This window comes from Nocardiopsis listeri NBRC 13360, from assembly GCF_001570765.1.
GTDB lineage: Bacteria > Actinomycetota > Actinomycetes > Streptosporangiales > Streptosporangiaceae > Nocardiopsis > Nocardiopsis listeri.
The window spans coordinates 1-49,207 of the sequence record NZ_BCSH01000062.1 but is presented as its reverse complement, the minus strand read 5'-3'; the positions used below and the strand labels follow the sequence as shown (position 1 = coordinate 49,207).

Below are 49,207 nucleotides of genomic sequence, written 5' to 3'. Positions count from 1 at the left end.
GCCAAGCGACGCCCGACAACCCCAAGGCTCCCGACCCCAGACGCCCCACCGGCCACACCCACACCCCACACCCACCCCCTGGAATCACCCATCCAGGCAAAGTCGGGTTGGCTCGAAGCGGATACGCGGTTTACCGTGCCCGGATGGCGATGATCGGTACGAACGGCACCCACCTGTCCTACGAGGAGGCCGGGGAGGGGCCCGCGGTCGTGCTCGTGCACGCCGGGGTGGCCGACCGGCGGATGTGGGACCACCAGTTCGCGGAGCTGTCCCGAACGCACCGGGTGGTGCGTTACGACTGGCGTGGTCATGGGGGGTCGGCCGACCACGAGGGCCCGATCCCGCACCACGAGGACCTGCTGGGGCTGATGGACGCGTTGGGCATCGGAGAGGCCACCCTGGTGGGGGCCTCGTTCGGCGGTGCCTACGCGGTGGACGCGGCGTTGGCCGCGCCCGAGCGGGTGAACGCGCTGGCACTGGTCTGCCCTGGTATGTCCGGACACGAATGGCCCGAGGCCTTCGTCCGGGAGTCGCGGAAGATGTCCCTGGCCGCGGTGCCGCACGAGCGGCTGACGGTGTACCAGGCCGGCAACGCCTCCCCCGACCCGTCGGACGTGGCGGCGATGGCCGAGGCGCAGGGCCGGTTCATGGTGCTCGGAACAGGCCGATCACCCGAGGAAATGCCCTTGGAGGCCTGGGACCTGTCCCTGCTGATGCTGCGGGAGCTGTTCGCCCGCAGCTGGTCGAGCCCGCCCAACGAGAACCTGTGGCCCGATCCCCCGGCCAAGGGTCGACTGCACGAGATCACGGTGCCGACGTTGGTGGTCAAGGGCTTGTCCGAGATCCCTCAGATCCAGGAGGTCGCGGACCTGTACGCGGCGGGCATCGGTGACGCCGCCCTCCTGGAACTCCCGGAGACCGGACACCTGCCCTCCATCGAACGTCCCGGCGAACTGACCGCCGCCCTCGCCGGATTCCTCAAGGAACTCCCCCACCGTCCCTGAACGGCACGACCGGAAACGGAGGTCTCCGGATCGTCTCAGGCCGGGGTGAAGACGACGATCGGCTTCATGTGGCCGGGGCGGTTCTCGCCCAGCGCCACCACGCTGCCGTCCGGGGCGAACAGGCCCACCGGGCCCTCTCCCAGAGTGCTCTCGCCGATGCGGTTGCCGTGCCGGATCGCGCGGGTCTCGGTCTCGTCCAGGGTACGCACCGGGAACGCCGCCGCCACCGCTCGGGCCAGCGGAACCTGGGTGAACTCCCTGGCGAGTTCGTCCAGGGTACGGGCCTGGGACAGGTCGTAGGGTCCCACGCGAGTGCGGCGCAGGGCGGAGAGGTGGCCGCCCACTCCCAGGTCTACGCCCATGTCGCGCGCCAACGAGCGGATGTAGGTGCCGCTGGAGCAGGTGACGACCGCGTCCACGTCGACGAATCCGCCATCGGGGTCCGCCACGTGACGGATGTCGGTCACCTCGAACTCGGAAACGGTGACCTCACGGGCCTTGAGGGCCACTTCCTTGCCCTCGCGAGCCGACTTGTAGGCGCGCTTGCCGTCCACCTTGATCGCGCTGACCTGAGGTGGGACCTGTGAGATCACGCCGGTCAGCTTCGCGACGGCCTCCCGGACCTCCTCGTCGGTGACGGCGGAGGCGTCGGTACGCGCACCGGGTTCCCCCTCGGCGTCGTCGGTGTTGGTGAGCAGGCCCAGTCGGATGGTCGCCTCGTAGGTCTTCTCGGTCAGGGTCAGGTGACCGAGAAGCTTCGTGCCCTTCTCGATCCCCAGCACCAGCACCCCGGTGGCCATCGGGTCCAGGGTGCCCGCGTGCCCCACGCGTCGGGTGCGCGCCAGACCACGAGTCTTGGCGACCACGTCGTGCGAGGTCCAGTCGGCGGGCTTGTCAACGACCACGACGCCGCTCTCGGCCATGGTGCTCCTTCAAGGGAAAGGGGGCGGGACGGCGACCGACGCCGCCGTCCCGGGTGGTCACTCGTCCTCGTGGTCCTCGTCGTCCTCACGAGGGACCTTGTACGGGTCGGCCTCGCCCGCGGGCTTGGCTCCGGTGGCCCGCTGGGCCACCTCCTCGTCGGACTGACGCGCCTTGACCAGCAGTTCCTCGATGTGCTGGGCGTTCTCCTGCACGTCGTCGAGGACGAAGGCCAGGCTCGGCGTGTGCCGGATACCGGTCTGTTTGCCGACCTCGCTGCGGATCACGCCCTTGGCGCTCTCCAGTGCGGCCGCGCTGGCCGCCTTTTCGTCGGGGGAACCGAACACCGTGTAGTACACCGTGGCGTCCCGCAGGTCAGCGGTGATACGGGCGTCGGTCACGGTCACGAATCCCAGGCGCGGGTCCTTGATCCGCCGGTCCAGCATCTCGGCGACGATGCGCTGGATCCGGTCGGCGATCTTGCGCGCGCGTGCTGCGTCGACCATCGTCAGTCTTCCTCTTCGTTGAAGAGCCGCTGCCTGGCGGACAGCAACTCCAGTTCGGGACGGCCCGCGACGAAACGCTCGCAGGTGTCCATCTGGTCCCTGGCATGGGCGGCCGTGGGAGCGACCACCGCGACACCGATCTTCGCCCGACGGTAGAGGTCTTGGTCGCCCACCTCCGACACCGACACCGAGAACTTTCGGCGTAGCTCGGAGATGACCGGCCGGACCATCGAACGCTTCTGTTTGAGCGAGTGGACGTCTCCAAGGAGCACGTCCAGCGTCAACGCCCCAACGTACAAGTGATCACCTGTGGTGTTGTGCGAGCCGGCAAAGGTGGGGCCCCGGACACGATGGTCCGGGGCCCCAGGTGGATCAGTCCACACGACTAGTCGCGGGGCTTCTCCTTCATCTCGTAGGTCTCGATGACGTCCTCGACCCGGATGTCGCTGTAACCGACACCGATACCGCACTCGAAGCCCTCACGGACCTCGGTCGCGTCGTCCTTGAAGCGTCGGAGCGAATCGACGTTGAGGTTGTCGGAGATGACGACCCCATCGCGGATGAGACGCGCCTTGCTGTTGCGGCGGATGAGACCGCTGCGGACGATCGAACCGGCGACGTTGCCGATCTTGGGCACCTTGAAGACCTCGCGGATCTCGGCGCTGCCGAGCTGGACCTCCTCGTAGATGGGCTTGAGGAGACCCTTGACCGCGGCTTCGACCTCGTCGATGGCCTGGTAGATGACCGAGTAGTACCGGATGTCGACACCCATGCGGTCCGCCAGCTCGCTGTTCTTGCCCTCGGGCCGAACGTTGAAGCCGACGATGATCGCGTCCGCGGACGACGCCAGGTTGATGTCGTTCTGGGTGATCGCACCGACACCGCGACCGATGATCCGGATGCCGACCTCGTCGCCACCGGCGTCGATCTTGAGCAGCGACTCCTCGAGCGCCTCGACGGAACCGGACATGTCGCCCTTGATGAGGAGGAGCAGCTCGGAGCGCTCGCCCTCCTTGATGGCGGACTGCCAGTTGTCGAGGGTGACCCGACGGGCCGACTTCGCCTGCTGGGCGAAGCGCTCGCGCGCCTCCCGCTGCTGGGCGATCTGCCGCGCCACCCGGTCGTCCTTGACGACCAGGAAGTTGTCACCGGCGCTGGGCACGTTGGTCAGACCCAGGACCTGGACCGGACGCGAGGGTTCGGCCGTCTCCACGCTCCGGCCGTGCTCGTCGAGCATGGCGCGAACGCGGCCGTAGGCGTCACCACAGACGATGGAGTCACCGACGTTGAGCGTGCCTCGCTGGACCAGCACCGTGGCCATGGAACCGCGACCGCGGTCCAGGTAGGCCTCGATGGCCAGACCCTGAGCGTCCATGTCCGGGTTCGCCTGCAGGTCGAGCGCGGCGTCGGAGGTCAGGACGATCGACTCGAGCAGCGTGTCGATGTTCTCGCCCTTGAGCGCGGAGATGTCCACGAACTGGACGTCGCCGCCGTACTCCTCGGCCACCAGGCCGTACTCGGTCATCTGGGCACGCACCCGCTGCGGGTCTGCGCCCTCGACGTCGATCTTGTTGACCGCGACGACGATCGGCACCTCGGCCGCCTTGGCGTGGTCGATGGCCTCGGCCGTCTGCGGCTTGACGCCGTCGTCGGCCGCCACGACCAGCACCGCGATGTCGGTGACCTTCGCACCACGGGCACGCATGGCGGTGAACGCCTCGTGACCGGGGGTGTCGATGAAGGTGAGCTTGCGCTCCTCACCGTCCACGTGGGTGGAGACCTGGTAGGCACCGATGTGCTGGGTGATTCCGCCGGCCTCGCCACTGGAGACGTTGGTCTTGCGGATGGTGTCCAGCAGTCGGGTCTTACCGTGGTCGACGTGACCCATGACGGTGACCACCGGCGGGCGCGGACGAAGTTCGGCGGTGCCGCCCTCGTTCTCACCGAACTCGATGGAGAAGGACTCCAGGAGTTCGCGGTCCTCGTCCTCGGGGCTGACGACCTCGACCTTGTAGCTGAGCTCTTCACCGAGCAACTGCAGGGTCTCGTCGGGCAGCGACTGGGTCGCGGTGACCATCTCACCCAGGTGCATCATGACCTGGACGAGCGACGCCGGGTTGACGTCGATCTTGTCGCCGAAGTCCGAGAGCGAGGCGCCACGGGACAGTCGGATCGACTGACCGTTGCCGCTCGGGATCTTGACGCCACCGAAGGACGGTGCCGCAAGGTCGTGGAACTCCTGACGCCGCTGCTTCTTGGACTTGCGCGCACGTCCGGGACGACCGCCCGGACGACCGAACGCACCGGCCGTTCCGCCACCGCGGCCACGGCCGCCGCCACCGGGACGACCACCGAAACCACCCGGACGCGGACCGCCGCCGCCACCGGGACGCGCGCCGGTCGGGGCGCCGCCCCGACCGCGACCGCCGCCACCGGGACGACCACCACCGCCACCACGACCGCCACCCGCGGGCGCGGCCGGACGGGACGAGGGCATGTTCATCGGGCTGGGACGCGGGCCTCCGGGACGCGGAGCGCCACCGCCACCGCCGGGACGCGGAGCACCGGCGGCACCACCCGGACGCGGGGCGCCGGGAGCGCCACCGGGACGCGGAGCACCGGCGCCGCCACCGGGACGCGGGGCGCGGTCGCCCTGCGGGCCGGGACGCGGGCCCGGACGGGGACCGCCCGGACGCGGAGCGCCGCCGGTACCACCCTGGGGACCGGGACGCGGGCCCGGACGCGGAGCACCGCCGCCACCGGGACGCGGGGCCGGCTTGGACCCCATTCCGGAGGCGTTGGACGCGAACGGGTTGTTGCCCGGACGCGGGCCGGGACGGGGACCGCCCGGACGCGGGGCGCGGCCGCCGTCACGGCCACCACGCTCACCGCCACGCTCGCCGCCGCGCTGCGGCCGGTCGCCGCCACGCTGCTGGGAGCCCGCGGCCGGCTTCGGGCCCGGCTTCGGCGCGTCACCGCGCGGGGCCTTGGGCGCCGGCTTGGGGCCGGGCTTGGGCGCGGCCTCGAAAGTCGGCACCGCGGGCTTGTCGACCGGGGTGGACGGCTTCTCGGCGGCCGGCTCGGCCTTGGCCACCGGAGCCGCGGGCTTGGCGGCCGGAGCCGGCTTCGGACCCGGCTTGGGTGCGGGCCCCGGCTTGGGCGCGGGTCCCGGCTTGGGAGCCGCGGGACGCGCGGGGGCACCGGCGGAGGGCTTGGGGCCCGGCTTGGGAGCCGATCCACCCTTCTTGCCACCGTCGGAGCCATCGTTGAAAGCTTCTTGAAGGCGTCGAACGACGGGGGCCTCTATCGTGGAGGACGCCGAACGAACGAATTCGCCCATCTCGTTGAGCTTGGCCAGGACGGCCTTGCTCTCTACACCGAACTCCTTAGCGAGTTCGTATACCCGGACCTTCGCCACTACTCTCCTTCAGCTTCGGTCCGGGACAGGGGCTTGTGCCGGACCGTCGTTAGCTCGAGTTACTCATCGCTGCGTACTCATCAGGCGCTCATCGCAATCTCGACCTGCTTCCTCATCGCTACACAACAATGGGCCGGCTCATGCGTGCCGACACGGCACAGCACGCCGACCTCGGTCTCTACAACCTCGAGGTCGGCCCAGACATTCCAACCCTATCCGGATAGCGGCGCGCTCAGCCACCTGGGGCGTCGTCGAACAACGACGCCACACGTGAGACGTCCCACCGAGTGGGACCTCCTCCGCTCCGGCTCCGGAAGGCGCGTGACCACGCCCTTCGGCGCTCCGCTAGTTCGAAGCACCTGCGGTCGTGGTGCAGATAGGCTCCGCGCCCCGGATGTCGACCTCGGGTGTCGGGCTTGATGGCCGTGCCCTCGGCCACCAGCCGCACGAGGTCGGACTGGACTGTCCGCGACCGACAACCCACGCACGTTCGCACGGGACGGTCAGGACCGTCTTCGGCCACCATATCGTGTCGGGGCATGGTCGTGACCCGTTCAGCCGGCCGAAGCGGTGTCGTCGGTGTCCTCGGCGGGGCCGTCGACCTCTTCTTCAAGGGGGCGGGCGGGCTCCGCGTCGGAGCGGATGTCGATGCGCCATCCGGTCAAACGCGCGGCCAGTCGGGCGTTCTGGCCCTCCTTGCCGATGGCGAGCGACTGCTGGTAGTCGGGAACGACGACGCGTGCCACACGCGCGGCCATGTCGAGGATCTCCACCGAGTTGACCCGTGCCGGGGACAGCGCGTTGGCGACGAACACGGCGGGGTCCTCGGAGTGGTCGACGATGTCGATCTTCTCCCCGTGGAGCTCGGCCATGACGTTGCGGACACGGCTGCCCAGCGGACCGATGCAGGCGCCCTTGGCGTTGACGCCGCCCCGGTTGGAGCTGACCGCCATCTTGGTGCGGTGACCGGCCTCACGGGCGATGGCCGCGATCTCGACGGTGCCGTCGGCGATCTCGGGCACCTCCAGCTCGAAGAGCTTGCGCACCAGGTTGGGGTGGGTACGCGACAGGGTCACCGAGGGACCGCGCAGTCCCTTGCGCACCTGGACCACGTAGGCGCGCAGGCGCTCGCCGTGGGTGTAGTTCTCGGTGGGAACCTGCTCCTGCGGGGGCAGGATCGCCTCGATCTTGCCGAGGTCGACCAGGACGTTGCGCGGGTCCTTGCCCTGCTGGATGATGCCCGACACGATGTCGTGCTCGCGGCCGGCGAATTCGCCCAGGGTCAGTTCGTCCTCGGCGTCGCGCAGCCGCTGCAGGATCACCTGCTTGGCGGTGGAGGTGGCGATGCGACCGAACCCGGTGGGGGTCCCGTCGAACTCGCCGACGGCCACACCCTCCTCGTCGGTATCGGTCACCCAAACGACGACGTGGCCGGTGGAACGGTTCAGTTCCACTCGTGCCTTCTTCTCAGGGCCCTCCTCGCGGTGGTACGCGATCAGGAGTGCGTCTTCGATCGCCTTGGCGACCAGTTCGACGGCGATGTCCTTCTCGCGCTCCAGGCTGCGAAGGACGCTCATGTCAATGTCCACGGGGCTCCCTCTCTAGTCCGCCGCGTCGGTGTCGGCTTCGCGACGGAATTCCACCTGGACCTTGGCCTTGGCGATCTTGTCGTAGGCCAGGGTTCGGGACCGACCCTTGACGTCCAGGGTCACGCCCTGGTCGTCGGACTCGGTCACGCGTCCGGTGAGGTCTCCGCCCTCGACGAGGTTCACCTTCACCAGGCGACCGCGGGAGCGGCGCCAGTGGCGGGGCGTCGTCAGCGGACGGTCGACCCCTGGCGAGGTGACCTCCAGGACATAGGGCGTCTCACCCATGACGTCGGAGGCGTCCAGCGCCTCGTTGACGTCCTGGCTGATCTCGCCGACCAGGTCCAGGTCGACCCCGTTGTCGGAGTCCACGACCACGCGCAGCACTCGACGTTTGCCCGCCGGTGTCAGCTCGACGGCCTCCAGGTCCAGCCCGGCCTTGGCCAGGACCGGCTCCAGCAGCTCGGCGATGCGCTCTTCCCGCGCCTGCGCTCCCATGCGTGTCAGCCCCTCAAAACGGCGAAATCCCGCCCGCTCGGCCGTGAGCCGTTGAACGGGGCGGTCCAGCTCTGTACGTAGTCCTCTTCCGCTTTCGCGTCGGACGCGAAAGCGCCGCACGTCGCGCACGACGGCGGTTGTCGTGCAAGGGTATCCACTCCCGGGCCTCCTCCAGGTCGCCCCGCTCCTCGGGGCGTGCCCTCGGGTGTGCACGCAGGCCGATCTCCCCTTTCCCGCGGGGAGGAAGCGGACCGGCCTCGACGCCTCGACCGGCGTGGAAAGATGGGTCCCGACCGCCGCTCGACGGCGGGGCCGTCGACACCGCCCCGGGCGCGGGGCAGGGGAAGGAGACCGCGTGCAGGGGAACGTCAGCCGCCGCACTGTGCTGGGCGTCACGGTGACAGGTGTCGTGGCGGCGGGCGCCGTGGCCGGTCTGAGCGGGTGCGGCACGGCCGACTGGTATCCCTACGACGTGACCCCGGACGTGTCCGTCCTGCGCTCCCTGATCCGGGAGAAGGAGCGGACGGTGGTCCGGTACGAACAGGCGTTGGCCGACGGGGTGGGCCCCGGTGACCTGTTGGAGGGGTTCCGAGAACACCACCTGGCCCACCTGGACGCGTTGTTGGAGGCCCTGCCCGAGGGAGTGGGCCCCTCAGCGGAACCGGAGGAGGCCGAGGGATCGGGTGGGACGGAGACCGATCCCGGTCCGCCCTTGGACACCTCGGGGCTACGGCTGGTCGAGGTCGCGGCCTCGTCGTCGCGCCTGGACCAGGCGGCGGCCGTGACCGACCCGGGACTGGCCCAGCTGGTGAGCGCGATCGGTGCCTGTGAGGCCGTACACGCCCATCTGCTGGACGAGGCCTGAGGGCCCATCGACATAGGCGAGGTAGTCAGGTGAGCGAGACCCCCACCCCAAGCGAGGACACCGACCCCACGGCCGAAGCCCTGGCGGAGGCGCTGCGCGCCGAGCACGCGGCGGTGTACGGGTTCGAGTTCGTCGGCGGCGCCGCCGGTGACCAGGGGCGGCGCGAGCGCGCGTCCACCGCCGCACTGGAGCACAAGGCGCTGCGGGACGCGCTGCGCGACGCCGCCGCCGAACGCGACCTGGAGGCACCGCCCGCCTTGCCTTCGTACCCGATCCCGGAAGGTCGCGACGGGGACGGCATGGACACGTTCGCGGCCGAACTGGAGGGCGCCACGATGGAGGCGTACCTGTGGCTGACCTCCTCCGGTGACACCGACCTGCGCGTCACCGCCGCGCGGGCCTTGCAGGAGTCGACGCTGCGCTCGCTGAAATGGGGCGCCGAACCCGACGCCTTCCCCGGCTTCGAGAGACCTTAGTGACGGGTGGACCCACGCGGGAGGGGCTCCCGTGTGCAAGCCGGGAGCCCCTCTCCGTGCTCGATCCTTCGTATCGATGTCCTACTCGGCGCAGGCGGCGAGGGCTCGGTCGACGATCTCCTCGATCGGGACGTCGGAACGCTCACCGCTCTTGCGGTCGCGCAACTCGACCACGCCGTCCTTGAGGCCACGGCCCACGATGATCGTGGTGGGGATGCCCACCAGCTCGGCGTCGGTGAACTTCACACCCGGGGCGGCCTTGCGGTCGTCCACGAGCACGCGCAGACCCTTGGCCTCGAGCTCCCGGCCGATGCGCAACGCCTCGGGGACCTCATCGCCCTTGCCGGTACCGACGACGTGCACGTCGGCGGGGGCGATCTCACGCGGCCACACGATGCCCTTGTCGTCATGGGACTGCTCGACGATGGAGGCCACCGCGCGGGAGACGCCGATGCCGTAGGAACCCATCGTGACGCGCTTGGGTTTGCCGTCCGGGCCCAGGGCGTCCACCTGGAAGGCGTCCGCGTACTTGCGACCCAGCTGGAAGATGTGGCCGATCTCGATGCCGCGCGCGGTGTACAGGGTGCCCTTCCCGTCCGGGGAGGGGTCGCCGTCGCGCACCTCGGCGACGTCGATGGTGCCGTCCGGGGTGAAGTCGCGCCCTGCCACCAGGTCGACGACGTGATGGTCGGCCTCGTCGGCACCGGTCACCCAGGCGGTACCGGTGACCACTCGCGGGTCGACCAGGTAACGGACCTTGTTGTCGATCAGGGCCTTGGGGCCGATGTAGCCCTTGACCAGGAACGGGTTGGCGGCGAAGTCGGCCTCGTCGAGGATCTCCACCTCGGCGGGTTCCAGCGCCGCTTCCAGCCGTTTGAAGTCGACCTCACGATCACCGGGAACGCCGACGGCCAGCAGCTCCCACTCCTTGGCACCGGGGACGCGGGTCTTGACCAGGACGTTCTTGAGGGTGTCGGCCTCACTGAAGTCGCGGCCCAGGCCCGCCTCGTTCAGGAAGTCCACCAGGGTCTGGATGGTGGCGGTCGCCGGGGTGTGGTGGACCTTCGCCTCGGGCAGCCCGTCCAGGGGCAGCGCCTCGGGGGCGGGGACCCTCACGGCCTCGACGTTGGCGGCGTAGTCGGACCCGGTGCTGCGCACGAAGGTGTCCTCGCCGGTGGGTGCGACCGCCAGGAACTCCTCGGAGGCGGAGCCGCCCATGGCGCCGGAGGTCGCCGAGACGATGACGTACTCCAGACCGAGCCGGTCGAAGATCCGGATGTAGGCGGCGCGGTGCTTGTCGTAGGACTCCTGGAGGCCCTCGTCGTCGATGTCGAAGGAGTAGGAGTCCTTCATGTGGAACTCACGGCCGCGCAGGACGCCGGCGCGGGGACGCGCCTCGTCGCGGAACTTCTCCTGGATCTGGTACAGGACGACCGGGAAGTCCTTGTAGGAGGAGTACTCGCCCTTGACCAGGAGGGTGAAGAGCTCCTCGTGGGTGGGACCGAGCAGGTAGTCGGCGCCCTTGCGGTCCTTGAGCCGGAAGAGGGTGTCGCCGTACTCCTCCCAGCGGCCGGTGGCCTCGTAGTACTCCCTGGGCAGCAGGGCCGGGAGCAGGACCTCCTGGCCGCCCATGGCGTTCATCTCCTCGCGGACCACACGGGAGACGTTCTCCAGGACGAGCTTGCCCAGGGGCAGCCAGCTGTAGACGCCGGGGGCGGCCCGACGAACGTAGCCGGCGCGCACGAGCAGCTTGTGGCTCGGCACCTCGGCGTCCGCCGGGTCCTCACGCAGGGTGCGCAGGAACAGGTTCGACATCCGCAGTAGCACGGCCACTCCTCGGTGAACGCACCCGAAAAGGGTTCGGGCGCGATGATCGGAAAAACGTTGGGAGGACCCAGGCTAGCGCCCCGAAGAGGGGGTTCGCGCGTCGGTTCCGAAGGGGTCCGCGGTACGCCTACCTTGGAGTGATCTCCACGGCAGAACAGGACGAGGACATGGGCCGACGTGTGCGTGACAGGGTCGAGGCCGAAGAGGGGGTCTCCGTCGTTCCCGGGGTGGACCTGCTCGCCGACGCGGACCGACCGAACTCGTGGTTCCTTCTGGTGGAGGGCACCCCGCAGTCGCACGTGGACCTGTCCGACCCCACCTATCTGGACTTCTCCTACGTGCGACGGATCGCGCACGCGGTCGACCTGGTGGCGCCCCCGGGAGAGTCCGTCGACGTGCTGCACCTGGGCGCCGGCGCGCTCACCGTGGCCCGGTACGTGGCGCACACCCGCCAGGGTTCCCATCAGCGCGCGGTGGACGTGGACGCGGCCCTGGTGGAAATGGTGCGGCGCAGGCTGCCCTGGGACCGGCGCGCGCGACTACGGGTGGGCATCGGTGACGCGCGCGAGTGGATCGGCGCCCGGCACGACTCCAGCGCCGACCTGGTGGTGGCGGACGTGTTCGCGGGAGCGCGGACCCCGGCGCGGTTGACGTCCGCGCAGTTCTACGCCGAGGCGGCCCGTGTGCTGCGACCCGACGGATTCCTGGTGGTCAACGTCGGTGACGGTTACGCGTTGAAGCACACTCGGGCGCAGGTGGCGACGGTGCGTTCGGTGTTGCCGCACGTGGTGATGTCCGCGGAACCGGGGGTGTTGCGCGGCCGAAGGTTCGGCAACCTGGTGCTGGTGGCGGGCCATCGTCCCCTGCCCGAGGAGGAGCTGGGTCGCGCGGCGCATCGTGATCCCGAGATGGCGCGGCTGGTCGCCGGCGAGGACCTGGACCGGTTCACCTCCGGGTACGCCTCGGTCCACGACACCGACGCGGTGGACTCCCCCGCTCCGCCCGTGGACCTGTTCTGACCGCCCTGACCGAAGACGGACATAATCCCGCACACATACCGAGAATCTCCTAGTGTCATCGGCATGTCCATCCCCCGCCCCACCAAGGTCGACCTGGAGCGCGCACCGGACCGCGACCGGGAGGACCGGCCGCCTCCGCTGTGGCTGCACATCGCCGTGACCTGGACTGTCACCGGACTGTGCGTCGGAACGCTCGTCCTCGGTGCCCTGTGGTTCCTCGGCTTCCCCGAGATAGCCCGACCGGACACACTGTCGTTACGCGCCTTCGAGGGCGTGGTGGTCCGCGCGTTCGCCATCATGGCCGGGCTCACCGGCATCGCGCTGCCGGTGATCGCCTACCACCGGCAACGCAACAACAACCTGGAGAACCCGCGGGCGCTTCGAGCAGCGGAGCGCGACGGGGTCAAGCTGTTCAACGACCGGTTCACCACCGCCTACACCGAACTGGGCAACGAGCAGGCCGCGGCTCGGCGCGGTGCACGCGCGGGCGCACCTGGCCGACGACGCGCCCACCCCCGAACTGCGCCAGACGTGCATCAACGTGCTGTGTTCCTACATGCGCATGCCGCACTCCCCCGCACCCGAGGAGGACGAGGTCGGCACGGTCGCGCGTCAGGGACACGAGGCCTTCCGAGAGGTACGGTTCGCCGTCATCCGGGGCATCGGAGACCGGTCGCGCGATGAGCGCTCCTCCTGGCATGGGCACCGCTTCGACCTGTCCAACGTGGTCTTCGACGGTGGCGGTCTGCGCGGGGTGCACCTCATCGGCGGCAAGCTGTTCTTCGATCGTTCGGTGTTCGCCGCAGGGGAGATGGACTTCCGCTACTCACGGGTGTCCGGAGCCCGGATGACCTTCCGTGGCGCACGATCCACCGGAGGCACGGTCAACTTCCGGCATGTGCGCTTCGAGGGTCCCTTCACCGACTTCCACAAGGCCGAGTTCTCGGGCGCACGGGTCCTGCTGCACGACACGCGGATCGCCCCGGAGGCGATGGGCTTCACCAGGGCCGGCTTCACCGGTGGACGGGTGGAGTTCGAGTCCGATGGCGAGGGCGGGGAACCCGCGCTCGGGGATCCCCCGAACGGACTGGTCGAGGCCGTGGCTGCGGGCACCCCGGGGGTGGTGCGTCTGCCGGGGAACCGGGGCGAACCCACGGCGACGGTCCCGGGCGGCGAGGAGGACGCCCCCCTTAACGCCCGGTGAGGAATCTGTTCCAGAAAATGACCGGAAGCGGACATCCGGCCCCTTCCGGTCCGGCGAACCCCTAGCTTGGTGCGGAGCGCGCCTTTTCCCCAGCGCCCTCCGGACCGTGGACACTCCCCCTTGTCCCGCCCGGAGGACTTGCGGTCGCCCGCTCCCCGTTCACACCCGGGGACCGGGCGACCGTCTTGCGTTCCGGGCCGCTGATCCCCGGGCGCAGGTCCGTCTCCGAGGACCCTCCCCTGGATGACACGGTTCGCGCCACACGGGGCCGCGTTCGACTTCGAACGGTTGGTGGGCGCCGCCGTGGCGGTGGTTCCGAGCATGGTTCCCACGGTGCCTGTGGAGTCGGCACCGGTACTGACGATGGTGCTGCTGCCCACGATTCCGGTCATGCTCCCGGGACATGTCCGGCTGTACCGAATGACACGCCGACCGGCCGCCGGACCCACCTTCTTCACCTGACCTCCCACCTGCGATGACCCAGTTCAGCTGCGTGGGTCGGGCTCTCGACCCCACGCGGTCCCATGGTCGAGGCGGCGTCGAGGATCGGTCTCCGGTTGGGAAAGACCCGCGGTGGGAAGTTCAACCTTCGGGAAAGCTCCGAGCCCTTGAGGAGGGACCGTGACCCACTCCCTGATCACGACCCCGCACCAGGCCGGGTGTGGCTGTGGTTCCGGCTGCGGCTGCGGATGCCAAAGCGGTGGCTCCTGCAACTGCGGCGGAAACTGCGGTTGACCCCTGGGAGGCGTCCGGCGACCACCGGCCCTCCACCCCCTACCGGTGGGCTGCCCCTCCCCTTGGGGGCAGCCCCTCCCACCGACCGGGAACCGAATGTTTCCGGCGGTTTCGCACGCACCGACTCGCGACAACGGGCAATGATGCGTGTACTGTGAGTCACAGCGTTTTCCTGTAGGGAGAGACGCCGGGTACCCACCCGTTGGGGGAGATCAGCGATGCCGCCGTTCACCAGTCCAGCGAGCCGGAGGGGACGACCCTCCGAACACGCGCGCCTGCTCCGGTGCGTGCAGGAGATACTGGAACGCTCCGATCGGGCCGTGCCCTGGGACCCGGATACCGTCGGACTCCCCGACGCCCACTCCGACAGCGCCCTGGCCCGCATCAACGACGTCGCCTTCTACGCGAACGCGCGCGATGAGGTCACCAACCTGGCCGGGGTGTGCGTGCACCTGCTCCTCTTGCACAGCCCCGAGGGGGACGACGGGTCCCGATGCCAGGGCTGCCGCCTCCCCTGGCCCTGCCCGAGCTTCGGTGAGATCTCCCGCCTCCTGGGCTGAGCCTTCCACCCCGCACAACGGACGTCGCCCGCCGAAGTCGGGGCGCGATCCGACTTCGGCGGGCGACGGTCTTCTCTCTGTCCGCCGTCGACGACATCCCGCGACCGAACGGTCAGGGTGTCCCCAGCGGGCGGTACATACCCAGAGAATAAACTGGAACTTGTTCTACCGCAAGGCCCGCATCAGATCCAGAACAGGCCGAGAGCCCGGTGAAATACGGACGACCAGCTTTTCTGGAACAAGATCCATTCCGAGCTCATACCTGGTACTGGACGGCGGCTCGGTCAGCGAGCAGCGGGCGGATCACCGCGAGCGCGGCCTGGTGGTCGGGGTGGTCCCGGTAGGCGACGAATCCCGCCTCGTCGGCGACGTCGGCCACCACGGCGAAGTCGAAGGTGTCGGAACCGATGCCCAGGTCCGGGCCGAAGGCGTACGCGTCGAGCGCGGAGATCACGTCGGGCAGGATCCCCAGCGCCTCTTCCACCCGCGCGACCTGATCGGGGGTGGTGCCGTCCTGCCAACGGAACAGAGCGATGTGTCGAAGTGCCATGTCGCCGAACCTATCGGGAGTCGCGATCCGGCGCGGGGGTGGCCAGGCCCAGGGGCGGGGGACAGCCCCTGGGACCGACCTTGGTCGGCAGACGCGGTGACCGTTCCCCGTCGGAACGAGGGCTCTCCCACCGATCACCTGCGGGGCGTGCCGTGCAACTTCGACGTTAACGAAGCATCGGCGACACGAACACCCCTGTCGGATAACCGGAACGTCTCGATTGAGCGAAAAGCGGTGGCGGCGACGCCACGCCGACCTGCGACGACGGAACGTCACCGCGGCATGTCTTCATCCTGACGGGACGGGGAACCACACCACGCGTGCGCACGGAACATGGTCGGCGCACAAAACCCCCCGCCGGAAACCGCAATACAATACCCTCCGCAACGATCAGTGAAACGGTTGCAGAGGGTTGCAATTCCAGCGGGGGGCGAACAAAGAAGAGGGCGACGAGAAGTCGACCCGCGAGTCAGCTAATCCTGGTCGCCAGTAGATACGCGCTTGGAGAATCGGCGTCGACTATTTCGCCGACCCGCCAGACCTGACCCCCGACGCTGAACACGTCACCCACTCGGACATCGATCATGGGAGTGGGACGCCACTCCTTCGGCCCACCGATCTTGGCCACCGGGCGGCCCTCGTCGTCGATCCAGAAACTCCCGCCACCAACGGGACCCCCGGCGAAGCGGTCGTTTCGACCGTAACTGATCTTCTCTTGCGCACCGATCTCGTGAGCCACCGTGGATGCAATCCCAACCGTCTCGGGTTCCGTTGAAAACGCTTCTATATTAACCCGCCCCCTGTCATTACACAGAGGACAGAGGGAGCGTCCCAGCGTTTTGAGAAGAATAGCCGACAAAGGTAATGCGCGGGCCGGGACCTTGGTCCTGACCCGCGCATGAGATCTGCGGAGAGTGACGGCTAGTCGCCGGATCCCCGGTCACCCTTGAGGCGACCCACCAGGGTCTCCAGTGCGGAGCTGAACGGATGGTCGTGCACCATGTACGTCCACGTCATCGAGGGGCGCTTCACCCCGACCCCGCTCACGTCCAGCTCACCGTCGACGACCTCCAACTCGGCGAAGCTCTCGGCGGCGCGGGCGCGGGCCTCGTCCAGGAAACCCTTGAAGACCGGGACGGCCTCACGGTTGAACTCGTCCAGAGGGTCGCGACGACCCAGGTAGCGCAGGTGGATGCCCTCCCGCAGCTCGGACAGGAACGCGTTGTGGTCGGTCCAACCACGGTCCAGGTGGTAGAGGGTGATCATCCGCGAGGCGTCGCCGACGCGCTCGGCGTCCAACTCCGCCACGAGTTCCTCGTGACGTTCCTTCTGGTCCTTGGCGATGTGTCGGTCGCCCTGGTCCCCGGTCAGTACCAGTTCGCGGTGCTCCAGGACCACCTCGCGCTGCACGTCGATGAGCTTGTTGTAGCGCCAGGTGTTGCGGTGCACCTCCAACAACCGGCCCTCGGAGACCCGCTGGGCGTGGTCGACCATGTCCAACCACGCCTCGTCGGTGATCTCGCCCTCGGAGGTGGTCTTGTAGCCGGTGCTCTCGGAGGCGTTGTTGACGATCAGGTCGTCGTCCATGCTCACGAAGAAGATGGAATCGCCCGGGTCGCCCTGTCGGCCGGCCCGGCCGCGAAGCTGGCCGTCCAGACGACTGCTGGGGTAGCGACCGAAGCCCATCACGAACAGGCCACCGGTCTCCACCACCCGTTCACGGTCGGACATGTCGCTGCCGCCGAGCCGGATGTCGGTACCGCGTCCGGCCATCTGGGTGGAGACGGTGATGGCCCCGTAGGTGCCGGCCTCGGCGATGACGGACGCCTCGTCCGCGTCGTTCTTGGCGTTGAGGACCACGCACTCCAGTCCGGCATCACGCAGCCGACCGGCGAGCAGTTCGGACTCGGCGACGTCCTGGGTGCCGATGAGGATGGGGCGGCCGCCCTTGTGGACCTTCTCCACTCTCTCGATGAGGGCGTCCTCCTTCTCCTCACGCGTGGCGTACAGGCGCGAGCCCTGGTCCTCACGGACGTTGGGCTTGTTGGAGGGGATGACCGCCACTTCGAGCTCGTAGAACTCGCGCAGCTGCTCGGCCACGGACATCGCCGTACCGGTCATGCCGGCGAGCGTGGGGTAACGCATGACCAGGGCCTGGACGGTGATGGAGTCCAGGACCTCTCCGGTCTCGCTGATCGCCACCTTCTCCTTGGCCTCGACCGCGGCCTGCAGGCCGTCCGGCCAGCGTTGGAGCAGCGCGATGCGACCACGGGACTCGTTGATGATGCGCACCTCGCCGTCGCGCACGACGTAGTGGACGTCGCGTTGCAACAGCACGTGCGCGTGCAGGGCCAGGTTGACCTGCGGCAGGAGTGAGGAGTCTTCCTCGGAGTAGAGGTCGACGCCGTCCAGGGCCTTCTCGACCGCGTCGATACCGGCGTCGGTGAGCTGGACGTTGCGTCCCTCGTCATCGATCTCATAATGCGTGCGCGGCTTGAGGTCGCGCACCACGTCGGCCATCTCGATGTCGGCGGGCACGGCCTCGGCGGCGCCGGCCAGGACCAGCGGCACGCGGGCCTCGTCGACGAGCACGGAGTCGGCCTCGTCGATGATGGCGACGTGGGGTTCGGGGACCACCCGGTCCGCGACGTCGGTGACCATGCGGTCGCGCAGGACGTCGAAACCGAGTTCGCTGACGGCCGCGTAGGTGACGTCACAGCCGTAGGCGGCCTTGCGCTCCTCGGTCTCGGAGTCCTCGTTGATCCAGCCGACGGTGACGCCGAGCATGCCGTAGAGGGGCTGCATCCACTCGGCGTCGCGTCGAGCGAGGTAGTCGTTCACGCTGAGCAGGTGGACACGCTTGCCGCGCAGGGCGAACCCGGCGGCGGCGAGGGCTCCGGCGAGGGTCTTGCCCTCACCGGTGGCCATCTCGACCACGTGACCGTCGAGCAGCGCCATGACGCCCAGGAGCTGGACGTCGAAGGGTCGTTCGTCGAGGGTGCGGCGTGCGGCCTCTCGGCCCACGGCGCACAGGTTGACCAGATCGGCCGTGGAGTAGGGCAGCTCGGCGTAACCGAGCTCGATAGCCTTCTCCTTCAGCTCGTCGTCACTGAGTTCACGCAGACCCTCCTCTTCGGCCTCGATCGCCGGCAGGAGCTTGGTATAGGGCCGCAGATCCACCGCACCGGGCTTGCCCAGTAGGCGGCGGACGCTTTCCGCCATTCGTCCGAACACCACGCCAGAGTAACGCCGGACACAACCCATTGGTTCCCCCCGGGTGATCGCATGTGCACAACGATGCCGCGAAACCACCCGAAGGGAACTCGTTCGGGCAACGAACGGGACCGCGTACCCGGTGGCGGCGTATCTAGTTGACCAGTTGGCTCTGGCCCTGACTCGATCGACCGCCCCGCGAGCGCTGTCGGGCCTCCAGGGCCATGGCGTGCTTGACGAGGGTGAGCAGGACCTTGACCACCGACCTGCGGTCGCGTGCGTCACAGCGGACGACGGGCACCTCGGGGGCCAGGTCCAGGGCGTCGCGCAGTTCGTCGGCGGTGTAGCCCGCCTCGGGGTCGAACTCGTTGACGGCCACGACGAACGGGAGTCGGTACTGACGTTCGAAGTAGTCCAGTGCCTGGAAGGTGTCCTCCAGGCGTCGGGTGTCGGCGAGGATGACCGAGCCGAGGGCACCGCGGACCAGGTCGTCCCACATGAACCAGAAGCGTTGCTGGCCGGGTGTGCCGAACAGGAACAGGGTGAGGTCGGTTTCGAGCGAGATGCGACCGAAGTCCATGGCGACCGTGGTGCTGGTCTTGTCCGGGGTGTGCGAGAGGTCGTCCACACCGACGCTCGCCGACGTGACGGCCGCCTCGGTGCGGACCGGGGGGATCTCAGAGACAGCCCCGACGAACGTGGTCTTACCGACCCCGAAGCCCCCGGCGATGATGATCTTGGTGGACAGTTCGGTGGGTGCGTGGACGTTGTTCGTGCTGTTAGCTGAGTGGATCACAGTTTGTCCTAGCGAGAGTGCCGGGTCTGGACGGACGGTTGGCTCACTCGACCCGGTCTGGAGGGGCGCGGATCCGCTCGGGTCCGAACCTCCACGGGAGGATCCGCACCTGGAACCTAACACCGGGAGGACACTGGATTCCGGGGTTTGGGCAGAGTGGTCGGGCCGGCCGGAACGACACCAAGGTGAGGGGGGTTCCGGTCGGAACGTGACCGTGGACACTCTGACGCCGGATGTCCGACTCCTAGCCCGGAGTCCGGATTCGGGCACGGACAGTAGCAAGGAAAGCACATTCCCGTACCCCCGTGGTGGCACTTTACGACATTGCGCGCGGCCATTTTCGGCCGCTTTCGGCCGCGTGGATCCCTGTCCGGCGCCGCTCCCTGCCTCTACGGTGGAACGCAGGGCACCCAGCCGAGTGAGGTCGCCGTCGACTCCTGGCACGAGCACGCGACCCACGGGGCCCCGGCGGCGCCTTGGGGCGCACGACCGCCACCGACGTCTCGCTCTTCGATGTCGAACCGGCCGTACCACCCCGTTCGGGCGTTCCCGAGCCCCACCGGCCCACAACCGTCCACGTGGGCCGGTGGTGGCCCACCTCCGCCCGCTGCCGCCGCCGCTCACGATGCCCGGTACTCGCCCGGTGCGTAGGATGGACCGCACGCCCCATCCCCGAACAGCGCGCACCCGTGTGCCCGCGTGTTTCCGGCGGGGACGGTGAATCCACAGGCAGAGAACACTCCCAAGGGAGCCGAGAACCCCACATGTCCGATCAGCGCGTCGTCCGACCCACTCCCATCAGCGGTTTCCCCGAGTGGACCCCTCAGGTCCGGGCCGTGGAGCAGCGTTGGCTGGACCATATCCGCGCCGGGTTCGAGTCCTTCGGCTTCGCGTCCGTGGAGACGCCCTCGGTGGAGAACCTGGACGTGTTGATGGCCAAGGGCGAGACCTCCCAGGAGGTCTACACCCTGCACCGTCTCCAGGCCGACGCCAAGGACGACTCCGACGCCAGGCTCGGGCTGCACTTCGACCTGACGGTGCCCTTCGCCCGTTACGTCGCCCAGCACTTCAACGAGCTGACCTTCCCGTTCAAGCGCTACCAGATGCAGCGCGTCTGGCGTGGTGAGCGCCCGCAGGAGGGCCGGTACCGCGAGTTCACCCAGTGCGACATCGACGTCATCAACGTGGACTCGGTACCGCTGCACTTCGACGCCGAGCTCCCCCGCATCGTGCACCGGGTGCTCAGCGGGCTGGACATCCCCGCCTGGACCTTGAACGTCAACAACCGCAAGGTGCTGCAAGGCTTCTACGAGGGCCTGGGCGTCAAGGACCCGATCTCGGTCATCCGCGCCGTGGACAAGCTCCACAAGATCGGGGACGAGGGCGTGCGGGAGATCCTGGTCTCCGAGGGCCTGACCACGGAGCAGATCGACCCCTGCCTGGCACTGGCCCGGATCAAGGGCGACGGCGCGACCGTCGTCACGGCCGTCCGCGAGCTGGGGGTCGTCTCCGAGCTGCTGGACGAGGGTCTGGAGGAGTTGGCGTTCGTCATGAACGACCTGGCCGACCTGCCCGAGGGCGACGTGGTGGCGGACCTGTCCATCGCCCGTGGCCTGGACTACTACACCGGCACCGTCTACGAGGCCTCCTTCGACGACGACCCGGAGTACGGCAGCATCTGCGCAGGTGGACGCTACGAGAACCTCGCCGGCCAGTTCATCCGGCGGAAGCTGCCCGGAGTGGGCCTCTCCATCGGCCTGACCCGCATCTTCGCCAAGCTCGTCGCGGAAGGACGCATCGAGGGCGGCCGGGTGTGCCCCACCGACGTGATGGTGGTCGTGCCCAACGCCGAGCGACGCACCGAGGCGCTGCGCACCGGCGAACTGCTGCGCGGACGCGGGTTCAACACCGAGGTGTTCCACTCCATCGCCAAGGTCGGCAAGCAGATCCAGTACGCGTCCAAGAAGGGCATCCCCTTCGTCTGGTTCCCGCCATTCGAGGAGGGCGGCGACCACGAGGTCAAGGACATGGAGCGTGGCGAGCAGGCCACCGCCGACCCCACGGACTGGGACCCGAAGGGTTGATCCTCGTTTTCGGGCCCGGGGGAACCTCTCTTCCCCCGGGCCGTCCCGGCCTCGATTCGCGAGGGTCACGGTGGGCCCTTAGCAAATTACGGCCCGGCATGGGCGGTTTCCGCCCCCTCGTGCCGGAACCGGCCATCCACGAGACAGCCGCGGACACCCGGTGCCAGACTGGGACCGGCCGCTTCGTGGGCGTCACGGACACGGGGCGGTCGACATCGGTGTCCTAGTAAACGAGGCCATGTCTCCTCCCCGCCACAACCTGCCCCTGTCCGCCGGCGAGTTCATCCGGTTCGTCGGACGTGAACGCGACATCGTCGACCTGGGTCGCCTGCTCGGGACCGCCAGGATGATCACGCTGACCGGCACCGGTGGAATCGGCAAGACCAGACTCGCCCTCCACCTGGCCGAACGCGTGCTGCGTCAGTTCCCCGACGGAGTGCGCTTCATCGACCTGAGCGAGGCCTCCACCCACGAGGAGGCGCTGCGCACCGTCGCCGCCGGGTTGCAGGCCGCCCAGGGCGACTCCACCGCCCTGATGGACGGCATCATCACGGCGCTGCGCACCCAGCACCTGCTGCTGCTCCTGGACACCTGTGAGCACGCGGTGGGGCCGATGGCCGAACTGTGCGAGGCCGTACTCCGCGACTGTCCGCGGGTGCGTATCCTGGCCACCAGCCGTCAGCCGCTCCACGTACCCGAGGAGAGCGTCTGGCGGGTGCCGCCGCTGTCCCTGCCCTCGCGGCCTACCCCCACCGACCCCTACGCCGCCGTCCCGGTGCCGATTCCGCGACGGGACGCCCAGCGCTACGAGTCGGTGCGGCTCTTCCTGACCCGCGCGCACGCCGCCCGCGCCGGCTTCGAGATGACGCGGGAGAACTCCGGCTACATCGCGGAGATCTGCCGCATGCTCGACGGCCTTCCGCTGGCCATCGAGTTGGCCGCCGCCCGGGTCCGGGTCCTGTCGGTCCAACAGATCCTGCGCAGGCTCGACGACCGTTTCCAGTTGCTGACCAGCGACGGCACGGAGAACCTGCCGGCCCGCCAACGCACCCTGCGGGCGGTGTTGGAGTGGAGCCACGGCATGCTCTCCGACGCCGAGCGCGCGCTCCTGCACCGACTGTCGGTGTTCTCCACCTGGTACCTGGAGATGGCCGAGGAGGTGTGCTCCGGCGAGGGGGTCGAGCCCACCGACATCCTGCCGTTGCACTTCTCCCTGCTGGACAAGTCGCTGATCGTGGTGGACGCCGAGATCAACGGCACCGCCCACTACCGGCTCACCGAGACCGTGCGCGCCTACGCCATCGAACGGCTGGAGGAGGAGGCGGACGTCGACGAACGCTGGTCACGTTTCCTCGCCTTCGCCGTCCAACGGTTGGAGGACGCGGCCGAACGCGGCTGCGCTCCCAACGACTGGTCCGAACGGTTGGGCCGGTTGCGCAAACACGACCACAACCGGGAGAACCACACCCGGGTGGTGGCCTGGGCGCTGTCCACGGGGCGGGTGGACGAGGCCCTGCGCGTGTGCGTGGCGCTGCGTTCGTACTGGCTGATGCGGGACCTGTCCGCCGAGGGAGGTCGTCTCCTGGAACTCGCCCTGGCCGTGTCCCCCGACGACCAGGCGCCCCCGCTCCGGGCCAGGGCCCTGGCCCTGCACGCCGAGCTGCGCCTGGAGGTCGACCCCGCCACACGGGTGTCCAACCTGGCCATGTGCGCCCTGGAGTCGGCACGGGCCTGCCGGGAACCCCGCGCCGCCGCCTCCGCCCTGACGACCCTGGCCACCCTCTCCTTGCGCACCGGTTCGGTGGATGAGGCCGAACGTCAGGCGGGCAAGGCCATGGGGTGGGCCATGGTGGCCGGGGACCCGATCACCGAGGCCGACGCGCGCGAGGTCCTGGCTCGCGCGGCCCGGCACCGCGGCGCTCCGAAGGAGGCGGTCGCCCACCTGGAGGTGAGCCTGTCCACGGCGCGCACCCTGGGCGACCGGTGGATCGAGGCCCGATCCCTGCATGGTCTGGGGTCGATCGCGGCCGAGGCCGGAGAACACGAGGCCGCGCGCGAAATGCTCTCGGAGGCACTGGACGTCTTCGGTGAACTGCCCTCCGATCCGGCGGTGGCGCGGTGCTCCGCCGACCTGGGCCGGTTGCACCTGGCCTGGCGCGACCCCCTGTCGGCACGCGCTCCCCTGGCCCGCTGCCTACAGGCGAGCTTCACCTCGGGTCGCAGGATCTCGGTGGCCCGGGCATTGGAGGCCCTGGCGGAGCTGGCGCTGGCCGAGGAGGAGGCCACCCGGGCCGCCGCGTTGGCCGGTGTGGCCACCGACCTGCGCAAGTCCCTGGAACAACCGTCGGCCGAGACCGTCCGGCTACGCTCGGCGGTGGAGCGTAGGGTGGGTGCGACCCAGGCCGCTCAGGCGTGGAACGCGTGGCGTTCACTGCCGTTGGAGCAGGTACGCGACCGCGCCCTGGCCTTTCCCAGGCCTCAGGGGGCCCGCGCCGGTGGCCCCGACTCGCTCACTCCTCGTGAGCGGGAGATCGCCACACTGGCCGAGAAGGGTTTGTCCAACCGTGAGATCGCCGAGGAGTTGATCATCAGTCAGGCCACAGCCGCGCGTCATATCGCGAACATCTTCAGAAAACTCTCGATTTCGTCCCGGACGCAGTTGACCGGCTGGACCTCTCCCCGAGAACCTGGCTGAGCACCCCTCGTACGCGCGACGACACTTGCACAGTGCGCGTGCAGCCGCTAAACCAGGAAGTCCGACCTCGACCACCCCGAACCCCTGTGACCCCTGCCTCGCGGCGGTGAACACACCCCCGACCAGCCCCTAATTGTGAAGGCCATGGCACCTTTGACCGCGCCCGCGCGGCACAACCTCCCCCGGCCGGGCACCAGCTTCGTGGGCCGGGAGCCGGATCTGAGCGATCTGCTCCGTCTACTCGGCTCCAGCCGGTCGGTGACCATTCGTGGCGCCGATGGGATCGGCAAGACGCGGCTGGCCCTCCACGTGGCCGAACAGTCCACCGTGTCCTTTCCGGACGGGGTGTGGTTCGCCGATCTCACCGATGTGTGCACCCGCCTCGAGGTGTACGCGCGAATCGCCGAGGCCGTCGGCATGGTCGAGGAGGCCGGGCAACCCCTGGCCACCACCGTGACCGAGGCGCTGCGCGGCCGTCGGCTGCTGCTGGTCCTGGACTCGTGCGAGCACGTTGCCGAGGAGGTCACCGAGATCGGCGACGCCCTGTTGGCGTCCTGCCCCTCGGTGTCGTTGATGCTCACCAGCGAGCAGGCGGTGCGGCTGTCCGGCGGCACGGTGTGGATGGTCCCGCCGATGTCCCAGCCGGTGGTGGCGCGCAACGCCCCGCCGCCCGACCCCGCAGGTACCGAACCGGTGCGGTTGTTCCTCGACCGCGCGCGTACTCGTGACCCCCGCTTCGAGGCCTCCCCCGAGGAGCTGGACGCGATCTCGGCCCTGTGCGACCTGGCCGGCGGCATGCCGCTCGGGATCGAACTGCTCGGCGCGGAGGCCCCGGAGTCCGGTGTGCGCCCCCTGCTCCAGGGGTTGCGCGCCCACCTGGCCTCCCCCGAACTGCGCCCCGGTCCGGGCCAGGCGGTCTCGCGCAGCCAGGTGCTGCCCGTGGTGCTGGACTACGTGTACCGGAACCTGCCCGAACCCGAGCGGGTGTTGTTGCGCCGGCTGTCGGTGTTCCGAGGGTGGGACCTGGAGCTGGCCGAACAGGTGTGCTCCGACGAGGGTCTGCCCGAGTCCGCCATCCTGGATCTGCTCACCTCCCTGCTGAACCGCTCACTGGCCACGGTGACCGGCGAGTTCGAGGGACGTGTGCGTTACCGGCTGCCCGAGGCCGTGCGCAGGTTCGCCGAGGATCGTCTGGTCGCCGAGGGCGAGGACGTCCTCTTCCAGGATCGTCTCCTGGACCGGATGCTCGTGTTGGTGGAGGACCTGAGCGGCAAGCTGGAGTCGTCCCGTTCGATGCCCTGGTCCGAACGCGACGCCGGACGGCGTCGCGTGCTCGCCGAGTACGACACGCTCCGATCGCTGCTGCGCAGGTCGCACCACAGGGCCGCGGCCGAACCGGGGCTGCGGCTGTGCGTGAGTCTCGCCGCCCACTGGGTGAGTCACCACAACTATTCCGAGGGCGCCCACTGGATGGACCGGCTGCTCGATCTGGAGGAGGCCGCCAAGGCTCCATCCAGGGCCCGGGCCCTGGTCGGTCGCGCCCAGTTGGCACGTGTCCGACGCGACCACGACCTGGCCCGCAGCGCGGGCGAAGAGGGGTTGCGGCTGTGCCGCGAGGCCGGGGACGACCTCTTCGTGCGCACCGCGTTCAACCTGTTGGCCCTGGTGGAGGTACGTGACCGTTGCGTCGAACGCGCCTCGATGCTGGTGGAGGAGGCGCTGCGGCTGTGCCGCGAGGCCGGGGACATGTGGGGCGAAGCGATCGCCCTGAGCACCCGAGCGGCCCTGGTGGCCCAGCAGGGGGATCATTCCACCGCCGACCACCACTACAACGCGGCGTTGACCCTGCTCCGCGGGATCGACCACCGATGGGGCGTGGGCGTGGTCCTCATCGGTCAGGCCCGCGCCGCGGAGATCGGCGGGGACCTGATGACCGCCGACCGTTGCTATCGGGAGGCCCTGGACACCCAGCGGATGATCGGGACGACGGCAGAGGAGGCCCGCTGCCTGGCCGGCATCGGTCGGGTGGCGCACGCCCAGGGCTCACCCGGGCAGGCCTACGACTACCTGAGCGAGGGGCTCCTGCTCAGTCACCAGAGCGGACAGCGCGCGGAGGCCGCCCGGATCCTGACGTCGATCGCCCGGGCCGCGTTCGAGGACGACCTGCGCGAACCCGCCTGTCGATTGGCCGGGGCGGCCGTCGCCCTGCGCGAGCGGGTCGGACTGCCCGCCCAAGGCGCCCCGTGGCCCTTCGTGGACGTGGAACCGGTCCGCCGGCGTCGCCGCCACCTGGTGGCCTGGTGGGAGCAGGGATACCGCATGGGGCAGGCCGAGGCGGTCCAGGAGGCCGAGTGGTTGGTGGCCGAGGCGCGCCGCCCTCCGGAGAAACGCTCCCAGGCCTCCTCCCCGGTCGGAGAGGGAGGGAAGGCTCCGGAGAAGAAGCGGAGCGGCTCGCCGGGACGTAACGGAACGGGACGTCGACGCGCCCCCGCCGCGACGTACTCCCCCGACGTCACCAGGCCGCAGGACGGCTTGACCAAGCGTGAGTTGGAGATAGCCCTCCTGGTCAGCACCGGGCTGAGCAACCCGGAGATCGCGCGGGACCTGTTCATCAGCCCGTCGACGGCCGCCCGTCACGTCGCCAACATCAACCGCAAGATGGGGTTCCACTCGCGCACGCAGATCACCGCGTGGGTGGAGCGCCACAGAGCCGGCTGAGGGCCCGGGAGGCACCTCCCGGCTCGTGTACGCCCTCGTCCGGGGGCTGTGTAGAAATACCACGTCCCGAATCTACATATGCATATGCATGGCAAGATGCATGTGCATATGACTGTGAACACGCTAGGCTTCAAGCCATGGGACGTCAGGCTCGCGACGCCATGGATCCGAGCTCGACAACGTCCCGGAAATGGCCGTCGGGGGCCTGGCCGAACACCGGTCGCCCGTCGCGCCTTCGGTCCCGAGGTGGCCCTCGGGACCGGTGGGCACCCGTGTCGGTGCGAGTGGGGAACCGGGGAGGGCTCCGCTCGCGACGAGTAGCCGACACGGCGCTTTTCGGTCTCGTCACGTGGAGGGGGCGTGACGAGACCGGAAGGCGAACCCATCACCGCTTCGGCCGACTGGGGGAACGTATGGGGGTAGGGCTGTCTTCTGGAACCGGACGATCGGGTAGGCATCTGCCACGTCGGGACGACCCGATCGGCTCGCTCACCGGCGGCCTGTGCGAACGGCTGCGGCTGCGTCCCGGGCTCGGCGGATCGATCAGGGGCAGATCCGGTCGCACCGACGGACTCACCTTCGCGGCCACGGTCGAACAGGCGGCGGCCGGACTGAGCCGGCGCGGTCTGTGTCTTGGTGACGTGGTGGGCGTTCTCGCACCCGTCTCACCCGACCGCTTCCTTGCCTCCTACACGGTGATGGCGGTCGGCGGCCGTGCCCTGACCGTCCTGCCCGAGTCCGACGCCGACACCCAGTGCGCGGCGCTCGCCGAGACCGACGCCCGACTGCTGTTGGTCAGCGAGGACCTCGCCGCGCGCGGGCTGGAACTGGCCGAACGATCGCGGGTCCGCCAGATCATCACCTTCGGTTCGGCTCCGGGCACCACGCCCTTCGACGAACTGCTCCTGCCCAGCCCCGACGGCAACGGTTACAGCCCCACTCGCGGGCTCTTCGACAACGGGCTACTGGGATACGAGAGCACCGGCGACGACATCCTGACCACCCTGTACACCCACCACGACCTGTTGGCGAGGTTCGCGGAGCTGCGTCAGACGCTGAACCTGACACCCGACGACGTCGTGGCGGTGGATCGACGAGGGGACGAGGCCACCAGGTCGGCGTTGGTCGCGCTCGCGCTGTGGACGGGGGCGTGCGTGGTCGCAGGAGAGGGGTGTCCGCCCCCGGAGGGGCGTGGGGTGACGGTGGAGTGCGCGCCCGATCCGGTCCGGGTCGGTACCCCGTACGGGGCCGGCTGAACCGCTCAGGACCCGCTGGAGGCCGCCTCGTCGTCGATCTCGAACCAGGCGACGTGGGTGGCCTCGCTCCAGTACTCACCACTGCGCGTCGCGCAGCTCTCCACGATGAACTTCCCACGGCCGAAGTCGCCGCCGTCCTCGCGGGTGTGCTCGTCCGCGGGACCATCGGGTTCTCGTTCTCCCTGATCGGCGACGGCCACCCGCAGTCGTCCCTCGTCCGAGCGGATGAACAGTGTCATGACCCCGCCGCTCTGACCGGAGCGGGAGTGCAACAGGGCGTTGGTGGCCAGTTCGCTGACGGAGAGCTCGGCGTCGTCCAAGGCCCCCTCGGAGTGGCCGGTCCGGGAAAGGAACTCGCGCACTCGGGCACGGATGGAACGCACCGCGGTCAGGTTCCCCGCGCAGCTCCACACGGTGTGGTCGGTGACCCCACCGGTCATGTCGGCCACGTCGATCGCCGGCGCGGCCGACGTCGCGGCGTCCGAGGTCCGCGGGGGCACGTAGTCCCGGAGTTGCCTCGCCTCAGCCATCCGGTCACTCCAATCACCCGCGTCGGGCGCGCGGGTCGCGCCGCCTGCATTCACCTTAGACAAGGGTGCACCGGGTACAGAACAGCACACCCACGTTCGTGGCGCCGGCGATTGGCCACAAAACCCCTTCCCGTGTCCTCCCCGATATGGACAAAGGAAACAGCTCGGGACCCCAGCGGCACCCATGTGAGGTGTAACACGTTGGCAATACCCTGCCGAAACCGGCCTCAGGGTCGGTCCGCGACCACCTGCCACAGACCCACCTCCACCAAGGTATCGGTCACCTTGCGTCACCGAGCATTCTGCAAAGCGAGAAAAGTCTCGCCTAAACACCACGGTTTCGCGTCCCGGTGACAACGATGGGGACACAACACCGAGCGTGGAAACGCCCCACCGGCACTCACGGGTCACACGAAAGCGCACATGTCACACCACCACGGTTTCGCGCGGAACGGCCCGCTCCACGTGGGGTTTCCGCCGACCCGGAGACCTCCCACTCCGTCACTCGCCGGAAACCCATGGTTCACATCCGCCCCGGTTTCGACCCCGCTTGACGCCCTATGCAGGGACAACAAGGATCTTTGGGACCGACTCTTCCATCTCACCCGGGGATGCGCCCCCACTCTCCGAGTGCCGGTGCCCTGTCGGTCGAACCCTGTCCGTATCCCCAACCGAGGTGTCACGTGCCGACCCTGTCCGAAGACTCCACCCCCGTTCAGCGCCTCACCAGTCGCCGCAGCCTCCTCAAGGTCTCCGCCGCCGGCGCCGCCGTCGCCCCGGTACTCGCCGCGTGCGGCGGTGGTGACTCCGATTCCGGCGGTGGCGCCGAAGGGGACCCCCAGCGGGGTGGCCGACTGCGGGTCGGGGTGGCCGGCGGTGGATCCGGTGACACCCTCGACGCGCACGACCCCACCGACAACGTCGACATCGCGCGCAACTACGCGCTCTACGCGGCGTTGATGCGCTTCGCCAACGACGGCACCATCGAGCCGTACCTGGCCGAGTCGCTGGAGGCCAACGAGGACGGGACCGAATGGACCCTGGTCCTCAAGGAGGGGCTGACCTTCCACGACGGCTCCCCCGTCGACGCCGAGGCGGTCGTCTATTCGCTGCGGCGCATCCTCGACCCCGAGAACCCCATGCGCGGCGCGGGCGACATGCCCGGAGTCGACCCCGAGAAGTTGGAGATCGTCGACGACCTGACCGTCCTCATCCCCGTCGACGAACCGCTGGTGACCCTGCCCGAGGCACTCGCCGAGTACTACAACTGCGTCGTCCCGGTCGACTACGACCCGGAGAACCCGATCGGCGCCGGACCGTTCAAGTACTCCGAGTTCGTCGTGGGCGAGTACAGCCTCTTCGAACGCCATGAGGGCTTCCACGTCGAGGGGCAGCCGTACGTGGACGAACTGGAGATCATCGACTTCCCCGACGACGACGCCCGCGTCAACGCGCTCAACAGTGGCAGCGTCGAGATCATCAGCCAGGTGCCGCACGCCCAGGTCACCATCATCGAGGCCGACCCGAACCTGGAACTCATGGAGTCCGAGACCGGCATGTGGCTGCCGTTCACGATGAACATCGAGGAGAAGCCGTTCGACGACGTACGCGTCCGTCAGGCCTTCCGGCTCATCGTGGACCGCCAGGAGATGATCGACCAGGCCCTCTCCGGCTACGGCCAGGTCGGCAACGACATGTACGCGCGGATGGACCCCTCCTACCCCGAGGACTTCCCACAGCGTGAGCAGGACATCGACGAGGCCAAGCGGCTGCTGGACGACGCCGGGTACGAGGACGGCCTGGACGTCGAGCTGGTCACCTCCGACATCAGCGCCGGTGTGGTCGCCGCCGCCGAGGTCTTCCAGGAACAGGCCCGTGAGGCCGGGGTGAACGTGAGCCTGCGCCGGGTCAACCCCAGCGACTACTGGAACCCCGAGGAGGGTTTCCCCTACCCCCTGGGCCAGGACTTCTGGAGCGCCCGCAACTACATCACCCAGACCGCGCAGGGCTCCGTCGTGGGCGCCCCCTACAACGAGACCATGTGGGGCGAGCACGAGGAGTGGCTCGACCACCTGACGCAGGCGCGCCAGACCGCCGACGACGACGAGCGCAACGAGCTCATCCGCAAGGCGCAGGAGATCGAGTACGAGGAGGGCGGCTACATCGTGTGGGGCTTCGTGAACCTGATCGACGCCCACTCCAACCGGGTGCACGGGCTGGAGCCCGCCGTCTCCGGCCACCCCTTGGGCTCGTACGCCTTCCACACCATGTGGATGGAGCAGGACTAGGCGGTGTTCGGGCGCCCCCGAACCTCCCCGGATTTCCGTAGTCCCGCTATCGAAAGCTCACCATGACTCGACTCATCGTCGTACGCCTCTTCTTCGGCGCACTGACGCTCTGGGCGGTGTCCCTCGTGGTCTTCGCGGCCACGCAGGCGCTACCGGGCGATGCGGCCCAACTCATCCTGGGCCGCGACGCCACCCCGGAGCGTTTGGAGGCACTGCGCGACCAGCTCGACCTGCACAAGCCGGTGGCCGTCCAGTACGCGCAATGGCTGCAGGGGATCGTCCAGGGCGACCTCGGCACCTCCTTCTCCAACCGGCAGCCCGTATCCGAGTACCTGGCCTCCCCCGTCCAGAACTCGATGACCCTCATGGGTCTGTCCGCTCTGGTCGCCACCCCCATCGCGCTGTTCGTCGGCGCGTTCAGCGCGCTGCGCCGGGACCGCGGCTTCGACCACTCCGCCTCCATGGGCACCCTGGTCCTGGCCTCCGTCCCGGAGTTCGTGGTCGGCATCCTGTTGATCCTGCTCCTTGGCCCGGGCGGTCTCGATCTGTTCCCGTCGGTCTACGCCCGTGAGGGTGGACCGGAACAGTGGGTGCTGCCGGTCCTCACGCTCTCCCTGGCCGTCGCCCCACCGATCGTCCGCATGATGCGGGCGACGATGATCGAGGTCCTGGAGAGCGAGTACGTGCAACAGGCACGCCTCAAGGGCGTCTCCGAACGCGTTGTGTTGTGGCGGCACGCCGCGCCCAACGCGATCGGCCCCGTGGCCCAGGTGGTCGCCCTGCAGTTGGCCTGGTTGGCCGGCGGAGTGGTGGCCATCGAGTTCCTGTTCAACTTCCCCGGCGTCGGCAAGGTGCTCATGGACGCCATCGAAGACCGTGACGTGCCACTGATCCAGGCCGTGGTCCTGCTCATCGCGGGGATCTACATCCTGGTCAACCTGATCGCCGACGTGGTCGGGCTGGCGGCCAACCCGAAGGTGAGGGTCGCGAACCGATGAGTGGACCTTCGATGAGCACCACCCCCAAGACGCCGGTCCGGCGTCCGGGGCTGTTCCGGACCGCGTGGCGGTTCGGGCGTACCAGGATCGGGGTGGCCCTGACCGGCCTCGTCGTACTGGTCGCCGTGGTGGGCCCCTTCGTGGCCCCCTACACACCCACCGAGTTCGTGGCCAAGCCGTTCGAATCGGGTGTGGACGATGTGCTGTTCGGCGGTGACAACCGAGGCCGCGACGTGCTCACCCGGTTCCTGTGGGGTGGATGGACGCTGTTGCTGTTGGCCGGCTCCGCCGCCGGTATCGGCGTGGCCGCGGGCACCGTGATCGGCATCATCGCCGGTTACCGCCGAGGCTGGGTGGACGACGTCCTCATGCGGGTCAGCGAAGTACTACTGGCGTTCCCGCAGCTCATCGCGGCGCTGCTGGTGATGTCGATCATCGGCCCGAAGGTGTGGCTGATCGTCACCGTGATCGCGGTGTCGCACATGCCACGTGTAGCCCGGGTGATCCGTGAGGCCACCCGCAAGGTGATCGAACAGGACTACGTGAAGGCCGCCGAGGCGATCGGGCTGCCTCGTTGGCGGATCATGGCGGTGGAGATCCTGCCGAACGTGACCAGCCCGCTGTTGGTCGAACTGGGCCTGCGCCTGACCTACTCGATCGGGGTGGTGGCCGTGCTGGGCTTCCTCGGCATGGGTATGCAGCCGCCCACCGCCGATTGGGGCCTGATGATCAACGAGAACCGACAGGGGATGGCCGTGCAACCGTGGGCGGTGGCCCTCCCCGTGACGGCGATCGCGATCCTGACGGTGGGCGCCAACCTCATCACCGACGGGCTGTCCCGCGCGGCGATCGGTATCGACCGGGGGGTCGAGAAGTGACTGAGCGTCCGGAACCGACGGGGGCCGATGAGCCCACCGGCGAAGAGACCGTGTTGAGGGTCGACGGCCTGACGGTGATCGGTCGTCCCTCGGACGTCGAGATCATCAGCGGCGTGTCCGTGACCGTGAACCGAGGAGAGATCCTCGGCCTGGTCGGCGAGTCCGGCTCCGGCAAGACCACACTGGGGCTCTCGCTGCTGCGCCACCTCAAGCGGGCCACGGAGATCACCGACGGCCGGGTGTGGGTCGGCGAACGCGAGCTCGCGTCGCTGAACGAGCGGCAGGTGCGGGAGCTGCGCGGCCGCGCGGTGGCCTACATCCCGCAGTCGCCCGCGTCTGCGCTCAACCCGGCGTTGCGTCTGGGCACCCAGCTGACCGAGGCCGTGCACGACACGGACGCGACGCCGGGACAGGTCACGGAGCGGGTGAGCGAGGTCCTACGCGAGGTGGCGCTGCCCGACGATCCCGCGTTCCTACGCCGATACCCGCACCAGTTGTCCGGTGGCCAGCAGCAGCGGGTCGCGATCGCGATGGCGTTCGTGGGACGCCCCGACCTGATCGTGCTGGACGAGCCGACCACCGGTCTGGACGTGACCACCCAGGCGCACGTGTTGGGGACCATCCGGTCGATGACCCGCGAGTACGGGACCGCGGGTGTGTACATCAGCCACGACATGGCGGTCGTCGCGGACCTGGCCGACGACATCGCGGTCATGTACCGCGGTGAGCTGGTCGAGCACGGGCGCGCCGACGAGGTGCTGTCGAACCCCCGGCACGAGTACACACGGCGGCTGCTGATGGCGGTGCCGCTGCTGCGCACCTCCGGGCACGAGGACCCTCCGGAGCGGGACGAGGAGCCGCTGCTGCGGATCTCCGGGCTGTCCGCCGGTTACGGGCGCACGCGGGTGTTGGAGGGGATCGACCTGTCGGTCTCCCCCGGCGAGTGCGTGGCCCTGCTGGGCGAGTCGGGGTCGGGCAAGACGACCCTGTCGCGTTCGGTGGTGGGGTTGCACCACCAGTTCTCCGGCGAGATGTCCTTCGACGGGCAGGCCCTGGCCACGAACAGCTATCGGCGCACCGCCGAGCAGCGTCGCCGGATCCAGTACGTGTTCCAGAACCCCTACGAGGCGCTGAACCCGCGCAAGCGGGTGCGCGACCAGATCCTGGGCCCCTACCGGCACCTGGCGGGTCGCCCCGCCAACGCGGATTCGGTGGTGGCCCAGGCCTTGGAACGGGCGGCACTGCCCGCCTCCTACGGGGAGCGGTTCCCCGAGCAGCTCAGTGGTGGTGAGCGTCAACGGGTGTGCATCGCCCGCGCGGTGGCGACCCGGCCGGACCTGCTGGTGTGCGACGAGATCACGTCGGCCCTGGACGTGTCGGTGCAGGCGGAGATCGTCAAGCTCCTGCGGTCGTTGCAGGACGACGGGATGGCGCTGCTGTTCGTCACGCACAACATCGCGTTGGTGTCCAATATCGCCGACCGGGTCGCGATCCTCAACGGAGGGGAGATCGTGGAGTACGGGCCGGTGGGACAGGTGATGTCGACCCCCGAACACGAGTACACGCGGGCGTTGATCGCCGACACCCCCGACTTCGAACTGTCGTTCCCGGGCGCTCCGGAGCGCCCGGGAATGGAATCCGAGGACCGGGTCACCGACGGCTGAACGCGGCGGTGAGGGGCCGGGGACGCGTGACGCGTCCTCGGCCCCCCGACGTTCATTCGCCGCCGTCGGCGCGCGCGGCGGCCACGAACCAGCTCGTCAGCGTGGCCGGGTGGGTGATGGCCGTGCCCACGACCACGGCGAAGGCGCCGCGGCGCAAGGCCTCGGTGACCTGTTCGGGCCGGTGGACACGCCCCTCGGCCAGCACCGGGACGTCCAGGGCTCCCGCGAGGCTCTCCACCAGGTCCAGGTCGGGCCCCTCCCCACCGGTCGTGGTGGGGGTGTAGCCGGACAGGGTGGTGCCCACCAGGTCCGCGCCCGCCGCCACCGCGGCGAGTCCCTCCTCGTGGGTCGCGACGTCGGCCATGACCAGCCGGCCCGTCTCCTCGTGGACCGCGCGGACGATGTCGGCGGTGGCGCTCCCGTCCGGCCGCCTGCGGCCGGTCGCGTCGATCGCCACGATGTCGGAGCCGGCGCGCGCCACCTCCAGCGCCAGGCCCAGGGTCGGAGTGATCACGACCCCGCTGTTCCCCTCCTTGACCAGACCGATCAGCGGCAGGTCGGTGGCCTCGCGGATCCGGACCAGGTCGGTGAGTCCCTGGGCCCGGATCCCCACCGCGCCGCCGTCCTGCGCGGCCCGCGCGACCCGGGCCATCGTGTCCGGGTCGCGCATCGGCTCCCCCGGGTAGGCCTGGCAGGAGACCACGACCCCCGACCGGAGCCGCTCCGCCACGTTCGTCATCGGTGTTCCTCCCACATCGTCTCTTCGACTTCCCGCCACACCAGGTGGGCGGCGCCCAGCAGGGCCGCGTCCGCCCCCAGCGCGGCGGGGACCACCGACAGTCCGCGCAGAGCCGGGACCAGGCCCCGTTCGATCTCCTCGGTCAGCGCCGACCACCAGTGGGCCCCCGCCCCGGCGACTCCGCCCCCGACCACGATGACGTCGGGGTCGACCACGTTGGCCAGGCCGGCCAGCGCCGATCCCAGGGCCGTGGCCCCCTCGACCAACACGGAGCGGGCCACCGGGTCACGGTCCGCCAGTGCCACGACCTCCTCCAGCCGTGTCACTGCGGCATCCCCGCGTTCGGTGTACTCGGCCACCAACGCGGGGCCGGAGGCGACCGACTCGACGTGGCCCTCGGCCCCGCAGGGACAGCGGCGGCCGGCCGCGGCGGCCACGGGCACGTGTCCGACGTGGCCCGCGGCCGCCCGTGCCCCGCCGTGGATCCGTCCTTCGCACAGCAGGGCACCGCCCACCCCGGTGCCGACGGCCACCAGCACGACCGTCGAGCCTCCCCGGGCCGCGCCCCGGCGGTACTCCCCCAGGGCGTGGGCGTGGACGTCGTTGACCACGGTCACCGGCACCCCGAGTTCCGCGGTCAGGTGCCCGCGAAGGTCGGTACCGGCCCAGCCGGGCAGGGAGTCCGTGGCCGAGAGCACCAGCCCGGTGTCGGGGTCGACGACCCCGGCGCTGCCGACGCCGACCCCGACGACCTCGTGGTCGGCACCCACCTCACGGGCCAGTTCGACCGCTGTGTCGAGTACCGCACGGGCTCCCCCGGCGGCCGGGGTGGGGCGCTTGGCGCGGGTGAGAACGGCCCCGTCGGCGGTGACCGTGGCCGCCCCGGTCTTGGTGCCGCCGATGTCCAGGGCCACCGCGACCCTGCTCACAGCAGCCCGACCTCCTCCAGGATCGCGCGGACGCGCCAGGTCTCCTCATCGGTGAAGGGCCGCATCGGAGGCGCCGGTACGGGGTCGTCGATGACGCCGAGGAGGGCGAGCGCGCACTTGAACGCGCCGAGCCCGGCGGTGGATCCGCCGGCGGTGGCGGGGTCGGCCGCGCGGACTATGCGGAACAGTCGGATCAGGCGCTCCTGCTCACGCCGGGCGGTCTCCCAGTCACCGGCCAGACAGGCCGCCATCAGACGCACGTAGCCGGCGGGGTCGACGTTGCCCAGTCCGGGGACCACGCCGTCGGCGCCCATCAGCATCATGGCGTCGACCACGGCCTCGTGTCCGGTGAGCACGGAGAACCCCGGGATCTCCCGGCCACCGATCACCAGGTCGCGAAGGCCCGGGTCGTCTCCGCTGGAGTCCTTGATCCCGTCGATGATCCCGTCGGCGGCCAGCCGGAGGACCTCGTCCGCGGACAACTTGCTGTGCACCGACACCGGGACGTCGTAGGCCAGGATCGGCAGTTCGGTCCGGTGACGCACCACGCGGAAGTGGCGGTCGATCTCGGCGGGGTGTGTGCGCGTGTAGAAGGGCGCGGTCACCACCAGAGCGTCGGCCCCCTGCTCGGCGGCGGCCTCGGCCCGCTCCACGACCCTGTTGGTCGTGGTCTCGATGCAGCCGGCCATGACCGGGACCCGCCCGGACACCGCACCGACGACCGTGTCCAGGACCGTGTCGCGCTGGGCGTCGGTCAGGTAGGCGGACTCACCGGAGCTGCCCAGGGCGAAGATCCCGGAGACCCCCGCGTCGAGCAGGGAGCCGACCAGCCGCTCCAGTGACACGGTGTCGACCTCGCCGTTCGTGTCCAGGGGGGTCACGATCGGCGGAACCACACCCGTGTACTTCGGCGTGCGCTGACTCATGCGGTGCTCCTCGCGTTCGATTCGGGGTGGACGCAGTTCCATGTGTGCCCGTTGTCGGAGTCGCCGACCGGGAACTCCTCGGCGCAGGCGTCGGTCGCCTTCCAGCAGCGGGTGCGGAAGGGACAGCCCGTGGGCGGTGCGGTGGCGGACGGTACGGGTCCGCGCAGGATGATCCGCTCCGAGCGCTGCGTCAGACTCGGGGTGGCGGAGAACAGGGCCCGGGTGTAGGGGTGACGGGGGTCCGCGACGATCTGTTCGGCGGGTCCCTCCTCGACGATGCGCCCGAGGTACATCACGGCGATGCGGTCGGCGAGGTGGCGGACGGTCTGGATGTCGTGGGACACGAACACCATGCCCAGGCCCAGGCGGGACCTGAGGTCGACGAGCAGGTTGAGCACCTGCGCGCGGACGGACACGTCCAGGGCGCTGGTCGGTTCGTCGGCGACCACCACGTCCGGTTGCAGGGCCAGGGCTCGGGCCACGGCGACGCGCTGTCGTTGGCCGCCCGACAACTGGGCCGGGACGGCCTCGCCCACGTGTCCGGGCAGACCGACCAGGTCGATCAGCTCGTCGACGCGCGCCTCGCGTTCGCTCATGGTGCCCCGGCGGTGGACGTCGAGCGGGTCCCGCAGGATCCCGCGGACCGACATGCGCGGGTTGAGCGCGGTCGAGGGGTCCTGGAAGACCACGCCCATCGCCGAGCCGAACTCCCGCCGGCGTCGCGAGGTGGGCATCGCCCACAGGTCCTCGCCGCGGAAGCGGACGGTTCCCCGGGTGGGTCGTTGGAGTCCGGTCGCCACCTTGGCCAGGGTCGACTTCCCACAGCCGGACTCGCCGACGATGCCCAGGACCTCGCCGCGCGCGATGGTCGCGGTGGCGTCGGTCAGGGCGTGGACGCGGTCACGGCGCAACAGCCCCCCGGTGCGTGCGGTGTGGACGACGTGTGCCCCGTCGAGTTCCACGATCGGCTCGGTCACAGCAGGGCCCCCTTCGGCTCCGGGGCGGGATGCAGGCATGCGTAGTCGTGGCCGGGACCGTCGTTGGTCAGGGAGGGCGGTGCGGTCAGGCACTCGGGGGTGACGGCGGAGCAGCGGCCGGCGAAACGGCAGCCCGCACCGAAGTCCTGCGCGGCCGGTACGACCCCGGGGATCTGGTGGAGGCGTTCGGCCCCCGCCTCCAGGGACAGGACCGAACCGAGCATTCCCCGCGCGTAGTGGTGGCGCGGCCGGGTGAGCAGGTCGCGGACGGGCGCGACCTCGGCGAGCCGGCCCGCGTACATGACGGCCACGCGGTGGGACATCTCGGCGACCAGGGCGAGGTCGTGCGAGACCAGCACCATCGCGAAGCCGAGTTCGTCCCGAAGCCTGCCGAGCAGTTCCACCACCTGGGCCTGGACGGTGACGTCCAGCGCCGTGGTCGGTTCGTCGGCGATGAGCAGCCGCGGTTTGCGGGAGAGCGCCATGGCGATGAGCACGCGTTGGCGCTGACCCCCGGAGAGCTCGTGCGGGTAGCTGCGCATGGTGCGCTCGGGGGTGAGGCCGACCAGGTCCAGGAGTTCGGCCGGGCTCTGGTCACCGCCCCGGCTGGTGAGCTGGCGCAGCTGGGTGCCGACCAGGACCGAGGGGTTCAGGGACGACATGGCGTCCTGGTAGACCATCGCCAGCTCGGGTCCGGAGTAGGCGCGCCGCTCCTTCCGGGAGAGGGACAGCAGGTCCTTGCCGTCGTAGAGGATCTCGCCCGTCACCTCGGCCTGGCGGGGCGGCAGACCCATCAGGGCGAGGCTGGTGAGGCTCTTGCCGCAGCCGGACTCGCCGACCAGGCCGAGGGTCTCTCCGGCTCGGACGTCGAAGGAGAGCCCGTCGACCACGGACACGTCGCCGTGGCTGCCGGGGAACCCGATCCGCAGGTCGCGCACGGACAGCAGGGTGGGCGCGTCCTCGGCGACCGGCGGTACGGTCTCCTCGCGTTCACGGACGGCCGTGGCGAGACGGCCCAGGACCTCGGTGCGGTCGTCGTCCTCGGCCGGGAGGTCGGTGGTGGTCTCGGCGGAGTCGGTCGCGCCGCCCCCGCTGCGCACCGCGCTCTTGGGCGCGGCCCAGGCGTCGGTGAGTCCCTCGGAGAGGATGTTGAGGGCGAGCACCGTCAGCAGGATGGCCAGGCCGGGGAAGAAGGTGGCCCACCAGCCGCCGGACAGCAGGAGCTGACGTCCGTAGGAGATGACGTTGCCCCAGCTGGGCAGCGGGTCCTGGATACCGGCGCCGATGAAGGCCAGGCTGGCCTCGTAGACGATCGCGTCGGCCACCAGGATGGCCGCGAACACCATGACCGGCGCGGCGCAGTTGATCGCGACGTGCTTGATCAACACGTAGTGGCGGCGGGCACCGATCAGGCGTTCCGCCGATACGTAGTCCTCCCCGTACTGGGTCAGGACGTTGGCGCGCACGACCCTGGCCAGTGAGGGCACGTAGATCACCGCGATGGCGGCGATGAGAACGGGGATGCCACTGCCGAAGACCGCGACCAGCACGGCGGCCAGGGCGATCCCGGGGAACGCCATGAGCACGTCCAGCACCCGCATGATCGACTCGTCGATGACGCGGTGGGAGGTGGCGGCGACACCGCCGAGGATCCCGCCCACGAACAGGGCCAGCAGGGTGGCCCCGATGCCGATCAGCAGCGAGTAGCGCGCCCCGTGCACGACCCGGGAGAAGACGTCGCGTCCGGCCCGGTCGGTGCCGAACCAGTGTTCGGGTCCGGGCGGCTGGGCCGGGGCGCCCGTGGCCAGTGGGTTCTGGGCGAAGAAGGGTGCGGCGATCGCGATGACGCAGATCGCCAGCATGACCACGAGGGAGATCCTCGCGGCGAGGGACAGGCGGCTTTTCCCGGAGGGCTTGGAGAGCCCGGTCAGGCGGTCCGCGAGTCGAGGGCGCACGTGATCACACCTCTCGGATCCGTGGGTTGACGACGACGTAGAGCAGGTCGATCACGAGGTTGACGACCAAGAGGGAGATGGCGACCGTGAGCACGGCGCCCTGGACGAGGGCGACGTCGGCGTTGGTCACTCCGGTGAGCAGGAGTTGGCCCATGCCGGGCAGGTCGAAGATGGTCTCGATGACCACCGCGCCGCCGAGGGCGTAGCCGAACCGCCACCCCAGCACCGTCAACGGCGTGATCAGCGCGTTGCGCAGGGCGCCGCGCAGTACGAGCCACCGGGGCAGGCCGTTTCCCATGGCGGTGCGGACGTAGTCGCGGTCGAGTTCCTCCACCATCGAGGTGCGCACCAGGCGGGAGAGCTGTGCGCCGATGGGGATCGCCACCGCGATGGTCGGCAGGGTCATGGTCATGACCCAACCGGAGAGGGAGTCGGCCGGAGCGGTGTAGCCACCGGTGGGCAGGAGTCCGAGCCCGAGGGAGAACTGCTGGATGAGCAGGATCGCCAGCCAGAAAGGCGGGAGCGCCACACAGGCGATGGACACGATCCGGGTGACCTGGTCGGGCCAACGGTCCCGCCACAGGGCGCCGGTGAGTCCCATGAACAGGGCGAAGACGACGGCTCCGCCCATGCCCGTCATGGTCAGTTCCAGGGTGAGCGGGAAGGCCTCCGCGATCCGGTCGACCACGGGGGTGGCCGGCGGCGCGGTCATTCCCAGGTCACCCTGGAGCAGGCCCCCGAGGAAGTCGACGTAACGGACGGGCAGTGGTCGGTCGAGTCCGTGTTCCGCGGCGTAGGCGGCACGGGCCTCCTCGCTGGCGCCCACGCCCAGGGCGTTGTAGGCGGGGTCGTTCGGTGAGAACTGAAGGATCACGAAGACCAGCAGGGAGACGCCCAGGAGCATCACCGGTAGGACCAGTGTTCTGCGCAGGGCCAGGCGCATGAAGACGCGCATCGGGGTTTCTCTCCTCGTGGAGCGGGCGGGGGCCGGACCCGTTCGGGTGGGTCCGGCCCCGAGGTCGAGGTCAGACCGGGCCGACGTCCAGGAAGGACAAGCCGGTGGTGTTGATCGGCCGGAACCCTTCCAGCGCGTCGTCGTTCCAAGCCGTGATCAGCTTGCGGTGCAGGATCGGGTAGAGGGGGACCTCGTCGGCGATGAGGTCGATCGTCTCCGCCCAGAGTTCGGCGCGCTCCGCCTCGTCGTCGGTCCGGACGGCCTCGTCGAGGAGTTCGAGGACCTTGTCGGCCTCCTCGGTCTCGGACCAGTTGTAGTAGCTCGTGGGCCACTGACCGTCGAAGAACCAGCGCAGCAGAAGGTCGACGTCGTTACCGAAGACGGACGGGTCACCGGGGGCGACCATGGCGCGGAACTTGCCGCTCTCGACCTTGTTCGCGTACTGACCGCCCGACTCACCGATGTCCAGGGTGGTGGTGACGCCCACCGCGTCCCAGCTCTCCTTGATGAGCGGGACCACGTCCTTGACCCAGCCGGTGTTGGTGGCGACCAGGTCGATCTCCAGTCCGTCGACCCCGGCCTCCTCCAGCAGTTCCCGAGCCCGGTCGGGGTCGTGCCGGTAGACCGTGCCCGCTTCGCGGTGGTCGGGGTGCGACTCGGGCAGGAATCCGGTGGCGGCGGCGCCGCCGCCCAGCATCGCCGTCTCGACGATCTTCTCGTGGTCGATGGCGTAGTGCAGGGCCTGGCGGACCCGCTTGTCGTCGAAGGGCTTCTCGGCACAGTTGAACATGAGGAACAGCAGGCCGAACGACTGCTCCTGTTCGACGGTCGAGGCGGTCTCCAACGCTTCGGCGTCGAGGTAGGGCACGTCCTCGATCACGCTGACCCGTCCGGACTGGAGGGCGGTGACGCGGGCGCTGGGGTCGTCCAGCAGCATCCACACCATCTCGTCGGCGAGAGCCCCTCTCGGGCCGTTGTAGGCCTCCCACCGTTCGAAGGTGATGTTGTCCGCGGCGGTGGCCGACACCAGCTTGTAGGGGCCGGATCCGACGGGAGCCGAGTCGAACCCCCGCTGATCCTCTTCGACGAGGGCCTTGGGCACGATCTTGATGATGCCGAGTCGTTCGACCGCGAGCACGAAGGGGTGCTTGAGGACGATCTCCACCGTGTCCTCGTCCACCTCCGTCACCTCCTCGATGAAGGAGACGAACTGCGCCATCAGCGAGTTGTTCTCGGGGTCGAGGACCCGCTCGAAGCTGTAGACCACGTCCTCGGCCGTGACGGGGTCTCCGTTGTGGAACACCGCCTCCTCACGGAGGGTGACGCGCAGGGTCGTGTCGTCGACCTGTTCGGGCATGTCGGCGGCGAGCGCGTTGTAGGGCTCCCGGGTCACCGGGTCCAGGTCGACCAGGGCCTCGAAGATGTGCAGGTTGGCCGCCTGCGGCAGGGCCCCGGTCGCGGTCATGGGATCGAAACCGGTGGAAAGCGTGTAGGACAGACCTGCCTCGATGCGGTTCGAGGAGCCCCCTCCTCCCCCCGACGAAGCCCCGCAGGCGCTGAGCGATCCGGCCAGGGCCGCGGCGGTGCCCGTGGCACCGACGAACTGGAGGAAACGCCGACGCTCCATGGCGCCGGGGTCGAAGTGGAACACGATCACTCCTTGTGGGGGGACGGGCGGGATCCGAGAGGACGGGCATATGACGTCTGATGTCCGATGCCTGTAGGGTGTGACTCTAAGCACCAAACAGGAAAGGGGTCAATACGTTGACCGAGGAATCGACCAGGCCCGCCTCGCGGAACACTCTGCGCGGTCATGAGGTAACGGAGCAGATCAAGAACTTCATCCTCCGCAACGGCCTGACCCCGGGCGACCCGCTGCCCACCGAGACCGAACTGTGCTCCGAGCTCGGCGCGAGCCGCTCCAGCGTCCGCGAGGCGATAAAACGCCTCAGCGCCTTGGACATAGTCGAGGTCCGACACGGACACGGCACCTACGTGGGGCGGCTGTCCCTCAACTCCCTGGTCGAGAGCCTGACCTTCCGCGGCCGCCTGAGCAGCGAAGACGACCTCGCGACACTCTACGAACTGGTCACCGTGCGCAAGGTCCTCGAACAGGGCCTGGGCCGCGACATCGTCAACGGGTACGACGAGGAACAGCACCAGAGCCTCGGAGAACTGGTCACCGGGATGGAGGAGGCCGCCGAACGCGGCGAGAGCTTCGTGGAGGAGGACCGCGCCTTCCACCTGATGCTGCTGGCCCCCCTGAACAACCAGCTGGTCACCCAGCTCACCGGGGCCTTCTGGGACGTGCAGGCGGTCGTGGCCCCGCTACTGCTCTCCACGGAGGAGGACGCCCGCGAGACCGCCGCCGCGCACCGAGCGATCATCGACGCCGCGCACCGAGGAGACCAGGCCGGGTTCGTGGCGGCGGTGGCCGACCACTACGCCCCGATCCTCCATCTCCTCGAAAAACCCGCCATGACAGGGGTTGACCAAGACACACCCGACGCTTAGCGTCCTAGACGTCTGATGTCCGATGCCTCCGCCCCCTACCGGAGGTATCCATGAGAAAGCACGCGAGTCCCGTCGTCATGGCTGTGGGCCTGGCCGTCACCGCCGCCCTGGTGTCGCCCGCCGCAGCCGACGACGCCACCCCCGAGCCCCGGACCACCGCGGCCGAACCGATCATCGAACGCGTCGACCTGGCCAGTGCCGGGGAGGGCGCCCACACCTGGCGCATCCCCGCCCTCGAAGCGCTCGAAGACGGCACGCTGATCGCCGCCTACGACCGCCGCAACGACAACGCCGCGGACCTGCCCGGCGACCTCGACCTCATGGTCCGTCGCAGCCACGACAAGGGACGCACCTGGACCGAACCCCAGGTGGTCGTCGACTACGACGACGGCGTCGGAGCGGGCGACCCCAGCCTGCTCCTGGACCGCGAGACCGGCCGCCTGTTCATGTTCCACGCCCACGGACCCGACGGGGTCGGATTCTTCAACTCCTCCGACGGCAACTCCAACGACAGCCAGGACATCCTCCACACCGACTACTCCTACTCCGACGACGGCGGACGGACCTGGAAGACCCGGCGCATCACCGAGGACGTCAAGGATCCCGCCTGGTTCGGGATCTTCGCCTCGTCCGGCACCGGCATCCAACTCTCCGACGGTCGCCTGGTCCAGCAGTACGCCTACGACTCCGGTGACGGGATCTACGCCGTGAGCGTCTACAGCGACGACCACGGGGAGACCTGGCAGGCCGGGGAACCCGTGGGACCGGGCATGGACGAGAACAAGACCGTGGAACTGGCCGACGGTCGCGTCATGCTCAACAGCCGCACCTCGGAGGGCCCCTACCGCCTGATCGCCTACTCCGAGGACGGCGGCGAGACCTACGGCGACCCGGTCCCCGACCACGAACTGATCGACCCCACCAACAACGCCGGTCTGATCCGCTACGACGCCGGTGCCGAGGAGGGCACGGACCGGGCGCACAAGCTCCTGTTCACCAACACCAGGCACGAGAGCTCTCGGGAGAACCTGACGGTCAACATGTCCTGCGACGACGGTGAGACCTGGCCGGTGGCCAGGGCCATCGACCGCGGCGCGGCCGCCTACTCCACGATCGTGCCCCTGGGCGACGACGAGTTCGGTGTCCTCTACGAGCGCGGGGACGTCGAACACATCACGTTCTTGCGGTTCAACTCCGCCTGGTTGGAAGAGGACTGCTAGGGAATCCGAGCCTCACCCGGCCCCGCCCCCGGGACGTTCGGATCCCGGGGGCGGGTCATCGTCGACATCACCAGCAGGCCCAGGGCCGAGGTGCCGAGCAGCAGCGCCCCCATGGGCACCGCGGTGGTCTCGTCCCACCCCACCAGCGGCGCCACGAGGGCACCGATGAACATGGGCAGCGCGCCCAACAGCGAACCGGCGCTGCCCGCCCGGTTCTCCTGGCCCTCCATCGCCAACGCGAAGGAACCGGTGAGGACCACCCCCATGCAGGTCATGTAGACGAAGATCGGCACCACGAACAGCGACAGCGGGCCCTGAAGGAGCGCGGTGGCGAACACGATCGCGGTGGCCGCGACGGCGGTGACCACGGCGACGTAGAGCAGCGACCGCTCACCGAAGCGCTCACCGAGTCGACCCACCGCGGCGCTGCCCAGGATGATCGCGATCCCGTTGACCCCGAAAAGGAACCCGAAGACCTGTGGCGACACCCCGTAAAGGTCCTGGTAGACGAACGGGGTCCCGGCAACGTAGGCGAAGCTGCCACCGTGCAGCAGGCCGACGACGAGCGTGTACCCCAGGTAGCGACGGTCCCGCAGCAGGACACCCATCGCGGCCAGGCTCCCGCCCAGGGTGCCGGGGGTACGCCGATCGTTGGGCAGGGTCTCGGGCAACCGCACCGCCACCACCGCGACGATCACCACGCCCACCAGGGCCAACGTCCAGAAGATGGACCGCCAGTCGGTGAAGGGCAGCCACAGCACACCACCACCCAGGATCGGCGCGGCCATCGGCGCCACCGCGACGACCACCATGATCAGCGCGAAGAAGCGGGTGAGGGCGGGTCCGTCGAAGACGTCGCGCACGATCGCGCGGGAGAGCACCACCCCGGCGCTCGCGGTGAAGCCCTGTAGGAACCGGCCCAGGACCAGCACCGTCGTGTTCGGCGCGAGCGCGCACAGGGCCGAGGCCAGGACGAACAGCGCGACGCACACCAGCAGCGGTCCGCGCCTGCCACGGGCGTCGCTGACCGGGCCGATCACCACCTGGCCCACGGCGAGCCCGACCAGACAGGTGGTGAGGCTCAGCTGGACCCCTGAGGCGTTGGCCCCCAGATCCACGGAGATCTCCGGGAACGCCGGAAGGTACATGTCGATGTTGAGCGGGCCCAACACGGTGAGCATGGCGAGCAGGAGGGCCAGCCCCAGGCGGGCACGACCGGTCGGGTTGCGGAGCATCCGCCAACCGTAACCGGACCGCCCCGGACGGGCCCCGGGTCGATCCCTCGATCCGACACCGATCCGTCGGGAAAGGACGCGCGGGTCAGAAGAGCACGGACATGACCTCACCGACCTGGCGGAACCCGACCCTGCTGTAGGTGGCGCGGGCCGGGGTGTTGAAGTCGTTCACGTACAGGGTCACGCGGGGCGCGATCTCGGCGAGGGCGTAGTTCACCACCGCGGCCATACCGGCCGCGGAGTACCCGCGACCGCGCAGCTCCGGGTGCACCCACACACCCTGCACCTGGCAGGCGTGGGCGGTGACGGCACCGACCTCGGCCTTGAACACGACCCGACCGTCCTCGATGCGGGCGAAGGCACGACCGGTGCGGACGAGTTCCTCGACCCTGGCCCGGTAGAGCGCTCCACCGTCACCGGAGTCCGGCGGGACACCGACCTCCTCGGTGAACATGGCGACGCAGGCCGGTACGAGGGTGTTGATCTCGCTGACGCGTACACGGCGCACCAGTGGGTCGGCGGGCACCGCCGGAGGTCCGTCGATCTCCAGGACGGGTTGACTGGCACGGATCGTCCGGGCGGGTCCCCACGCCGGGGTGACCTGCTGCCAGAAGTCGCTGACCGCGTCCACGGGACCCACGATCGACGAGCATCGGCGGCCGCGCCAACGGGCGTGGTCGGCGAAACTGCGCACGGCGGCGGGCCCGGCGTTGACCGGGACCAGGTTGGCGCCCGAGTAGCACAGCGCCGTCAACCTGCCCCGCTCGACGTGTCCCCACACCTCGGCTCCGCCGACCCCCGCGATCCCGGTGGTCAGCAGGCGGGAGGTGACGAAGACGTTGCCGACGGGGTCGGTGTCCAGGAGCGTTCGGACGGCCTCCCGGTCGTGTTCGCCCAGAATTCGAACCGGTGAGGTCCGCAGCATCGCATCTCCCCCATATCCCCGATGACCGGGAGTGGTCACCGGGCCAAAGACGAATTCGCGCCGATTCCAGCCTATTCGACCGTTCCTGCGGACTCACCCTGGTATTCCAAACCGATGGGGCCCAGCCGGTCCACGGGCGTATGGGGCGCGGACTGCGTGGCGCGCGGTTCGGGTTCGGGGCGTGGGTCACAGGTCAGGTCCGGGCCCTCGGCACCGCGTTCGGGCAGGTTCCCCTCGCGCAGGTAGTCGACGACGGTCTCGTCCACGCAGGCGTTGCCGGTGAGGGAGACCCCATGAGTGACGCCGCCGTCCTCGATCACCAGGGAGGACCCGGGCAGGCGCTCGCGCAGGGCGTAGGCCCCCTCCACAGAGGTGGCGCCGTCGTCTGTGGCGTGCACGAGGAGCACGTCACCGTCGTAGGCGGGGTGTTCGTCGGGCCCGTCGCCGACCTGGAGCCAGGGGGCGGACTCACCGTCCCACGTGGCACACGGGGCGTTGTACCAGATGTTGTGCCACCCCATGAAGGGCGCGTCCTCGTGCACCCGCCGGGCGTCGGCGTTCCAGGTCTCCCAGTCCTTCGGCCATTCGGCGTCGGTGCACTGGACGGCGAGGTAGCCGCCGTACCCGGGGTCGCTCTCCGCGTCGTCGCCGTAGTTCTCGTGCAACTTCGTCAGGGGGGCGGAGTCACCGTCCCGGATCCGCGTGGACAGGGCGGAGGCGACCGCCGGCCAGGTACCCCCGCTGTAGGCGACGACGATGACGGCGCCCTCCAGTTCGGTGGGGCCGACCGTGTCCTCGGCGGGGTTCTCCCGTAGCTCGGAGCGCAGGTCGTAGTAGGCGTCGGCGACCGCTTCGCCGTCGGTGCCCAGCCCATAGGTGTCGTCGTGGCGGGCCACCCAGTCGAAGAAGTTGTGGGCGGCGCGGTCCAGGGCCCTGCTCTGCACCAGGTTGCTCTCGTACCAGGGGCTGTCCGGGTCGACGACGCTGTCCAGGACCACCGCGCGGACGCTGTCGGGATAGAGCGAACTGTAGACGGTGCCGAGGTAGCTGCCGTAGGAGTAGCCCAGGTAGTCGACCCGTTCCCGCCCCAGGGCGACGCGCATGGCGTCCATGTCGTGGGCGGTGTCCTCGGTGCGCATGTGGTCCAGGAGGGGACCGGCGTCCTTCGCGCAGGCGTCGGCGTAGGCCTCGGCGTCGGCTCGCAGGGCCTGTTCCTCCTCGGCGTCGGCCGGGACCGTGTCCTTTCGGACCGGGGCGAAGAAGTCGGGGTCGCAGGTGATCCCGGGGGTGGAGGCGCCCATGCCGCGCGGGTCGAAGGCGACCACGTCGTAGGTCTCGCGGAGTTCCTCGGGCATGCGCAGGTGGGTGTGCGAGGCCCACTGGCGACCGGCGCTGCCGGGGCCGCCCGGGTTGACCAGCATGGTGTGTTCGGCGGTGCCGGTGGCGGGCACGCGGGAGAGCGCGATCTCGACGCTCTCGGCGAGGGCGTGGGTGTCGGCGACTCCGGGTTCGTGGACCATCGGCACGGTGAGCGTGGCGCATTCGAGGTCCTCGCCCTCGACGGGGTCGAGGTCCTCGCATGGCGCCCAGTTCAGGGTCGTCTCGGGGACAGGAGCCTCGGGGACGGTGGGTGCGGCGGCCTGGGCCGGGGACAGTGCGGTCAGTGAGGCCAAAAGCGCGCCGCCACCGCAGTAGGCGACCCATCGTGTGCCCGTTCGTACCCGCACCCGTCCACCCCTCACTATCCCCTTCGGACCTTCCAGCGCATTCTCTCCATTACCGAGCGTGACATCAGGAAGCGACACGGACCCCGCCCGGGTATGCCGACGGTAAGATGTGCCCTGGTCGTTTCAGATGGTGACAAAGGGGCGCAATGCGGCTTGATCGTGTCGATGAGCGGATCATCGCGATACTCGGCGCGGACGCACGGATGAGCTTCGCCGAGATCGGCGGAGAGGTCGGCCTCAGCCCCTCCGCCGTCAAGCGCCGGGTGGATCGGCTGGTCGAGTCGGGCGCCGTGCGCGGCTTCACCGTCGTGGTCGAACCGAAGGCGATCGGGTGGACCACCGAGGCGTTCATCGAGCTGTACTGCCGCGCCCGCACCTCCCCCACCGAGATCCGCAAGGGGCTGGCGGGCTACGCCGAAATCACCTCGGCGTGCACCGTCACCGGCGAGGCCGACGCCCTGGTCCAGGTCCGCGCCCGCGACACCCACCACTTGGAAGAGGTCATCGAGCGCATCGGCGCCGAACCCTTCGTGGTGCGCACCAAGAGCACCCTGGTGCTGTCCCGCCTGGTCGAGCAGCCCATCCTCGCCGGCACCGCCGACCAGGCCTAGATGAGTGATTCCAAGGTGTGGGGGCTGGTGGGGCGCCTGAGGTAGAGATCCTTGGGGTTGTCGGGTGTCGCTCGGGTGTGTGGGTGGGGCGCCTGGGGTTTCTGGTTCCTTGGGGTGGTTGGGCGTCGCTCGGATGTGTGGCTGGGGCGCCTGAGGCCGAGTTCCTGCTGGTTGTTGGGCGGGGTGGGGTGGGTTCTCCCTCCTT

At 69.5% G+C, this 49,207-nt stretch carries 41 protein-coding genes; 18 read left to right on the top strand and 23 right to left on the bottom strand.

Translation table 11 applies throughout. The annotated features are described in order from the left end of the window. Positions 1–143 precede the first annotated feature (143 nt). Positions 144–1,004, top strand: a complete 861-nt coding sequence (locus tag NLI01S_RS19015; protein WP_067606495.1) for an alpha/beta fold hydrolase — start codon at positions 144–146, stop codon at positions 1,002–1,004. 35 nt (positions 1,005–1,039) lie between these two features. On the opposite strand, the gene truB is transcribed toward NLI01S_RS19015, so the two are convergent. The 7 genes from truB to rimP form a co-directional block, all read right to left on the bottom strand. Next, complete coding sequence (gene truB, locus NLI01S_RS19010) at positions 1,040–1,927, bottom strand: tRNA pseudouridine(55) synthase TruB (RefSeq protein ID WP_067606493.1); 888 nt, start codon at positions 1,925–1,927, stop codon at positions 1,040–1,042. Between the two features lie 57 nt (positions 1,928–1,984). Next, positions 1,985–2,431 carry a 30S ribosome-binding factor RbfA gene (rbfA, locus tag NLI01S_RS19005; protein WP_067606491.1) on the bottom strand — a complete coding sequence of 149 codons (447 nt, stop codon included), beginning with the start codon at positions 2,429–2,431 and terminating at the stop codon, positions 1,985–1,987. Positions 2,432–2,433: 2 nt separating this feature from the next. Beyond that, positions 2,434–2,730 (bottom strand): DUF503 domain-containing protein, encoded by a 297-nt coding sequence (locus NLI01S_RS19000; RefSeq protein WP_067606489.1) that lies wholly within the window; start codon positions 2,728–2,730, stop codon positions 2,434–2,436. An 86-nt stretch (positions 2,731–2,816) separates the two neighbouring features. Continuing rightward, positions 2,817–5,849 carry a translation initiation factor IF-2 gene (gene infB, locus NLI01S_RS18995; RefSeq protein WP_067606487.1) on the bottom strand — a complete coding sequence of 1,011 codons (3,033 nt, stop codon included), beginning with the start codon at positions 5,847–5,849 and terminating at the stop codon, positions 2,817–2,819. 232 nt (positions 5,850–6,081) lie between these two features. Beyond that, positions 6,082–6,375 (bottom strand): YlxR family protein, encoded by a 294-nt coding sequence (locus NLI01S_RS25395; protein ID WP_084392710.1) that lies wholly within the window; start codon positions 6,373–6,375, stop codon positions 6,082–6,084. 28 nt (positions 6,376–6,403) lie between these two features. Then, entirely contained in the window at positions 6,404–7,426 is a 1,023-nt protein-coding gene (gene nusA, locus NLI01S_RS18990; RefSeq protein WP_067606485.1) for a transcription termination factor NusA, read from the bottom strand. A 24-nt stretch (positions 7,427–7,450) separates the two neighbouring features. Further along, the gene (gene rimP, locus NLI01S_RS18985) at positions 7,451–7,933 is read right to left on the bottom strand and encodes a ribosome maturation factor RimP (RefSeq protein WP_067606483.1); all 483 of its coding nucleotides are present in this window, start codon (positions 7,931–7,933) and stop codon (positions 7,451–7,453) included. A gap of 355 nt (positions 7,934–8,288) precedes the next feature. Between rimP and NLI01S_RS18980 the strand changes: the two genes are divergently transcribed. Next, on the top strand, positions 8,289–8,798 hold the full coding sequence (locus NLI01S_RS18980; protein WP_067606480.1) for a hypothetical protein: 510 nt from the start codon (positions 8,289–8,291) through the stop codon (positions 8,796–8,798). A gap of 29 nt (positions 8,799–8,827) precedes the next feature. Continuing rightward, positions 8,828–9,274, top strand: coding sequence for a ferritin-like domain-containing protein (locus tag NLI01S_RS18975; protein WP_067606478.1), 447 nt, complete (start codon positions 8,828–8,830; stop codon positions 9,272–9,274). 81 nt (positions 9,275–9,355) lie between these two features. Here the strand turns inward: NLI01S_RS18975 and NLI01S_RS18970 are convergent, their stop codons facing one another. After that, on the bottom strand, positions 9,356–11,089 hold the full coding sequence (locus NLI01S_RS18970) for a proline--tRNA ligase (RefSeq protein ID WP_067606506.1): 1,734 nt from the start codon (positions 11,087–11,089) through the stop codon (positions 9,356–9,358). A gap of 179 nt (positions 11,090–11,268) precedes the next feature. Between NLI01S_RS18970 and NLI01S_RS18965 the strand changes: the two genes are divergently transcribed. The 4 genes from NLI01S_RS18965 to NLI01S_RS18950 all read left to right on the top strand — a co-directional run bounded on the left by NLI01S_RS18965 (position 11,269) and on the right by NLI01S_RS18950 (position 14,619). Next, the gene (locus NLI01S_RS18965; RefSeq protein ID WP_067606504.1) at positions 11,269–12,120 is read left to right on the top strand and encodes a spermidine synthase; all 852 of its coding nucleotides are present in this window, start codon (positions 11,269–11,271) and stop codon (positions 12,118–12,120) included. Between the two features lie 562 nt (positions 12,121–12,682). Further along, positions 12,683–13,324 carry a hypothetical protein gene (locus NLI01S_RS26090; protein WP_190318522.1) on the top strand — a complete coding sequence of 214 codons (642 nt, stop codon included), beginning with the start codon at positions 12,683–12,685 and terminating at the stop codon, positions 13,322–13,324. 243 nt (positions 13,325–13,567) lie between these two features. Beyond that, positions 13,568–13,786: a hypothetical protein gene (locus NLI01S_RS18955; protein ID WP_067606474.1), complete on the top strand. Its 219-nt coding sequence runs from the start codon at positions 13,568–13,570 to the stop codon at positions 13,784–13,786. A 560-nt stretch (positions 13,787–14,346) separates the two neighbouring features. Next, positions 14,347–14,619 carry a hypothetical protein gene (locus tag NLI01S_RS18950; protein WP_223809301.1) on the top strand — a complete coding sequence of 91 codons (273 nt, stop codon included), beginning with the start codon at positions 14,347–14,349 and terminating at the stop codon, positions 14,617–14,619. A 256-nt stretch (positions 14,620–14,875) separates the two neighbouring features. Here NLI01S_RS18950 and NLI01S_RS18945 read toward each other — a convergent pair whose 3' ends face one another. From NLI01S_RS18945 to NLI01S_RS18930, 4 genes are all read right to left on the bottom strand, one after another. Further along, positions 14,876–15,169: a Dabb family protein gene (locus tag NLI01S_RS18945; protein WP_067606470.1), complete on the bottom strand. Its 294-nt coding sequence runs from the start codon at positions 15,167–15,169 to the stop codon at positions 14,876–14,878. 469 nt (positions 15,170–15,638) lie between these two features. Beyond that, the gene (locus tag NLI01S_RS26470) at positions 15,639–15,908 is read right to left on the bottom strand and encodes a DUF6406 domain-containing protein (protein WP_067606468.1); all 270 of its coding nucleotides are present in this window, start codon (positions 15,906–15,908) and stop codon (positions 15,639–15,641) included. Between the two features lie 182 nt (positions 15,909–16,090). Continuing rightward, a complete protein-coding gene (gene secA2, locus NLI01S_RS18935) occupies positions 16,091–18,391 on the bottom strand; it encodes an accessory Sec system translocase SecA2 (protein ID WP_067606503.1) in 2,301 nt (766 codons plus the stop codon). Positions 18,392–18,536: 145 nt separating this feature from the next. After that, the gene (locus NLI01S_RS18930; protein WP_067606466.1) at positions 18,537–19,178 is read right to left on the bottom strand and encodes a GTP-binding protein; all 642 of its coding nucleotides are present in this window, start codon (positions 19,176–19,178) and stop codon (positions 18,537–18,539) included. Between the two features lie 764 nt (positions 19,179–19,942). Here NLI01S_RS18930 and hisS point away from each other — a divergent pair. The 4 genes from hisS to NLI01S_RS18910 all read left to right on the top strand — a co-directional run bounded on the left by hisS (position 19,943) and on the right by NLI01S_RS18910 (position 27,931). After that, positions 19,943–21,262, top strand: coding sequence for a histidine--tRNA ligase (hisS, locus tag NLI01S_RS18925; protein WP_067606464.1), 1,320 nt, complete (start codon positions 19,943–19,945; stop codon positions 21,260–21,262). A 238-nt stretch (positions 21,263–21,500) separates the two neighbouring features. Further along, the gene (locus tag NLI01S_RS18920) at positions 21,501–23,957 is read left to right on the top strand and encodes an ATP-binding protein (RefSeq protein ID WP_067606462.1); all 2,457 of its coding nucleotides are present in this window, start codon (positions 21,501–21,503) and stop codon (positions 23,955–23,957) included. Positions 23,958–24,110: 153 nt separating this feature from the next. Next, positions 24,111–26,675 (top strand): LuxR C-terminal-related transcriptional regulator, encoded by a 2,565-nt coding sequence (locus tag NLI01S_RS18915; RefSeq protein WP_067606461.1) that lies wholly within the window; start codon positions 24,111–24,113, stop codon positions 26,673–26,675. Between the two features lie 413 nt (positions 26,676–27,088). Beyond that, positions 27,089–27,931, top strand: a complete 843-nt coding sequence (locus NLI01S_RS18910) for an AMP-binding protein (protein ID WP_067606459.1) — start codon at positions 27,089–27,091, stop codon at positions 27,929–27,931. A 5-nt stretch (positions 27,932–27,936) separates the two neighbouring features. Here the strand turns inward: NLI01S_RS18910 and NLI01S_RS18905 are convergent, their stop codons facing one another. Then, positions 27,937–28,461: an ATP-binding protein gene (locus NLI01S_RS18905; RefSeq protein WP_067606457.1), complete on the bottom strand. Its 525-nt coding sequence runs from the start codon at positions 28,459–28,461 to the stop codon at positions 27,937–27,939. Positions 28,462–29,144: 683 nt separating this feature from the next. On the opposite strand from NLI01S_RS18905, the gene NLI01S_RS18900 reads away from it, so the two are divergent. The 4 genes from NLI01S_RS18900 to NLI01S_RS18885 all read left to right on the top strand — a co-directional run bounded on the left by NLI01S_RS18900 (position 29,145) and on the right by NLI01S_RS18885 (position 34,289). Further along, positions 29,145–30,749, top strand: coding sequence for an ABC transporter substrate-binding protein (locus NLI01S_RS18900; RefSeq protein ID WP_067606455.1), 1,605 nt, complete (start codon positions 29,145–29,147; stop codon positions 30,747–30,749). A gap of 62 nt (positions 30,750–30,811) precedes the next feature. Continuing rightward, positions 30,812–31,747 (top strand): ABC transporter permease, encoded by a 936-nt coding sequence (locus tag NLI01S_RS18895; protein ID WP_067606453.1) that lies wholly within the window; start codon positions 30,812–30,814, stop codon positions 31,745–31,747. Then, complete coding sequence (locus tag NLI01S_RS18890) at positions 31,744–32,625, top strand: ABC transporter permease (protein WP_067606451.1); 882 nt, start codon at positions 31,744–31,746, stop codon at positions 32,623–32,625. Before NLI01S_RS18895 ends, NLI01S_RS18890 begins: the two co-directional genes overlap by 4 nt. After that, complete coding sequence (locus NLI01S_RS18885; RefSeq protein WP_067606449.1) at positions 32,622–34,289, top strand: ABC transporter ATP-binding protein; 1,668 nt, start codon at positions 32,622–32,624, stop codon at positions 34,287–34,289. Before NLI01S_RS18890 ends, NLI01S_RS18885 begins: the two co-directional genes overlap by 4 nt. 52 nt (positions 34,290–34,341) lie before the next feature. Here NLI01S_RS18885 and NLI01S_RS18880 read toward each other — a convergent pair whose 3' ends face one another. From NLI01S_RS18880 to NLI01S_RS18850, 7 genes are all read right to left on the bottom strand, one after another. Continuing rightward, positions 34,342–35,028, bottom strand: a complete 687-nt coding sequence (locus NLI01S_RS18880; RefSeq protein ID WP_067606447.1) for an N-acetylmannosamine-6-phosphate 2-epimerase — start codon at positions 35,026–35,028, stop codon at positions 34,342–34,344. Next, positions 35,025–35,957 carry an ROK family protein gene (locus NLI01S_RS18875; RefSeq protein ID WP_067606446.1) on the bottom strand — a complete coding sequence of 311 codons (933 nt, stop codon included), beginning with the start codon at positions 35,955–35,957 and terminating at the stop codon, positions 35,025–35,027. The genes NLI01S_RS18880 and NLI01S_RS18875 overlap by 4 nt, the downstream gene beginning before the upstream one ends. Continuing rightward, the gene (locus tag NLI01S_RS18870; protein WP_067606501.1) at positions 35,954–36,883 is read right to left on the bottom strand and encodes a dihydrodipicolinate synthase family protein; all 930 of its coding nucleotides are present in this window, start codon (positions 36,881–36,883) and stop codon (positions 35,954–35,956) included. The genes NLI01S_RS18875 and NLI01S_RS18870 overlap by 4 nt, the downstream gene beginning before the upstream one ends. Further along, complete coding sequence (locus tag NLI01S_RS18865; protein WP_223809299.1) at positions 36,880–37,860, bottom strand: oligopeptide/dipeptide ABC transporter ATP-binding protein; 981 nt, start codon at positions 37,858–37,860, stop codon at positions 36,880–36,882. The genes NLI01S_RS18870 and NLI01S_RS18865 overlap by 4 nt, the downstream gene beginning before the upstream one ends. Beyond that, the gene (locus tag NLI01S_RS18860) at positions 37,857–39,815 is read right to left on the bottom strand and encodes a dipeptide/oligopeptide/nickel ABC transporter permease/ATP-binding protein (protein WP_067606444.1); all 1,959 of its coding nucleotides are present in this window, start codon (positions 39,813–39,815) and stop codon (positions 37,857–37,859) included. Before NLI01S_RS18860 ends, NLI01S_RS18865 begins: the two co-directional genes overlap by 4 nt. A 4-nt stretch (positions 39,816–39,819) precedes the next feature. Continuing rightward, complete coding sequence (locus NLI01S_RS18855; RefSeq protein ID WP_067606442.1) at positions 39,820–40,770, bottom strand: ABC transporter permease; 951 nt, start codon at positions 40,768–40,770, stop codon at positions 39,820–39,822. 70 nt (positions 40,771–40,840) lie between these two features. Next, positions 40,841–42,421, bottom strand: a complete 1,581-nt coding sequence (locus NLI01S_RS18850) for an ABC transporter substrate-binding protein (RefSeq protein WP_223809298.1) — start codon at positions 42,419–42,421, stop codon at positions 40,841–40,843. Between the two features lie 113 nt (positions 42,422–42,534). Between NLI01S_RS18850 and NLI01S_RS18845 the strand changes: the two genes are divergently transcribed. Together NLI01S_RS18845 and NLI01S_RS18840 are read left to right on the top strand one after the other, a co-directional pair. Then, positions 42,535–43,284 carry a FadR/GntR family transcriptional regulator gene (locus NLI01S_RS18845; RefSeq protein ID WP_067606440.1) on the top strand — a complete coding sequence of 250 codons (750 nt, stop codon included), beginning with the start codon at positions 42,535–42,537 and terminating at the stop codon, positions 43,282–43,284. 50 nt (positions 43,285–43,334) lie between these two features. Further along, a complete protein-coding gene (locus NLI01S_RS18840; RefSeq protein ID WP_067606437.1) occupies positions 43,335–44,504 on the top strand; it encodes a sialidase family protein in 1,170 nt (389 codons plus the stop codon). On the opposite strand, the gene NLI01S_RS18835 is transcribed toward NLI01S_RS18840, so the two are convergent. From NLI01S_RS18835 to NLI01S_RS18825, 3 genes are all read right to left on the bottom strand, one after another. Then, positions 44,501–45,739: a multidrug effflux MFS transporter gene (locus NLI01S_RS18835; protein ID WP_067606435.1), complete on the bottom strand. Its 1,239-nt coding sequence runs from the start codon at positions 45,737–45,739 to the stop codon at positions 44,501–44,503. The genes NLI01S_RS18840 and NLI01S_RS18835 overlap by 4 nt on opposite strands. 85 nt (positions 45,740–45,824) lie before the next feature. Beyond that, positions 45,825–46,664: a GNAT family N-acetyltransferase gene (locus NLI01S_RS18830; protein ID WP_067606434.1), complete on the bottom strand. Its 840-nt coding sequence runs from the start codon at positions 46,662–46,664 to the stop codon at positions 45,825–45,827. A 71-nt stretch (positions 46,665–46,735) separates the two neighbouring features. Then, entirely contained in the window at positions 46,736–48,391 is a 1,656-nt protein-coding gene (locus NLI01S_RS18825) for an alpha/beta hydrolase (RefSeq protein ID WP_067606432.1), read from the bottom strand. A gap of 146 nt (positions 48,392–48,537) precedes the next feature. Here NLI01S_RS18825 and NLI01S_RS18820 point away from each other — a divergent pair, with 146 nt between their 5' ends. Then, complete coding sequence (locus NLI01S_RS18820) at positions 48,538–49,002, top strand: Lrp/AsnC family transcriptional regulator (RefSeq protein WP_067606430.1); 465 nt, start codon at positions 48,538–48,540, stop codon at positions 49,000–49,002. Positions 49,003–49,207: the final 205 nt, after the last annotated feature.

Coding starts and splice junctions, on each gene's coding strand:
- NLI01S_RS18910 (WP_067606459.1), top strand. CDS start 27,089: ATGGGGGTAGGGCTGTCTTCTGGAACCGGACGATCGGGTAGGCATCTG.
- NLI01S_RS18820 (WP_067606430.1), top strand. CDS start 48,538: ATGCGGCTTGATCGTGTCGATGAGCGGATCATCGCGATACTCGGCGCG.
- NLI01S_RS18870 (WP_067606501.1), bottom strand. CDS start 36,883: ATGAGTCAGCGCACGCCGAAGTACACGGGTGTGGTTCCGCCGATCGTG.
- NLI01S_RS25395 (WP_084392710.1), bottom strand. CDS start 6,375: ATGGTGGCCGAAGACGGTCCTGACCGTCCCGTGCGAACGTGCGTGGGT.
- NLI01S_RS18905 (WP_067606457.1), bottom strand. CDS start 28,461: ATGGCTGAGGCGAGGCAACTCCGGGACTACGTGCCCCCGCGGACCTCG.
- NLI01S_RS18970 (WP_067606506.1), bottom strand. CDS start 11,089: ATGTCGAACCTGTTCCTGCGCACCCTGCGTGAGGACCCGGCGGACGCC.
- rimP (WP_067606483.1), bottom strand. CDS start 7,933: ATGGGAGCGCAGGCGCGGGAAGAGCGCATCGCCGAGCTGCTGGAGCCG.
- nusA (WP_067606485.1), bottom strand. CDS start 7,426: ATGAGCGTCCTTCGCAGCCTGGAGCGCGAGAAGGACATCGCCGTCGAA.
- NLI01S_RS18955 (WP_067606474.1), top strand. CDS start 13,568: ATGACACGGTTCGCGCCACACGGGGCCGCGTTCGACTTCGAACGGTTG.
- NLI01S_RS18835 (WP_067606435.1), bottom strand. CDS start 45,739: ATGCTCCGCAACCCGACCGGTCGTGCCCGCCTGGGGCTGGCCCTCCTG.
- NLI01S_RS18945 (WP_067606470.1), bottom strand. CDS start 15,169: ATGGCACTTCGACACATCGCTCTGTTCCGTTGGCAGGACGGCACCACC.
- NLI01S_RS18890 (WP_067606451.1), top strand. CDS start 31,744: ATGAGTGGACCTTCGATGAGCACCACCCCCAAGACGCCGGTCCGGCGT.
- secA2 (WP_067606503.1), bottom strand. CDS start 18,391: ATGGCGGAAAGCGTCCGCCGCCTACTGGGCAAGCCCGGTGCGGTGGAT.
- NLI01S_RS26090 (WP_190318522.1), top strand. CDS start 12,683: ATGCCGCACTCCCCCGCACCCGAGGAGGACGAGGTCGGCACGGTCGCG.
- NLI01S_RS19015 (WP_067606495.1), top strand. CDS start 144: ATGGCGATGATCGGTACGAACGGCACCCACCTGTCCTACGAGGAGGCC.
- NLI01S_RS18965 (WP_067606504.1), top strand. CDS start 11,269: ATGGGCCGACGTGTGCGTGACAGGGTCGAGGCCGAAGAGGGGGTCTCC.
- hisS (WP_067606464.1), top strand. CDS start 19,943: ATGTCCGATCAGCGCGTCGTCCGACCCACTCCCATCAGCGGTTTCCCC.
- NLI01S_RS18830 (WP_067606434.1), bottom strand. CDS start 46,664: ATGCTGCGGACCTCACCGGTTCGAATTCTGGGCGAACACGACCGGGAG.
- NLI01S_RS18920 (WP_067606462.1), top strand. CDS start 21,501: ATGTCTCCTCCCCGCCACAACCTGCCCCTGTCCGCCGGCGAGTTCATC.
- rbfA (WP_067606491.1), bottom strand. CDS start 2,431: ATGGTCGACGCAGCACGCGCGCGCAAGATCGCCGACCGGATCCAGCGC.
- truB (WP_067606493.1), bottom strand. CDS start 1,927: ATGGCCGAGAGCGGCGTCGTGGTCGTTGACAAGCCCGCCGACTGGACC.
- NLI01S_RS18880 (WP_067606447.1), bottom strand. CDS start 35,028: ATGACGAACGTGGCGGAGCGGCTCCGGTCGGGGGTCGTGGTCTCCTGC.
- NLI01S_RS18895 (WP_067606453.1), top strand. CDS start 30,812: ATGACTCGACTCATCGTCGTACGCCTCTTCTTCGGCGCACTGACGCTC.
- NLI01S_RS18855 (WP_067606442.1), bottom strand. CDS start 40,770: ATGCGCGTCTTCATGCGCCTGGCCCTGCGCAGAACACTGGTCCTACCG.
- NLI01S_RS18840 (WP_067606437.1), top strand. CDS start 43,335: ATGAGAAAGCACGCGAGTCCCGTCGTCATGGCTGTGGGCCTGGCCGTC.